Below are 57,671 nucleotides of genomic sequence, written 5' to 3'. Positions count from 1 at the left end.
ATGGTGCCAAAAAGCCAATTGCAGCTATTGGGATACCGACTACGTTATATGCAAAAGCCCAGAATAGATTTTGTTTTATATTTCTGATCGTTTTCTTGCTCATAATGATGGCATCTGCGATATTATTTAAATCTCCGCTTATTAATGTAATATCAGCAGCCTCCATAGCCACATCAGTACCTGTGCCTAAAGCCATTCCTATATCAGCAACTGCTAATGCTGGTGCGTCATTAATTCCATCTCCGACCATTGCCACTTTTCTTCCTTCTTTTTGAAGTTTCTTCACTTCCTCAGCTTTCCCCTCTGGAAGCACTTCTGCAATTACATGGTCAATGCCAACTTCTTTTCCAATTGCCGCTGCAGTCCTTTGATTGTCACCAGTAATCATAACAATGTTTATATTAAGGTCTTTTATTCGACGGATTGCTTCTCTTGAAGTTTCTTTAATGGTATCTGCTACGGCTACAATACCAATGTAATTTCCATCTATGCTCACAAGCATTGCTGTTTTCCCGTTATTCTCAAGGCTTTCCATATCATTTATCGCTTTAGTACTATCAATATTCTCTCTTGCCATAAGCCTTCTAGTACCGATTAGAATCTTTTTATTCTCTACAACTGCACTTACACCATAACCAGGAATCGCTTCAAATTCTTGTACTTCTTTGAAAGGGATATTTTTCTCTTTAATTCCTTGGACAATGGCTTGTGCTAACGGATGCTCGGATTGATTCTCGGCAGAAGCTATAAGGGATAAATACTCTTCTTCCACCATGATTCCATGTAAAATGACGTCGGTTAACTGTGGAGTTCCTTTTGTAACCGTTCCTGTTTTATCTAAGATCACAGTATCGATGTGATGAGTTGTTTCAAGATGTTCCCCGCCCTTAAAGAGAATACCAAATTCGGCAGATCTACCTGAACCAGCCATAATGGACGTTGGTGTAGCAAGGCCTAGTGCACAAGGGCAGGCAATAACTAATACCGCAATCAATTTTTCCAGGGCAGCTGCAAAGTCTCCTGGATTAATCCAGATAAACCAAATCAAAAACGTAACTATTGCAATACCTACAACAATCGGGACAAAGATTCCTGAAATTTGATCAGCAAGGCGTTGTATCGGTGCCTTTGAACCTTGTGCTTCTTCCACAACTTTGATGATTTGTGCTAATGCTGTATCTCTGCCGACTTTTGTTGCTTTAATTTTAAGGAAACCATTTTTGTTAATGGTCGCACCGATGACTGAATCTCCAATTGTTTTATCAACAGGTACACTCTCCCCTGTTAACATGGATTCATCAAGTGCTGAACGGCCTTCGATAATTTCGCCATCAACTGGCACTTTTTCACCTGGTTTGACGTAAACAACGTCACCTACTATTACTTCTTCTAGAGGTACTTCCTTTTCAATTCCATCTCGAACAACGATTGCCGTTTTCGCTTGAAGACCCATTAACTTTTTAATCGCTTCTGATGAACGGCCCTTTGCTTTGGCTTCAAATAGTTTACCTAATATGATTAGAGTAATTAATATCGCACTCGTTTCATAATACAGTTCAACCATATGTCCATGAGAACCAATCGATTTAAGGGTCATATATAAACTATAAAAGTAGGCAGCTGATGTACCTAATGCTACTAAAACATCCATGTTCGCACTTTTATTTCGCAATGCTTTGTAAGCTCCGACATAAAACTGCTTACCAATAATAAATTGGACAGGAGTCGCAAGTGCAAGTTGTACCCATGGATTCATAAGCATATCTGGTAAATAAATAAACGACATAAAGGAAAAGTGACTAACCATGGCCCAAAGTAACGGCAAGGATAGGATTAACGAAAAAATAAATTTACCTTGTTGATTCTTTATCGCTTTAAGGCGATGATCAATATTTTCTTCTTTCTCTTCCTTTGGCATAGCCCCATACCCTAATTTTTCTACTCGTTTAATAATATCTTGTGGACCAATTAACGACGGATTATATTCAACTGTTGCACTTTCTAATGCTAAGTTTACAGACGCATTATCGACACCTTCTAGTTTATTTAATCCCTTTTCAATTCTTGTCGCACAAGCTGCACAGGTTATTCCTGTGATATCAAATTCCTTTTTTTCTTTTACAACATCATAGCCTAAATCCTGAATTTTCTTTTGAAAATCCTGGTCTGATACCATTTCAGGATCATATTTAATGGTGGACTTTTCAAGGGCTAAATTAACATTCGCTTCTTTTACGCCCTCCATTTTATTGAGACCTTTTTCAATTCTTGTGGCACATGCCGCACAGGTCATTCCTGTAATTTGAAAATTTGTTTCTTCTACTTCATTACTCATATAAAATCACTCCTCCTATACTGGTGGGGGGTATATTTTTTTGTTAAAGATAACGTGCTTTTCACAGCACGTTATCTGCTTATTCTATTCAACGTCATAGCCTTGGTCATCAATTGTTTCTTTGATTGTTTTTAAGGAAACTTCTGATGGATTAAATTCTACATCTACATTTCCTTCTTTTAAATGAACTTTTACGGTTTTAACACCTTCTAATTTACCTACATTGCCTTCAACAGCATTCACGCAGTGACCACAAGACATTCCATTTACCTTTAATGTTACTTTTTCCATTTATAAACACTCCTTTTATTTTTTCAATAATCTTTCTATTGTTAAAAGCACTTCATCTATTACTTCTGTATCACCCTCGTTAATTCGTTCCAATACACAAGTTTTTAAATGTCCTTCCAGAAGGATTTTAGCCACACTGTTCAATGCAGACTGTGTAGCTGCTATTTGGTTTATTACGTCATCACAATAAGTGTCTTTTTCGATTAATCCTTTTATTCCACGAATTTGACCTTCAATTCGATTTAAACGAGTAATCAAATTATTCTTGACCTTATCCGAATGATGGCTTTTTCTTCCTTCAGGAAATTGACATTCTTCATTTATGTTTTGATCCATTATATCGCCTCCACACTTATATTATACTATACCCCCCTATAGTATGTGAAGGAATTTTTAAAAATTTTTTTAATTGGGCTAATCAATTTTTAAAATAACTATCTATTTTGAGCTTATTTCTACAAAATCAATGACCATTTCTAAAAAAACAAATCGATTTCTACAGTTCAAGCGATAAATTGGAATTGCCCCCCCTTTCCCCGCCTAAAAGACACAAAAAAGCGTTCATGAAGTCCTCAGACTCCCTGAACGCCCCTTCTCTATCCCACATTCTTCATCGAATTCCCGCCAGTAAACTGACTATTATACAAATCAGCATAGAACCCTTCTTTTTCTAGCAGTTCCATATGAGTTCCTTTTTCAATGACACTTCCGTTATTCATTACCAAGATCAAATCGGCATCACGAATCGTTGATAGTCTATGTGCAATGATAAAGCTTGTGCGCCCCTGCATTAAACGATTCATTGCCCGTTGAATCTGGACCTCGGTCCTAGTATCAACACTGCTGGTTGCTTCATCTAGGATTAAGATCGCTGGATTAGCAAGTATTGCCCTAGCTATCGTTAATAATTGCTTTTGACCTTGAGAAATATTCGAGGCTTCCTCATTCAAAATGGTGTCATACCCGTCTGGAAGCGTTCGGATAAAATGGTCGGCATTGGCCGCCTTTGCTGCGGCAACAATCTCCTCCTCCGTCGCCCCTTCTCTTCCATAGGCAATATTGTCGCGAATCGTGCTATTAAACAGCCATGTATCTTGAAGCACCATCCCAAATAAACTTCTTAGATGCTCCCGCTTTAAGTCCCGGGTATCGATACCGTCTATTAAAATTTCACCAGAATTAATTTCATAAAAGCGCATCAACAAATTAATCAGCGTCGTTTTACCAGCGCCGGTTGGACCAACAATTGCCACCCTCTGGCCCGGCTTCACATCAATATTCATATCACCGATTAACAGCTCATTTTCTTTATAGCCGAAAGAAACATGGTCGAATTTCACCTCACCTTTAGGATCCAAAATCTCTTTTGCCGCAATGGCTTCAGGTACTTCTTCGACTTCATCCAAAATTTCAAAAACACGCTCTGCACTAGCAATCGTCGATTGGATGACATTCGCAATCATAGCCGTTTGAGTGATTGGCTGGGCGAATTGGCGGGCATATTGGATAAATGCTTGAATATCCCCAATTTCAATAGCCCTTTTTGTAACTAAAATACCACCTGCTACCGAAACAAGCACATAGCCAATATTATTTATAAACGACATTAACGGCATGATCATCCCGGAAACAAATTGTGCCTTCCAGCCTGATTGGTAAAGCTGCTCGTTAATTTCTTCGAATTTTTCAATCGACTTTTTCTCATGGCCAAATACTTTGACCACTTTATGACCCGTGTACATTTCTTCAACATGCCCATTAAGCTGTCCAAGTGATTTTTGCTGTCCTTTAAAAAAGGTTTGTGATTTTTTTGCAATACTGGCAGTAGCCACAAAGCTGAGCGGCAGTGTAACCACCACAATCAGTGTCATTAATGGACTGATGGTAAGCATCATCACAATAACTCCAACTATTGTGACAACCGAAGTGATCAGCTGGGTCAAACTTTGCTGCAGGGTCGTACTGATGTTATCAACATCGTTGACGGCCCGGCTAAGAATTTCACCATGGGTTCTCGAATCAAAATATTTTAACGGTAAACGGTTAAGTTTATCTAACACTTCTTTACGAAGGTTGTAAACGGTCTTTTGGGCAACTCCCGCCATAATATATTGCTGAATATAGGAAAATATCGCACTTAAAATATACAAACCAATTAATAGCAGGATGATTTGGCCAATGTAATCAAAATCTATTTTTGCTCCCGGGACACCGCTAAGTTTTCTCATTAGTCCTTCAAATAGTTTGGTGGTGGCTTTCCCCATAATCTTCGGACTGACAATCGCAAAGACGGTACTTATGATTGCTGTGACCAATACAGCAAGAAGCTGGAATTTATGGGGTTTTAAGTAGCCGATTAATCGTTTAAGCGTTCCTTTAAAATCCTTTGCTTTTTGGACAGGCATTCCCATGCCTCCAGGTCCAAAGCCGCGTCCTCCTGGACCGAAACGAGGTCCCTGACTCTGATTATTCGTCTCTTTACTCATGCGATTTCTTCCTCCGAAAGCTGTGACATCACAATCTCACGATAAACAGAACTTGTTTCTAAAAGGTCTTTATGCTTCCCGATTCCCACAATTTCGCCATCGTCGAGGACAATTATTTGATCTGCATCCATGATCGTACTCACACGCTGAGCCACAATCAAAACGGTGGAATCTACTGTTTCTTTTTTCAATGCAGCACGCAGTTTTGCATCCGTCTTAAAATCCAATGCGGAGAAGCTATCATCAAAGATATATATTTCCGGTTTACGAACCAGCGCCCTGGCAATGGATAAACGCTGTTTTTGACCACCCGAAACATTTGTCCCCCCTTGGGCGATTACGGCATCGTACCCACCCTCCATAGAAGAAATAAACTCCGAAGCTTGGGCGATTTCTGCCGCATGTAGTATTTCTTCTTCTGAAGCATGTTCCTTTCCATAAAGAATGTTTTCCGTTATGGTACCTGTAAAAAGAACAGCTTGCTGCGGAACAAAACCAATTTTCGACCTAAGATTTTCCTGCGTCAATTCTCGTACATCAATACCATCCACCAGGATTTTTCCACTATCCACATCATAAAACCGTGGTATCAAATTAATAAGTGTCGATTTACCTGATCCTGTTCCGCCTATAATGGCTGTCACTTCGCCTGGCTTCATCGAAAAAGAAATATTAGAGATGGCAGGCATTTCTGCACCTGGATAGCTAAAGGTAACATTTTGAAACTCTACCTGACCTTTTTGACCCTCATTTAATAAAGGCTTAGTTGGATCCGTAATATCAGCGGTTGTCTCAAGTACTTCGTTAATTCTAACGGCGGATACTGACGCTCTTGGGATCATAACAAACATCATTGATAACATGATGAACGAGAACATGATTTGCATTGCATATTGGATAAATGCCATCATATCCCCGACCTGCATATGTCCATTGCTAATCCGTATGCCCCCAAACCAAATAATCGCTACGGAAGTAAGATTTAAGACAACCATCATAATCGGCATCATCGACGCCATGATTTTATTGACCTTAATGGCTGTTTGAGTTAAATCCCAGTTGGCTTCGTTAAAGCGGCTTTTCTCATGTTGGATTCGGTTAAACGAACGAATGACACGAATTCCTGTTAGATTTTCTCTTAATACCCGATTCAGATTATCAAGCTTTACCTGCATCACTTTAAAAAGAGGAATACCGGTCTTTGCTATAATCACGATTGCCAAAACGAGTATTGGCAGCGATACTGCAAGAACTAATGTTAATTTGGCATCTTTTGAATAAGCCATAATGATGCCGCCGATACACATCATTGGTGCCATTGCCATCATCCTAAGCATCATCACTAAAACCTGCTGCACTTGTGTAATATCATTGGTAGTTCTGGTGATCAAAGAGGCAGTCCCAAGTTTATCAAACTCTTGTAAGGAAAAACCTCCGACATGAGAGAAGATTTTTGTACGAAGTAATTTTCCGAAGCCCGAAGCAGCTTTTGCGGAAAAGAAGCTTGCGGTAACGGAACAAACCATCCCCCCAGCAGCAACCAAAAGCATATAACCCCCAATTTTCCAGATGTAGTCTGTATCTCCTTTGACAACACCTTTATCAACAATATCAGACATTAAGGTGGGTAAATAAAGTTCTGATATCGACTGTAGAAGGACTAGACTTAAAACTAAAATAATCGATAATTGAAATGGCTTAAGGAATTTTCTTAATTTCAACATGGTTCTTCCACTCCCTTCATTTAACTTTTCAGTTCATAAAAATATTTATGGACTTTGTTTAATAATTCCGCTAGCTTTTCACTGTCCTCTTCGCCAAGGTAATCAACTAATCCAAGATATTTCGTAAAAAATGCCTTTCTAGCATTTTCGGTTAGTTCTATTCCTTTTGGCGTAAGTTTAATTCTTACAGCACGCCGATCTTCAGGATCGATTGTTCGTTCAACTAAACCTCCTTTATCAAGGTTATTGATAATTTGTGTTACGGTCGGAGGGGTTACCTCTAATATCTGACTAATTTCAGAAACCTTCATTTCTCTTTCTTTCTTATTCGCCCCCTCATAAACAACAGCAAGTACCTTGTACTCGCTCGGATTATATCCGTTTATTTTTTTATCATGCCATCCTGTCTTTCTGAATTGAATAAATGATTTAAGTAGTTTTTGCACAGTGGGATTTTCACGGTCTCCCATAATCACACCTCTAATTTAATTTATATACCTAATAATTAGGTAGCCTAATTATATTCCCTCACAAAGTCATCGTCAATTTTAATAAATGAATTTTTGGATTAAATTTTGATGAGAATTCCTTAAACGTTCATGAAAAAAAGACTCCCTTTTATAAAGAGAGTCTTTACATACCATTATTCATTTGAAGTCTCTGTTTTTTCCTCTTTCCAAACGGTTGTCACTTTTCCATTTTCACCTTCGTCAAGGATAAACGAACCGTTCGAGTAGCGATCACTATATTTTATATCAGTCGTTTTTAACGTTTCAATATAACCTTTATCCGTCTGAATATAAATAGCATCCAGGTCATTTGCTACGACGAATCCCATAATCCGATGCGGATTGGATTTAAGCTCTCTTAGGATTACCACGCCGCGTTTAGCACGAGTCGCTTTTTCGAATTCTTTCAATTTCATTCGTTTCACAGAACCGCGTTGTGTTGCAACGACAACAGATTCACTACTGTCAGGGGTAATGATTTTACCGCCAACAACAAAGTCGCCATCCTTAAGGTTAATGCCTTTCACTCCTGCTGCACGCTGACCAACAATACTGATTTCTTCCTCATCAAACCAGAGGGAATAGCCATTATGAGTAATAATGAAAATTTCCTTGGCCCCGTCAGTTAAATGCACGTCAACTACTTGGTCATCATCCTTCAGATTCACGCCAACAAGCGGTTTAGAGTAACGCTGCGCTTTATAGACTTTTAGTTCGGTTTTCTTTACCATTCCATTCTTTGTCACAAATACTAAGAAGGCATTTGCTTCAAAGTCCTTTACCGGAATCGCCTGAATGATTTCTTCGTCACGATCAATTGGAATAATATTGGCCACATGTTGGCCAAGGTCCTTCCAGCGGATATCAGGAAGCTCATGAACTGGGCAGAATAAATAATTTCCCTTGTTGGTGAATAGGAGCAGGACATCCTTCGTATTCATATCCAGCTGTGCCAGCAGACGATCGGTTTCTTTCATGGCAAAGTCCTGCCCGCCTGATGCTGCATAGGAGCGCTGGCTTGTCCGCTTCACATAACCATCTTTCGTAACAGTCACGATTACATCTTCACTGGCCACCATCACTTCGAGATTGATTTTAAGCTCCTCAATTTCTGCTTCAATTTTTGAACGACGTTCATCGGCAAATCGCTTTTTCACGTCTTTTAATTCTTTTTTGATAACAGAATGGAGTTTTTTCTCACTCTCTAGGATGCTTGTAAGCTCTTCGATTTTTTTCGCTAATTCTTCCGCCTCATTTCTTAGCGCGGTAATGTCCGTGTTGGTTAAGCGATAAAGCTGTAAAGAAACGATTGCCTCTGCCTGCTGCTCGGTAAAGCCGTACTTGGCGATTAAATTGTCTTTTGCATCCCGTTTATCCTTCGATGCGCGGATGGTCGCAATTACTTCATCAAGAATCGATAATGCTTTCATTAAGCCTTCGACAATATGCTGGCGTTCCTTGGCTTTATTAAGGTCGAATTGTGTTCTTCTTGTCACAACTTCCTTTTGATGTTCGATATAAGCATCTAATAATTCACGAAGACCCATTAATTTTGGACGCTTATTATGAATGGCTACCATATTAAAATTATATGTCACTTGAAGATCACTATTTTTATATAAATAGTTCAAGACACCTTCAGCATTTACATCTTTTTTTAACTCAATGACAATTCTAAGACCCGTTCGGTCTGTTTCATCGCGGACCTCTGATATTCCTTCCACTTTCCGGTCCAGACGAAATTCATCCATTTTTTTGACGAGATTTGCTTTATTCACTTCATAAGGAATTTCGGTAATCACGATTTGCTGTTTTCCGCCGCGTACCTCTTCAATCTCTGCTTTGCTGCGGACGATAATTTTGCCTTTACCAGTTTCATAGGCTTTTTTAATTCCATTTATCCCTTGGATAATACCACCTGTAGGGAAATCTGGACCTTTAACAATCGTCATAAGCTCATCAACAGAAGAATCCGGTTTATCCATTCGCATGATGACCCCATCAATGACTTCACCCAGATGGTGTGGAGGAATATCCGTTGCATACCCAGCAGAAATTCCTGTCGAACCGTTAACAAGAAGGTTCGGGAACATCGCTGGTAAAACAGTTGGTTCCTTTGACGTATCATCGAAGTTTGGAATAAAATCTACCGTTTGCTTATCGATATCACGCAATAACTCAGAGGCAATTGCCGATAGACGGGCTTCTGTGTAACGCATTGCAGCCGGAGGGTCACCGTCGACGCTTCCGTTGTTTCCATGCATTTGGATAAGAACATTTCTGACCTTCCAGTCCTGACTCATCCTTACCATCGCATCATATACGGAGGTATCACCGTGTGGGTGGTAATTACCGATAACGTTACCGACGGTTTTAGCTGATTTACGGAAGCCTTTTTCATGGGTGTTTCCTTCAACATGCATCGCGAATAAAATCCTTCGCTGTACTGGTTTTAAACCGTCTCTAGCATCCGGGAGGGCACGTTCCTGAATAATATACTTACTATATCTTCCGAAACGATCGCCTAGTACATCCTCAAGAGGTAAGTCGCGGAATTTTTCGTTTGCACTCATCCTTCAGCACCCTCCTCAACAACTGTAATATTTTCATTTTCTAAAATAGATTCATCTTCTTCCAATCCAAATGCCACATTACTTTCAATCCATTTGCGGCGGGGTTCTACTTTATCACCCATAAGAGTGGTAACCCTGCGTTCTGCTCTGGCAGCATCGTCAATTTTAACGCGAATAAGGGTACGTGTTTCTGGATCCATGGTCGTTTCCCATAGTTGGTCTGCATTCATCTCACCAAGACCCTTATAGCGCTGAATGATATAACCTCTGCCAACCTTTTTCATGGCATCCTGCAATTCATCTTCATTCCAGGCGTACTCGATGATTTCTTTTTTGCCAGTACCTTTACTCACCTTATAAAGAGGAGGCAGGGCAATAAACACTTTTCCTGCTTCCACAAGCGCTCTCATATAGCGGTAGAAGAATGTTAACAATAGGACTTGAATATGAGCACCGTCTGTATCAGCATCGGTCATTATGATAATTTTATCGTAATTTATATCTTCCACATTGAAATCAGACCCTACACCGCCGCCAATTGCATGAATGATGGTATTGATTTCTTCGTTTTTAAAAATATCCGCCAGTTTCGCTTTTTCTGTATTAATAACTTTACCTCTTAAAGGGAGTATAGCTTGAAAACGACGGTCACGACCTTGTTTGGCAGAACCGCCTGCTGAGTCACCCTCTACAAGATAAAGCTCATTTTTTTGCGGGTTCCGTGACTGGGCTGGTGTCAATTTACCGGATAACACGGCTTCTGAACGCTTCCGCTTTTTGCCGCTTCTTGCATCCTCGCGGGCTTTTCTCGCTGCTTCACGTGCTTGATAGGCTTTAATAGCTTTTTTGACAAGGAGAGAGCTTATATCTGGATTTTCCTCTAACAGGTAGGAAAGCTGCTCCGAAACGACCGCATCTACGGCTGACCGTGCTTCGCTCGTACCCAATTTTCCTTTTGTTTGCCCCTCAAATTGAAGAAGCTCTTCAGGAATCCTAACAGAGACAATAGCAGATAATCCTTCACGAATATCGGAACCGTCCAGGTTTTTATCCTTTTCTTTCAATAAGCCCACCTTACGGGCATAATCGTTGAACACCCTTGTCATCGCAGTTTTAGCACCTGCTTCATGTGTCCCGCCATCCTTTGTGCGGACATTATTGACGAAAGATAAAACATTCTCCGAGTAGCCGTCATTAAATTGGAAGGCAAATTCAACTTCTATGCCATTTTGTGTACCATCAAAGCTGGCGACTGGATGAAGAACATCCTTTTCTTCATTTAAATACTCAACAAAAGCTTCGATTCCATTAACGTAGTGAAATACTTCATGTAGATCATTACGTTCATCACGGATTTCAATTTTGAGTCCTTTTAACAAGAAGGCTGATTCTCTTAACCTCTCACATAAAGTTTCAAAATTATAGGTTGTCGTCGAAAAAATCGTTGGATCCGGCTTAAAATGTATCGTAGTTCCCGTTTGATTGGTTTTACCGATTTTTTCGAGTGTTGTGATTGGCTTCCCGCCATGTTCGAATTGTTGTTCATAGACAAAACCGTCTCTCTTTATTGTTACGGTTAACCACTCCGATAATGCGTTGACGACTGATGCACCAACACCGTGCAGTCCGCCGCTAGTCTTATAACCGCCCTGGCCAAATTTTCCCCCTGCATGGAGAACAGTTAAGATGACCTCTGGAGTCGGTTTCCCCATTTTATGCATCCCGGTAGGCATACCGCGTCCTTTATCGATTACGCTGATTGAATTGTCTTTGTGTATTTTTACAATGATGTGATCACCAAATCCGCCAAGCGCTTCATCGACTGAGTTGTCCACGATTTCGTAGACGAGATGGTGAAGTCCGCGTGAATCGGTGCTTCCAATGTACATTCCTGGACGCTTTCTAACGGCTTCTAAACCTTCCAGTACCTGTATGGCGTCATCATTATAATCAAAAGCTTGCTGATTTCTTGCCACTAAAATACCCCTTTCATACCCTACAAAAAGAAACAAAATCTTATTGATATAATAAACAGTCAATTCATTCTATATGAAAAATAATAATTAGAACGAGTGTTTGCTACATAATTTTACCACAAGTTCATGCGGCGTCTATGCTTTATTTTAGCGATTTATTTCGATTTGGCAAATAAGTATTTTAAAACTACATATTTTTGTCATCTAATTTTGGTGCATATTTGTTCAAAAAAAAGTAAAAAGCCGCATATTTAATAAGCAGCTTTTTGGTAAAAATTTAGTATTTTGTTAGTGCATGCTCAACTTTAATACATCGGTCCATAATAACAGTGTAACCTTTAGACTTTAGGAATTCATAGGCTTCTTCATTGGCAAGCCCCTGCTGGGCCCAAAAAACCGGAGCACCCATTCCATCGAATTCCTTCGCTACATCAAACAATTGTTCGGAGCGGCGGAACACATTTACAATGTCAACTGGACCTTCGACATCCTTCAATGACGCCACCGCTTTAACACCGAGTGCCTCACCGATAGTAGGGTTGACGGGAATGATTTCATAGCCAGCTTTCTGCATAGCAGCGGAAACTTGATAAGAAGTACGTTCTGGATTATCACTTAATCCTACGACAGCAATTCTTTTTGCCTTTTTTAATATTTCCTTGATTTCATCACGGCTTGGATTTTCAATCGCCATTCTGTTCCACTCCTAAATATATTTTCCCTTTAGTTTACCTTTTCCTATCAAAAAAACATAATAAACTGTTCTAAAAGGAAAAACTTAATTGGATGGAGTGTTATCAGAAACGGATACCTTTGGCAGTAATAAACTGAATCGGGCACCAGGGCCGGTATTTTCTACCGTGATAGAGCCATTCATTTTCTCGATGATCAGTTTTGACATATGTAGTCCGAGGCCTGTGCCTTGCGGGCGCGTTGTAAAATATGGCTCAAATACTTTATGGATTTGTTCTGGGTCAATTCCGCCGGCATTATCGACGAATTCAGCTTTTATGATGTTATCGGTTTCCGTTAATTTAATGATGATTTTTCGATTAGGAATTTCCTTATGTACAAAGGCGTCTCGTGCGTTTGTTAAAATATTAAGTACGACCTGGCTGTATTCATTTGGTACTCCATAAGTCATTTGCTGACCCCTGTACTCAAATTGAACCACAATCCCATGGTTTTGAAGGCTTAAAGAAAAAATAGACAAAGCCTCTTCAATGGAATCACCAACAGAAAAGGTGGTTTTTTCTTTGTTAAATTTGTAAAATTTCCGAAAATCGTTAATTGTTTCTGACATCTGTGTAATCTGACTCATGCTGTCTCTTGTGAATCGATCTAAGTATTTGTCGTTAATTTCCCCATATTCCAGGGCATCTTTTAAATCATGGATTAAGAGGGTTAAACTGTTTAAAGGCAGCCGCCACTGGTGACCAATGCTAACTAACATTTCCCCCATTGCAGCAAGGCGCGATTGCTGAATTAACAGATTCTCTTTTTGTTTGTTATCTGCGGCAATCTCATCAATCCGTTTCTCTAAATATCGATTTAATTTAATGGTTTCTTCATATTTTCCTAACAATTCCTGGTAACTTAAATCATTTTCCATTTGCATGTTCATCACCCTCACTCCCTTAGAAAAATTTTTGGAATATAAAGATAAACCGACCAATTTTGGTTCATCTGGCCGGTAATTCTTCGTTATATATGGTGATATATCTAAATTATATTGGGCGTATCCATGTCTTTCAACGGATTAACAAATCGTTAGAAAATTCTCCATATTTTTGTAATAAAATTGACTCTAATTGTTCTTACTTTAAGGCTATTTTCGCAAAGATTGTTGTTTTTCGTATAAGATCATCAACCCGTAAAACATGATTCTTCGTGGCATCTTTTCGTAAGAACATTTGCGAAAATTGCCAAGAAACTTTGTAAATGACTCTTAAAAAGTTCTAAAAGAAACAAAGGTTACGAAAAGAGCCTAATTTAAACAAAAAACCGGCAAAAGCCGGTTTTTGTTGCCATTTTATTTTTGGGTAATCGCTTTGCTGGAATTTAGATTTAATGCGGTCCACGCAGTTTGATCGCCAAAATATCTTGACCAGGTTCCGATGCCAGCAAGCTTGTATTTAATCGCTAAATCTGCTCGCTTTTGTAAGGACTGTACATCCTCAATCCAAATTCTATAGGTGGTTTTTTCAGCTTCTGCATAATACTCTGCATAATTTTGACCGCTTTCTTCATCGTACGAAGGTTGTAATCCCTTTTCAGTGATCCATGCTTTTACTTTATCCATTGCTAGTGCCTCAGCACTAAGTTCCTTTGTTCCGTCTAGCTTCGTTTGTTCCTTCCAAAGTCTCGCATATAAGGGAACGCCAAGGACTAACTTTTCATTTGGAACCTCTGTCAGCAGTTTCTGTAAATTGCTTTCGACCCATGGAAGACTTGCCACACTCCCAGCAGCAGAGGAAGCACCCGTGTGTTCATCATAGGCCATCACGATTAAATAATCAGCAATTTGGGCGAGTTTCGTTCTTTCATAGAAGGATGACCAGTTGTTATTTTCACCAGCGGAAAAGGTGATATCCATTGAAACGACCAATCCAGCTTCATGCAAGTATGGTGTTGCTTCCCTCATAAACTGGGTCACGAGGGGACCATCCTCTGGATTTACATTTTCAATATCAAAATTAATCCCCTGTAATTGATACATCTGGCTAAATTGCAGCAATTGGCGAATGATATTTTGCCTTGTTACATAGTCTTTAAATGCTTCGCTTGTGAGCTTTGGATTAAAGGCATTAGAAAACACTCCCCAAACTTGATAGCCTTTTCCATGCGCCCATTTGCTATAGTCAAGAGAAGCAAGATTTTTAATCGTTCCATCGCTTCCGGCAAGAGAGAACCAGGTTGGTGATACCACATTCACGCCAGCCATTTCAGGAATTTTTGCTGAATCTGGATTTTTCTTATAAACAGCTTCCCATGTTAATTGAATCGGCCCATCTAATTTAGGCAGCTGAAAGGTCTTACTTTCTAGGTCTATCGTGATTCTTTCAGCTTTCTCCTTTTGGACATACTCTTTTTTGATATAACCACTAATTCCATTGGTTTTCCTGACAAGATAGAAATTTTCCTTTTCACCCTCAATGGTGACGGCTTCTTGTTTCTTCATATCTGCTGTGTAGGGTGATGACCATGTGGGCTTAGTACGGAGTCTTAGCTTTTCTTTATTAACGTCCTTATCTATTAATCTGGCAGTCTCGTATTTCTCACCATCGTTCTGAATCCAAATGGCTTCACTTCCCGGTATTTGCTTGTATTGAATAGGAAAGAAAGAAAGGATCGAATCAATAGCAACGAAAATTTTTCCGTCCTTCGATAGAATGGGTGACAGCTGTAAGGTAACTCCCTTTTGATTAACAAAATAGGTTAATGAATCGGTCGGCATTTGAACAACTTTATCCTTAGTTGTAATAATGACAGATTTTGATTTTTCATCATAAAGGATGGATGGATCAATTTGCTCCTGTAAAAATGTTAGTGGGACAAACACAGTATTCCCTTGAATAATGGCATTTCCCTGCTGGTCCCCTTTATAAAGTATCGGATTTTCCCCTTTAAAATAAGTTATTTTCTCTGTCGAGGCAAAAGGATAGAAAAATAGAAAAATCGATGAAATGATAAGCAAACCAGCCCCTATCAATCCGCCGATGATTATTTTTGGTGATTTTGTCTTTGTCTTATGATATTCAATGCGTGCCATGAATTATTTCCTCCTCGATTCTATCGTAAGGTATCTTTTGGGTATTGAGAAGGAATTTTTCTTAATTAGTTATTTTTTCGTGGCTAAATCCAAGCTGCATAGTGTTTTTTCAAAAATACATGGTAAAATAGAAGAACTGGATCTTTTATAGAAGGAGAAATTATCAATGGTTCAAATTATTTTAGTATTGATCCTGGCATATTTGCTCGGCTCTATCCCCTCTGGTTTAATTATCGGAAAAGCGTTTTATAAAACGGATATCCGCCAGCATGGAAGCGGAAATTTAGGCGGTACCAATACCTTTCGAACCCTTGGGGTAAAAGCAGGTTTAGTCGTTACCTTAGCTGATATATTGAAAGGAACGTTAGCAGCAGCATTGCCGCATTTATTTCATGTTGACATAAATCCTTTGATTGCTGGAGGTTTCGCTGTTGTCGGCCATACGTATCCCATCTTTGCCGGGTTTCGCGGCGGAAAAGCAGTTGCGACTTCAGGTGGTGTACTTCTGTATGCCGCACCATGGATGTTTGTAGCAGTACTAATTGCTTTCTTTATTAGTCTATACATAACGAAATATGTTTCACTATCTTCGATGATTGCAGGAATTATAGCGATTCTTTTTACATTAATATCTGGGTTTACTCGAGAATGGGATATCCCCTTACTAATTGCGGTAACATTATTAGTAACCTTTGTCATATACCGGCACCGGGCAAATATTAAAAGAATTATCAATAAAACAGAACCGAAAATTAAATGGCTCTAATAGGATCTAAACGGTCCTATAGGGCCTTTTTTCATGGAATTTTCATAATTGTTCCATGCATCCCGTATGATTTAAGGTAAAATAAAGTTATATAACAGTACCTTTTGGGGGTGTTTTGGATGCAAAAAGGAAAGAAAGACTATCATTTTTCAACCGTTGTATCAGATAGTAATGATGAAAATGAATTTATTGTTGAATTTTCTCCTTCTCAACCCGCCGATCCCACTCAACCAAAAGTAACGAAAGATTTTGATGAATTACTTGAGTTCCTTCTTGAAATAGACCAAAATGAATAATTCATTAAAAAAGCGGAGCCGCCATTAACTGGTGTCTCCGCTTTTCTTTATTTTCGAAGCATTATTTTAATATTTACCTAAATTATAGTAATAATAAGAAACAAACCACTTATAGGAGTACATATGAAAAAAAGAGTCATTGTACCATCGTTTATAATAATATTTATTTGTATTTTCGGAACCGCTTACTTCCTTCTTCAACAAAAAAATACCGACAAAAAAGAAAAGCATCATTCGTTTCAGATACATAAGAAAAGGCCTTCCTTGATTGAAAATCGAGAAATGACGGAAAAGGTTACTCTTGGTGCCATTGGGGATATTCTGATCCACAATTTTGTTTATCAAGATGCCTTCAATGGAGCTTCCTATAATTTCATTCCAATGTTTGATAATGTAAAGACGTTGTTGGAAAATCCTGATATCCTTACGGCAAATCAGGAAAGTATGTTAGGAGGAGCAGAGATCGGGCTGTCAGGCTATCCAATGTTTAACAGTCCCCATGAGGTTGCCGATGCCCTTGTTGCAACAGGTGTTGATATTGTTTCTACGGCTAATAATCATACCCTCGATAAAGGCGAAAAAGGAATTCAGTCTGAAACTGCCTATTTGAATTCGATCGGTTTACCCCATGTTGGGAGCTTCCTTGATGAAAAAGATCGTCAAAAATTAAGGATAATCAATAAAAATGGCATTAAGCTTGCCTTCCTTGCCTATACGTATGGAACGAACGGCATCCCTGTTCCAAAAGGAAAGGATTTTCTCGTTAACCTTATCAATCGAGAAGTGATGAAAGAAGAAATTCATCGAGCTAGAAAAGAAGCCGATGTAGTGGTGATGAGCATCCATTGGGGAAATGAATATCAGCGAATCCCGACGATAGAACAAAAGGATTTAGCTCAATTTCTAGCAAATGAAGGTGTTGATATCATCTTTGGATCGCACCCCCATGTCCTTCAGCCGATGGACTGGATTGAAACGAGAGATGGCAGAAAGACGTTCATCACTTATTCATTAGGTAATTTTATCTCTGCCCAATACGGTGATTATAAAGATATTGGCGGTTTAGCGACCATCGATATTTTTAAACATATTTCCGACAAAGGAAATTCGATTGAACTTTCGAATCCTAATTTTTATCCAACCTATGTGACGAGCCATAAACATCATCATTATCGTGTCGTACCTTTAGAAAAAGCAGGAGGGTTTGGATTGCAAAATGCAGAAGCAAAATACAAAGAAATCCAATCCCACATGGTTCAGTGGCTTAAATAAACCGCGGCTTATTTATAATGGCTATGTTAAGCCATTATTGACTTTAAACACTGTTGATTGGAGCGGAAGGCGCGAAGACTCCTGCGGGAGTACGGGTCAGGTGAGACCCCGCAGGCGCTAAAGCGCCGAGGAGGCTCACCGACACGCCCGCGGAAAGCGAAGCGCCTGGAGCGTATATCAACAACAAAGTTTAACCCATAAATATATTAACAAGATTAATCGTTATGCCCAAAAAGAGTTATCATTTATAATATGAGTGAGGAAAAATGGAAAGGAGACCGCATGAATATACACATTTCAAAAGAAGCAGCAGCGTGGTATAAAGAGGAACTCAATATAAAAAAAGGTGACTTTGTCCGTTTTTTTGTTAGATATGGCGGATGCAGTACGGTCCAAAGTGGATTTTCTCTCGGAGTTTCGACCGAGGAGCCAGTCGATATTGGTGCAGCCTCAAACCTTGATGAGATAACTTTTTATATTGAAGAAAAAGATTTGTGGTACTTTGACAATCATGATTTAGTCATTACCTATCATTCTGAATATGAGGAACCAGTCTTTGAATATAAAAAAATAGGTTAAAAAATTAGGCACAGTTGCAGATTCCTTAATTCTCAACTGTGCCGTTCATCCATATATGTTCCATTAAACCTTCCTGCTTAAGAATCTCTTGCTGGCGCGGGCCAATTAAATCAAAATGAGAATAGCCGTCGATTCGGTGATGAATCCACTCTTTCCTCAATCCGTATTTTTTCCCCCATTCTGCCAATTTCTCAAGATCCGAGCAGCCCACCTTTGTTACAGTCTTACAACCAGGGAATCGGTCATCCAGCCAGTAGTGGGTTAAAAATGCAATTTCCCCGCTATCGATTTTCCTTTTCCATTCGATTAACTCCCGCCTTTTTATACCAAAAGCCAATTACTTCACCCCAATGCTTCAATCCTTTTTCTTAATTTCCTCGTACTTTAAATACCATTCCGGAAAGGTCTTCTTGAAAGAGGTGGGTCTGAAATTATCTTTTCTGACAATAATATGGGTGGATTTTCCTTCGGCACACACCTCCTCCTCCCCATTGAAAATGGTATAACCATAGATGGTCTTGACTCCATCATTAAGTTCAACCCATGTTTTGACGAAAGCTTTATCACCATATCTTAACGGCTTTTTGTAGGTGATTTGAATATCATAGACAGGCGCATAATAGCCTGCTTCTTCCATTGATAGATAACTATAACCAATATCTTCAATAAACCCTGTACGGCCTAACTCAAAAAATTTTAAATAATTAGCATGATAAATGACACCCATCATATCTGTATCTGCGTAGTAAAGCTGAATTTCTCTTAGAGAAACAAAATAATTATCCACAAAAATGTTCCTTTCTTTTCTCGTTTATTTACATTTTCATTTTCATCAGTGCGAGTTTAACATCCTCCATGTCTAGAAATAAAAAATGATCAAGGAGATTTGCTTCTTGCCCTGTCATTAATCTAGCAGCCTGTGCTTGAATGATTTCATCGACCAAATTGGTTGCAAAGCGGCCATTCCCTTTAAAATTTTCAGCTTCCATCGTTTCACGGAGCAACATACTCGCTTCTTTTGTCAATTGATATTGGAATCGTCCGGCATAGGCTTCCATAATGGACAGCATCTCTTCCGAAGAATAATCAGGGAAGAAAAAGAACTTTTTAAACCTTGAACGGAGCCCAGGATTACTTTCTAGTAATTCTTCCATTTCGTTTGGATATCCTGCTAACACGACAACCAAATTTTCATTATGCTTTGTCATTTCATCGACGAGTGTATCAATGACCTCTTTGCCGAAATCACCGGTAGTGTGGCTAAGTAGTGAATAGGCCTCGTCGATAAACAATACACCCCCAAGGGCTTGCTTGATCATTTTCTTTGTTTTCCCCGCCGTCTGCCCCACATAGCCTGCCACAAAATCGGCACGGCTGGCGACAATCAGATGACCTCTTTTTAAGATGCTACACTCTCTAAGCATTTCAGCATATAGTTTGGCGACCGTTGTCTTACCAGTCCCCGGATTTCCAGTGAAAACTGCATGAAGCTGAATCGGAACTGTTGTCAGTCCTTGATTACGCCTGAACTGCTGCATTTTTACAAAAGAAATCAGAGCATGCATTTCATCTTTAATGGAATTTAAACCAATTAATTTATTTAATTGATCCTTTGGTGAATCATCCGTTTTCGGGTTATCAATCAGGAAGTCTTCTTTGTTTAATAACATATAATCAATGAATTCTTCGTTATGAACCTTTTTTTCCGATCCTTTTTTGAAAATAGCATCCATAACAATGTTTTTAACCGTTCTAGCATTTCCGAATGTGTCATCCACCCGCTCCATATCTATTCGGTTAACTATTTCGATTTTCGCCTCTTCCGTCATAAAATAATCATTCTCTGAAGCAATTTGTTCAGCAATCATCACTAATTCATCGTTTGAGTAATTAGGGAGGTGAATGAAATTAGATTGTGGAAAGCGACTTCGTAAGCCCGGATTTGCATCTAAAAAGGATCGCATTTCTTCCGGATATCCGGCTAATATGACGGCGAACTTTCCTCCGTATTCCTTACTCGTCATCATCGAAACAAGTGTATCTACAGCCGCCTGACCATAGTCATTTCCTGATTGGCCCTCGCGTTTAAGGCTGTAAGCTTCATCAATGAATAGTACTCCCCCAATCGAGCGTTCAACGACAGCCTTAACGTTTTCTTCGGTCTGACCGACAAAGGCTCCAACCAATTGTGCCCGATTCGTCTCGAGCACTTCTTCACGGGGCAAGACACCTAATTCGTGATAAATTTTAGCCAACAGGCGGGCAAGTGTTGTTTTCCCGGTTCCTGGATTCCCAGTCAAGATCATATTTAGGCTTAAATCATCTTTTATTTGGAACCCAATTTCTTTGCGGGCCTTTTGATACTTGATAAATCGATATAAATCGTTGACCCGCTTTTTTACCTGCTCCATGCCGACCATTGTGTTCAGCTGGTCCAAGGCATTTTCATAGGTTACTTCGATTGCCTCTTCTTCTTGAAAATGACCTTGCCATTGCCGCTTAATATCTTCCACAGCTGCCAAATGTGATTTTAAATCATCATAAAAGGTGGAGGTATGAAACACCCCAGTGATGGATTGGTCGTATTCTTCTGCTGCCTTTAACAGACTGACGGTTTCGGTTATAGCAGAGGATAACAACTTAAAAAGCATTTGATACCTTGAGGTAATAGTATGATCGTTCAGCCCAGTTGCAAGGTTCATTTCCTTTTCCAATTCACTTAATGAATCGTCAGCCTCTGATAAAAATCGTTGGCAAATTTGTATGTATTCTTCCGCTGTTTTCTTTTTAGCCGTGCGGTTATCTGTTTCCCTAATCGATGGAAAAGAAAGCTGTGTCAATACATCTTTCCATTTTTTCCAATCAGACTGAAGCAAATATTCCTTTGCTTCTTGATTATGTGGATTTAGCTCTAGCGCTTTGTCCAACCAAAAATCGGCCAGTGAATCCTTTTTATTCTGCCACTTTCTTGAAATAGCCGCAAAGGTTAAGAGCTTCGAAAGTGTTAGCGGATTTCTTTCACTCCCTAACAAACTCATCAACAGGTTTTCATCTGATATAAAACCATTTTGATCTAATTCTTTTTCCCAACGGATTATGTGCTGTTCTATTATGTCTTGGTTGTTTACTTGTTGATTCAATATCATCACTTCTTCATCAAAAATTCCTTTTTATCTTACCATACAATAAGGCATGTACCTAAAAAAAGGACCTGTCATGTTTGACTAGATCCTTAGGCGTTTAAGTCTAAATTTTTTCAGGTTTCATCCTGAATTTCTGCTCGGAATGATTCAACACTTTCGCGTCTGCGGTCATTTTTTGCTTCGATTTGCTGGCGTTGTTGTTCACTATCCGTAAAAGAAAGAGATTGCTCTGCTTTTTGAATATTATCCTCGGTATTTTGAATCATGGCCTGCAGCTTTTCAGCATTATCGCTGCGATCATCTGGTTTTGGTTGGTTATTGTATTGTTCCATCTGTGAATCCTCCTTAAATATAAATGGTACAGATATAGTTTGTCATGGAGGTTAAAAAATATGTGAAGAATTTCAACAAAAAAGACCCGCGGGCTTAAGCCTGTAGGGTCTTATATCCAATAAAATTATTCACCTTTTGTTTGAATTACCTGTGCATGCTTGCCAGATGTATCATTCATTTTGTTTCCTTTATTTCCACTAATCCCTTTAGGTTGTGTCCCTAGATGGTCTGGGGCGAAACGTTTTGTTTTATAGCCTTTAGTCATAGTCAAAATCCCTCCTTGGTTATATTTTGTCCATAAGGATTACAAACCATGATTGGCAAACATTGTGATTACTCTGCTTTGCCGAGGCGTTTTTCTTCTAAGCGCTGTTCGATTTTTTCCATTGCAGCACGGTCTTTCAAAAGTTGAGATTTATTTTCTAATACTAGTTCTGCGAATGAGCGTTTTCTAGGTTTTCTCATCACTATCACCTTCCTTATATCCTATTGTAACAGTTATTATGCCCGGAATCGGTTGCAATTATTACAACTTTTTGAAAATTTATATAAGATAAAAAAAAACGCTGGTATTATACCAACGTTGTTCGACTACTTTAATTTACTTGCATTGTTTTTCATGATATCAAGAGTCATAGCTCCGGTAAATTTATTCTGAATGATGCCTTTACTATCTATAAAATAAGTAGTTGGAATCGATAAAATTTGGTAATTTTCATTTACTTTATCCTCTGCATCAAGAAGGATTGGGAAGGTGATCTTGTTTTCATCAACAAATTTCTGGACTTCCAACTGCGGGTCTATGTTGACCGCCAAAATGACGAGATCATTATCCTTTTCTTTGTAAAACTGCTCCATTTCAGGCATTTCCGCTTTACAAGGTGGGCACCAGGTTGCCCAAAAGTTCAACATGACTTTCTTCCCTTTTAAGTTCGATAACTTAACTGTTTCACCAGTCAATGTTTTTAATTCAAAATCAGGCGCCTTTGCCCCAATTGCTAAGCCTTCCTTATTCATTGATGCAGTACTTGCGGTATCGGGTTGTTCTGTCTTTTTGTCCATAGCCTGTACAATTGCTACAGTAAGCAATGAGATCAAAACTACAGCAGCAATGACTTTTTTCATCATACCCGACTCCCTCCTTTATCCAATCATATTTGCTACCATTGATTTTACACTATAATCCCTGTTGAAACAAAGGTTGGTTATGCCGATTCTGTGAACAATGGCAATGTTACTTTAATATGTTTTTTAATTCTGTTAAGACCCTGCTTGTAACCTTTTCAACAATTAGATTGATATCCTGCTCTGAGAGTGAATGTTCGAGTAGGTTTGTGATTTTCTTCGCATGCATCCCAGCTGGAACATCTGCACCATTTGGCGAAATCCCATTGATACCCATCTTTTGTTTCATATCAATAAGCGATTGGACGTGCACTTTTGATAACTCTCGGTCTCCGTTCATCTGTTTTGCAATCCAATTGATTTTTGCTGTAAATTCTAATGATTCCATTAAAAAATAAGCGTGTTCAAGATTCCGGCCCCATGTCAAAGCTCCGTGGTTTTCCAGCAATACACCCTGATGCTCTGGAACAAACTCCTTAACAGCATCTGGTACTTCGGAAGTGGATGGTGTTCCATATTCTGCGACCGGAATTGTTCCTAAATAAACAACCGACTCCGGCATGATGGCTTGATTTAACGGAACTCCCGCAATGGCAAATGCCGTTGCATACGGTGGGTGTACGTGCACAACCGCATTTATATCCGGACGCTCTTGATAAACAAGCAGATGCATTTTCATTTCTGAAGTCGGCCGGTAATCTCCTTCTAACACATTACCTTCCCCATCTACCTTGATAATCATATCCGGGGTCATAAACCCTTTACTTACACCTGTTGGCGTAATAAGGAATTCATTTTGGCACAGACGAATGGAAATGTTGCCATCATTCGCTGCAACAAACCCTTTGTCATAGATTCTTTTGCCGATTTCACAAATTTGTTTTTTGTGTTTTATCTCCATTTTCATTGCTGCCTCCGTTCATTACTTTTTAAAAAGTTTTGGAAGCTCTTCTAGGTAATTCCCTCTTAGTATGCCCTTTTCTGTGATGATCGCTGACACCATATCATGTGGAGTCACATCGAACGCTGGATTAAAGACCTTTACACCTTCAGGGGCCGTTCTTTTCCCGAACCCTTCCGTTATTTCAGAAGCCTCCCTTTCTTCAATAGGGATATCAGCACCTGTTTTCGTTTGTAAGTCGATGGTTGGGGTTGGAGCTGCAACATAGAATGGTATCTCATGGGCTTTGGCTAGTAATGCCACACCATAGGTACCAATTTTGTTGGCTACGTCTCCATTGGCTGCCACACGGTCGCATCCGACAATAACAGCCTGCACCCAGCCTTTTTGCATCACCATGGCGGCCATACTGTCGGTAATCAAGGTAACATCGATTCCTGCTTGCATTAGCTCCCATGCTGTCAAACGGGCTCCTTGCAATAATGGTCTTGTTTCATCTGCATACACTTTGATATCCCAGCCTTTTTCTTGCGCAAGATAAAGCGGCGCAAGAGCCGTCCCGTACCTGGCCGTTGCAATACCGCCAGCATTACAATGGGTTAGAATACCCATACCATTATGAAGAAGTGTTAAAGCATGCTCACCAATGGACCGGCAAACTTCTTCATCTTCCGTTCGGATTAATTGGGCTTCATTTTCAAGTGCCTCTTTAATTCGGGCAACGGGTTGGTCTTTTTCTTTTTGGGCACGGTCATCCATTCTTTTTAATGCCCAAAATAAATTGACCGCTGTTGGCCGGGATGTCGCTAAATAGTCAGCTTGCTTTTTAAATACAGAGTAAAATTCGTTGAAGGAATTCTCAGGTGCATCTTTGATACCAAGTAATAATCCATAGGCCGCAGCAATCCCAATCGCCGGTGCGCCTCGGACCTTTAATTGTTTAATCGCATCCCAGGCATCTTCAATTTTCGTGATTTCAAGAAACTCGGTAATCTCTGGAATTTTGGTTTGATCTAATATGTTTAATATTCCGTTTTCGTAATAAACAGATTGTAAAAATGAGCTTTCCACTTAAAAATCATCTCCACTTCTATATGTATAAGTCTGCATCTAAAGCTGAATTTTCTTACATACCATAGATATTGTAACAATATCTAGAGTAGATGCAATATTTTTAGTTTTTAGTTATGGCCGCATCGTATTTATTTCTTTTATTTTCTGAAAATTGGTAAAATAAATATACGTTGAGGAGGGATAATTTTATGAAAATTCTCATTTTAGGCGGAAGCCGCTTCTTAGGAAGGACGTTTGTCGAGAAGGCATTAGCTGAAAATCATGAATTAACCGTTTTTAACCGCGGAAATCAAAATGATGGATTAGAGGAAGTTGAAATAATAAAAGGAGATCGGTTTGGTGATTTAAAGGAATTAGAGAATCGCTATTGGGATGCTGTTCTGGATACGAGCGGTTTTATACCGTTTACAGTTCAAAATTCAACTCAAGTATTAAAGGACCGAGTGAATCAATATGCCTTTATCTCGAGTATATCCGTCTATAAGGACTGGATACCGGAAAATTTGGATGAAACATATCCTGTTTTAGAGATGAACCTTGAGGAAGCGAATGAACTTACAAAAGATGTGAAAGGCCCTGTTTATGAATATTATGGGCATTTTAAAGCGCTATGTGAACGAATAGCTGAAAAAAATTTGCCAGGACGTGTGTTAAACGTTCGGGCTGGACAGTTAATTGGCCCGAATGACTATACAGATCGCATTCCTTATTGGATACATAGAATTTCTAAGGGTGGGAAGGTATTGGCGCCTGGTAATCCGGAACGCAGAGTACAACTGATTGATAATAATGATCTTTCTAAGTGGATCTTATCAATGATGAAAAATCAAGAGGCAGGGACTTTTAATGCAACAGGGCCGGATTATTCCTTATCCATGAAGGAGTTTCTGGATGCCTGTATCAAAGTTACGGGCTCAAATGCTGAATTGGTTTGGGCAGATGAAAAATTTTTGGTGGATCAAGGGGTTGCGCCTTGGACGGAAATGCCGCTTTATGTTCCTGAGTATTATCCGATTTCGCCGGATGTAGAGCAGCCTTGGAAGGGAACGTTTTCAATAAATATTGAAAAGGCTGTTTCAAGCGGACTTACCTTCAGGCCTCTTGTTGAAAGTATTGCTGATATATATGCTTGGGAAAAGACACGCTCGATGTCAGCCGATGAGTGGAGATCTGGGATGCGGGAAGAAAAAGAGAAAGCTTTACTTGACTTAATTCATAATAAATGAGGAAATTTCGATTCGCCGATATATGTCCAGTTTTCGCCGATAAAACTAAAAATTCGCCGATATATTTAATCCAAGACTAAAAAGAGCAGGTCCGCCCTGCTCTTTTCAAGTTATTAGCCGATTATTTTTCTTTTTTGCTTTAATAGGTCCTTAAATTCCTGATCCAAAATTACATATTTCGGGTCTTTTTGATCAATATTCGATAATTCTCCTAAAATTGAGGCAATCCTATTTTCTATAATTAACAATGTCTCGTGATTATCATTATTTTTGTTATCTTTATTTAAATATTCCTCAGGTTTCATGTCGACGCGTTTAATCGTTTGTTCCTCAAACACAAGCAATCGATCACAAAGCTTATTTAAGAAATAATAATCATGGGAAACGGTAATAATGGTCCCGGTAAATTCGCTCAATGTTTTTTCAAGCTGCTCGCGGCTTGGTAAGTCCAAATGGTTGGTGGGTTCATCAAGAATGAGGACATCGTAATCCCGAACTAACATATCAACCAATTTGACTCTTGTTCTTTCACCAAGACTTAAAGTGTTAATGGGCTTTGTGATATGCTGCTCTTTCAACCCTAGATTAGCTAACAATGTACGGGCTTGAAGAATGCTTTCTCTATCCGTATATCCTAATGCTTCAAGCGCTGACTTATCAGACGGCAAATCATCCACATCTTGACTTAAATAAGCGATTTTAAGGGAGTCACTTGTCCATAGATTGCCGCCCGATGAAGCAATATGACCTAGAATCATTTTTATTAAGGTTGATTTCCCACAGCCATTTTCACCTAAAAGACCTATTCTTTCACCGTTAATAATATAAAAATGAGTATCTTGAAAAAGATTCCGCTCCTCGAATGTCATTGAAAGATTCTTCGCCTCAATAATTCGCTTTCCTCTTTTTCCGTCGCTTTCAAACTGAAATCTTACTTTTGCATCTTCAATTGGTTTCTCGATTTTATTCTTATCTAATTCATTTTGCAGCCGTTTCATTTTTGATTTTACTTGTGCATCCCGTTTCTTCGCCTTAACGCGATGATATTCCTTAGTGCCATAATCTCTGCCTTGTTTCGTAGAAGTACTATGCGCTTTATCTGACCATGATTTAAGCTTATCCATTTGCAGTTCGATATCTTCTACTTGCCTTTGCTGTACTTCATATTGGTGCAAATGGTCTTTAAACTTCTTTTGTTTTTGCTTTTGATACTCACTATAATTCCCATTGAAAAAATGAATTTTCTTATTTTCTAATTCAAATATCCTGGTAACAGTCTTATCCAAAAAATGGCGGTCGTGCGAGATAATAAGCACCGCCCCTGGAAATTTGTCTAATTCAGATATCAACCATTCAATTCCCTTATAATCCAGATGATTTGTAGGTTCATCTAATATTAAAAACCCTGGCTTTGAAGCCCAAATCATAGACAAGGCGAGCTTCAGCTTTTCACCGCCGCTTAAATGGGTTAAACGACTCTCTTCCCATTCATATGCTTTCTTAAGGCCAAGTTCACTTGCATGCTTATATAATTCAGTTTCCTTATTCATTGAAAGAGACTGTTGAAAATCACTAACTTCGTAATCAATGGACTGCGATAGGTACCCAATCTTTAAATCTTTTGAAGCTTCTATTTGGCCGCTATCAGGGGGAAGTTTTCCTGAAAGAATATTAGCCAGCGTTGTTTTGCCAGTGCCATTATACCCCACCAAGCCAATCCTATCCCCATTTTTTATGTCAAATTGAATATTTTCTAATATTTTCACTAAGTTAAAACTTTTATCTAATCCAGATACTTTTATTATTTGGTTCATAAAAAAACTCCCTTCAAATGAACCTGAAGAGAGTTTTATGTAAGATCGGTCGACAAATAAGCCAATAAAGGCCTTATAGACATCGTTATACGATCAGGACATAAAAAAGGACAGACTAATCCTATTCTTCAGGTTCAACATTTTTCGTTATTCGAAACATGCTCTGAAAAATAAGATTATAACTTCATCGGCCTAAATTCATTCCTTTTCGTTTGATAGTTCCATTTTATTTAAAATCAAATGAATTTGTCAATCAATTCTTTAAAATTAACATTTGAATAAGGAGTTTTATCCTCTATTTTCTGTTTTAAATCTTTTAATGTATAGGCTTGCCAATCCTCAAGATGCTGCAAATCCCACTTTTCCAAAAATAAAACATATAAAAAAATCTCTCTAATTTTCAAGAAGATAGGAATTTGTTCAAGCATTTCCCTGCTAATAGGATTTTCCTTCATTAACTGGGGGCAATATGTATCGCTACTAATTACCGTCGCCCTTGATTTTTGAAGCTAACGGGCATTAAGAGCCTCTCCTAATTACCGTGGCCGTTCATTTTTTGGTGTGTACGAGCATTAGGAGCCTCCTCTATTTACCGTAAAATACTTTTTTTATTCTATTTGGGCATTAGAGCATCAAGCTTACACCGATCAATATAGTATTTAAGAACAAAACACCATGCAAAAGCTGCATGGTGTTTTCATTTTTATGCTTGTAATTTTTCACGAAGTACCATTTGTAGAATGCCGCCGTGACGGTAGTAATCAATTTCCACTTCAGAGTCGAAACGAACTAGAACTTCGAATTCTTTTTTGTTGCCAGCTTCATCAGTAGATGTAACTTTTAAAAGATCACGAGGTTTTACATTTTCATCAACTTGGACTTCAAATGTTTCTTTACCTGTTAAACCAAGTGATTCAGCGCTGTCGCCATCCTTGAATTGAAGTGGCAGTACGCCCATTAACACTAGGTTTGAACGGTGGATACGTTCGAAGCTTTCAGCAAGAACGGTTTTAATGCCTAATAGGTTTGTACCTTTAGCAGCCCAGTCACGTGAAGAGCCCATTCCGTAATCTTTACCTGCAAGTACCATTAGACCAGTGCCTTCTTCTTTGTACTTCATGCAAGCATCATAGATAGATGTAACTTCGCCTGTTGGCCAGTAAGTAGTGAAGCCGCCTTCTGTGCCTGGAGCGATTTGGTTACGAATACGGATGTTTGCGAATGTACCGCGCATCATGACTTCGTGGTTACCACGACGAGAACCGTAAGAGTTAAAGTCACGAGGCTGAACACCTTTTTCTAATAGATACTTACCAGCTGGAGTATTCTTGCCGATTGCTCCTGCAGGTGAGATATGGTCAGTTGTAACAGAGTCACCAAACTTACCAACAACACGTAGGCCAGATAATGGCTCAACGGTGCCTGGTTCTGGTGATAAGCCTTCAAAGAATGGAGGGTTCGCAATGTAAGTTGAATCCTCATCCCAAGTATATAATGGCTCATTGCTTGTTTTGATTTCGTTCCAACGCTCGTTGTCTCCGAACACATTCTCATACTCTCTACGGAATAATTCAGGAGTAACAGTCTTCTTAACAACATCATTCACTTCAGCAGTTGTTGGCCAAATATCCTTGAAGAATACATCGTTGCCGTCTTTATCTTTACCAACTGGTTCAGATGCAAAGTCAATGTTCACAGTACCAGCAAGTGCATAAGTAACAACTAGCGGAGGTGAAGCAAGGTAGTTCGCTTTTACAAGCGGATGGATACGTCCTTCAAAGTTACGGTTACCTGAAAGAACAGATGTAACTAAAAGATCGTTTTCTGCGATTGTTTTTTCGATTTCGTCTTTTAAAGGACCGGAGTTACCGATACAAGTTGTACAGCCGTAACCAACAAGGTTGAAGCCGATTTGCTCTAGGTATGGAAGCAATCCGGAATCACGAAGGTATCCAGTTACAACCTTAGAACCTGGTGCTAAAGAAGTTTTAACAAACTTAGGAACTTCCATTCCAAGTTCAACTGCTTTTTTCGCAACAAGTCCAGCACCCACTAGAACATATGGGTTTGAAGTGTTTGTACAGCTAGTGATGGATGCAATAGCTACTGCACCAGTTTTAATTTCAGTTTGATCACCGTTGTTGAAATTAACAGTTGCTGATTTTTCAAGTTCATCAGCTTGTAAGCCGAAGCCTTGGTTGCCTTGTGGAGCAGAAACAGCTTTTACGAATTCTCCCTTCATTTTTGAAAGCGGGATCAAATCCTGTGGACGCTTAGGACCAGAAAGATTTGCTTCAATTTGAGTAAGGTCGATTTCGATTACATCTGTATAAACTGGCTCTTCAGATGGATTGAAGAATAAGCCATTTGCCTTGCAATATTGTTCAACAACATTAATACCTTCTTCGTCACGGCCTGTTAAGCGCATGTACTCAAGAGATTCACCGTCAATTGGGAAGAATCCACAAGTAGCACCATATTCAGGAGCCATGTTAGCGATTGTAGCACGGTCTGCTAATGGAAGCACAGATACTCCAGGGCCGAAGAATTCTACGAATTTACCTACAACACCATGGCTGCGTAGTACTTGAGTTACTTTAAGCGCAAGGTCTGTTGCTGTTGCACCGTTTGGAAGTTCACCTGTTAATTTAACACCTACAACTTCAGGTACTGGGAAGTATGAAGGCTGACCAAGCATTCCAGCTTCTGCTTCAATACCGCCAACGCCCCATCCAAGAACACCGATACCGTTGATCATTGTAGTATGGGAGTCAGTTCCAACTAATGTATCAGGATATGCTTCTAGTTCTCCGTCAACTTCTGCAACATGTACTACATCAGCCAAGTACTCAAGGTTTACTTGGTGAACGATACCAGTTGCTGGTGGAACCGCACGATAATTGTTGAAGGATTTTTGTGCCCAGCTTAAGAACTGATAACGCTCTGCGTTGCGTTCAAATTCAAAATCCATGTTGATTTTTAAAGAATCAGCTGATCCATAAGCATCAACCTGTACAGAGTGGTCAATAACAAGGTCTACCGTCTTTTCTGGATTAATCTTATCTGGGTCGCCGCCTAAGTCAGCCATTGCTTTTCTTAAAGAAGCAAGGTCAACTACTGCAGGAACTCCAGTAAAGTCTTGAAGGATAACACGAGCTGGTTTGAATGGAACATCCACTTCTTGAAGCTCATTTGTTCCCCATTTTGCTAGGTTTTCAACATGCTCTTTAGCAATAACACGTCCATCGTATTGACGAAGGACAGATTCAAGTAATACTTTTACGGAATAAGGCAATTTGGATACATTCCCAATGCCTGCTTCTTCCAATGCATTTAAACGGTAGTAGTGATAAGTTTTGCCGTTTGCTTCAAAGGAAGCGCGTGCGTTAAATACATCATTTTTCACCATGAGTAAAAAACCCCCTCGTTCGTCTTAAAAATACAAATTTCACGAAAAGTTGAAAAGTTTGAATTTTCCCATCCTGCTTCACTTTTCTCACAATTTTTATCTTAATACAACCTATTACATAAGTAAATTACAAGAAAGTTATTGCGGTTGATAAGTTTTTCTTATGCTTTTTTATGTAAGTTGTTATGAATATTTTGAAAAAGTTGTCAAAGCTACTGTAGTTTTTGCAATGGGAAAATATCTTCTTTCTTTATTATTATCTCAAAAAACTTTTTAATTGTCATTTTTTTAACTTGAAAGGAAATAGTAACATTATTAGGAGGTGATTAAGTGGTTAAACGAAAGTCTAATCATGTCATTCCAGGGATGAATGCAGCCAAGGGACAAGGAAAAGGTGCCGGTTACAATGAGGAATTGGCAAGTGAACGGGATCTATCTGCTATGGAAAGAATGAACAATAAAAAGCGCAAGAAAAATCAATAAAAGCAGGCGGACATCCCGCCTGCTTTTTCCTATTCTGTTTGATTAACTTCAGTTACCATGGACTGTAAGTCTTGCTGAAAACGTTCTAATTGAGCTCGTTGATGTTCAGAAGCAACTTCAAGTGCATTTTCAATTTGCTGATAGGCTTCGTTTACTTCGTCTTTTAAGTGCTTAAGCTGATGCCCATAGCTGGCACTATCGCTGACGATAGTCTCAAATAAACCTTGTGCATTTTCATAGCCTTGCTGAGCAGCTTGGAATGCTTGTTGCTTATCTTTATGATATGGGAATTTGTCTGCCATTTTATGATTCACTCCTTAAAATTGTATACCGTTAAAATGCACAGAACGAGAAAAAATATTCAGCATAAAAAGACTTAAGCTCTGCATCCTAACTGATAGGAGGGATGAAAAAATGGCCAACAAAAACGATGGAAAAGATATGCGTAAAAATGCTCCAAAACAATCCGGACAGCCAGAGCCTATGAGCGGTTCTCATAAAGTGAAGAATCGAAATCATACTCGCGCCAAACATAATTCACACCATGACATGTAATCGAATACCCCCCTCACCCATAATGAGGGGGGTATTGCTTAAATTTTTACCAAAGCTTCAATTAAACTTGCTTCTTCTTCAGCTGTAACGGTCCTTAAATCAATTAGAAAATCTTCCTTTTGTATTCTTCCTAAAATTGCAGGCTTCGTTTCGGTACGTAGTTTCCGTCCAAGCTGCTCGGCAGACATGGAATGATGTTTTAAGGCAATGACCATAGTTGGCAAAGCTACATCAGGCATGGTTCCTCCCCCTACCTGGCTTGTATCTTGAAAAATTTTTGTTTCATATTCATTACTTCTTTGTAATAAATTTGTAACAAAGCCGTGACATCTTACGTCTAATTCATTAAGTGTAACTAACAAATCACGAATTACAGGGATATTCTGAACCGCTTTGTCGCCGCGGGCATAATCGATTAACGTCCCTTCTAAGGCGGCAAGAGTCATCTTATCAACCCGAAGGACTCTAGCTAACTGATGTTTTTTCAACCGGTCTATAATTGCCTTTTTCCCAGCAATGATCCCAGCCTGAGGTCCGCCCAGCAGTTTGTCACCGCTAAAAGTCACAACGTCCGCTCCCATTTCAAGAACCTCTTTTACCACTGGTTCCTCGCCAATCCCATGTTTTTTAAAGTCGAATAGAGCACCACTGCCTAGATCTTCATAATAAATCACATGATCCAGCTTTTTGGTCAAAGACACTAATACCTCGGTTTCGACAGACTTTGTAAAGCCGACAACCTTGAAATTACTTGTATGTACCTTCATGACAATAGCGGTTTCAGGACCAATGGCTTTTTCATAATCGAAAAGATGAGTTTTATTGGTTGTTCCTACTTCTATAAGATTGGATCCGCTTTCTTCCATAATGGAAGAAATCCGGAATGAACCGCCAATTTCAACCAACTGTCCGCGTGAGACAATAACTTCTTTTTTCGCAGCACAAGCCTTTAAAACAAGATAAACCGCTGCAGCATTATTGTTGACCACCATGGCTGCTTCTGCGCCTGTAATATCTTTGATTAATGCTTCAACATGGCTATGACGAGAGCCTCGTTCACCTTCCATCAATTTATATTCAAGATTCGAGTAATTTCTGGCGGTATCCACCACATGTTGAATGGCACTTTCACTCAATCTTGCTCTTCCAAGGTTCGTATGTAATATCGTCCCTGTCGCATTTACGACTTTTTCGAGTGTAAAAGAAAAATGGGATCTTAATCTTTTTTCAAGCGAGTCAAAAACTTCATTAATAAATTCCAATGTACCAGGTTTTGCTTTTTGCCAATTTCCGTTTAATATCGAAAACCTAATTTCATCTATTACTTCTTTCATCTGTTTCGAAAGTTGAACAAAATCCAAACGGCTTTCCTCTAAGAGCGACAAAAACCGATGATGGTTCTGTAACTCATGTACAGGTGGGATCGAACGAAGCCATTCCTTCATGACCAAAACTCCTTCTCAATGGTTACTAGTTAGGTGAAATATTTATTTTATTATAACATTTTCACGTTTTTATGGCTGATGAATAATATGAAACGAGCAAGGAGGATATGTAAAATGAAAAAAAGGAATACTGCTCAAAAACGATCCATCGATTATGAACTAGTGGAAAAATGGATGAAAAACTACTTCTTGGATCCACTAACATCCTTATGTGATTTTACCCAATTTCGCATAGACTTATATGAAACAGATGACGATTGGATTGTTGAAGCGGTACTGGATGAATATGATAGCTCAGAAATAACCGTGAAAATGGAAGATCGAAGACTTGATATAACAGCGCAAAAACCAACCTCTTCTTTATCCGCAGCATCCTCACCAAGAGTACGTACCATCGATTTCCCCTTCTCCATTATTGATCATAAAGTAAGCGCCGCCTTTAAAAACGGCGTGTTAGAGATATTTATTTCAAAAACTGAAAAGGGACTTGGAAAAAATCGTTACATTACACTGCCTTAGAATCTTTTTTTTGCAGTAGTTTACATAATAATATTACTGCAAAATTAAATAACCCTCATAACCGTATTGGTTTGAGGGTTTTATTTATTTTGCTACTATAATTTCAATAATTTCATCTGTATCTGGAAAAATTCCCGTATCAAGTTTAGAATAGATCTTCTCCCCATTGACCGTCACTTCGAAAGCGCCACCTGAACTTGGGATGAGCTCCATCTTTTTTATATCACGAAAAAAATGGTTAAATAGTTCTTCCGCGAAACTCGCGGCTTTTGGTGCATAGTTTCATTGCATGCAAAATTCAACAATCACATGATAATTTTTCATATATGTACCCCCCTTAATTCTGTCTAATCTTTCTATAGTAGAAACATTTTATCTTACAGCTTATTCTACCGCAAATGTTTTGCTCCTATAAGCCATATTGTTATACTATTTAAGTGGAGGTGGACATGTTATGAGTGAAACTGAAAAAATTCGCCTGACTTCTTTATCAACAAAAGCTGGTTGAGGCTGCAAAATTGGTCCTGAGGACCTGGCGCAAGTTTTGCGTCAATTACCAAAACAAGACCCTGTCCCTGAATTGATTGTGGGACATGAAACAAGCGATGATGCCGGTGTATACCGTATAACAGACACAATTGCCTTAATTCAAACGGTCGATTACTTTACCCCGATTGTGGATGATCCTTATATGTTTGGACAAATTGCGGCGGCCAATTCCTTAAGCGATGTCTATGCAATGGGCGGTGAACCGAAAACAGTCCTAAACATTGTCGGATACCCAATCAAAAAACTTGGTGCTGATATGTTGGCGGAAATACTCCGCGGTGCTGCTGACAAGGTAAAGGAAGCCGGAGCGATTACCGTTGGCGGCCATTCGATCGATGACCAAGAACCGAAATTCGGACTTTCAGTAACAGGTATCGTCCATCCTGATAAGGTTTGGAAAAATGTCGGGGCAAAACCTGGGGATGTGCTCGTTTTAACAAAACCGATAGGGGTTGGCATCCTTACCACCGGAATTAAAAGAAGTACTGTAACTAAAGAGCAGGAACAAGCTGTAACAGAAACTATGGCCATGCTCAATAAAACTGCCGCCAAAGTTTTAACAGACTTTACCCCTCATGCCGTAACGGATGTTACAGGATTTGGATTACTAGGACATGGCAGCGAGATGGCTCGCGGCAGCAATGTCAGCTTCCAAATATCATGTTTACAAGTACCTGTTTTAGAAGGCGCTGTTGAACTTGCAAAGAATGGTATTGTGCCTGGGGGTTCAAAATCGAATCATAAATGGATAAATGATGATGTTGTTTATGAGGAGATTCTTCCTGAAGAGCAGCTAGTCCTTTGTGATGCCATTACTTCTGGTGGTCTTCTGGTTTCCTTAAGTGAATCAGATGCACATCAATATATAGAAGGACTCCATTCTAATGGGTTAGGACAAGCATCGATTATTGGAAGAGTAACAGAGAAAAAAGATAAACTAATTTATGTGAAAAGATAAACAGCGAAGGCGTCCTTCGCTGTTTTTTGTAATAGATAAGAAAGTATCGCTAGACGGGCGCTTGCGCTTTTCTCATTAACTAGGTATTTTCAATTGTAATTTTTGTTGCAGCTTTTCAAGCATATCCTTCGTCATTTTGTCTAAGTCGTAGTCGAATTTAAAGCCCCATTCTTCTTTTGCTGAAGTGGAATCAATGGAATTTGGCCAGCTATCGGCAATCTTTTGACGGGCAGGATCCACTTTATAGGCAATTTTAAATCCAGGAATGTACTTCCGAATACTTGCAGCAATTTCTTCAGGATCAAAGCTCATAGAACTAACATTAAATGAATTCCTATGAATTAATCTGGATGCGTCTGCTTCCATTAAATCGATAATCGCATTCAATGCATCTGGCATATACATCATATCCATGTAAGTGCCTTTATCGATGTATGATGTGTATTTACCATTTTTGACTGCTTCATAGTAAATTTCCACGGCATAATCTGTGGTTCCTCCGCCTGGTAGGGCAACGTATGAAATTAAGCCAGGAAAACGCAATCCACGTGTGTCGACCCCAAATTTATGGAAGTAGTAATCAGACAATAATTCGCCTGCTACTTTATTAACCCCATACATGGTGGTAGGGCGCATAATGGTATCCTGCGGTGTTTCATCCTTTGGTGTAGTTGGACCAAAAGCTCCGATTGAGCTTGGTGTGAAAAATTGTGCCTTTAACTCCCTAGCTGTTTCAAGGGCATTCATTAGCCCTCCCATATTCAAATTCCAAGCAAATACGGGTTTCTCTTCAGCTGTAGCAGATAGCAGTGCGGCTAAATGCATGACCGTATCAACTTTATATTTTTTGCCAATCTCAACCATGGATTTTAAATCGGTTACGTCTACGATCTCAAATGGACCGCTTTGGGCCGCTTCACTGTCATTCTTTTTAATATCTGTAGCAATTACATTGTCTGTTCCGTAAATATCTCTTAGCTTCATGGTTAATTCAGAGCCAATTTGCCCTAATGCACCAGTAATTAATATTCGCTTCATGATGAACCCCCACTTCAGTCAATTTAGTCTTAAATAATACCCATTTCTTTGCCGACTTTTTCATATATTGAAATAGCGTTATCCAGCATTTCTTTTGTATGGGCCGCAGTTGGCATATTGCGGACCCGTCCTGTACCTTGAGGTACCGTCGGGAAAACAATCGCTTTTGCATAAACGCCTTCTTCATTTAACCGCTTGCTAAATTGTTGAGTAAGTGATTCTTCTCCAATGATACACGGTGTAATTGGCGTTTCACTGTTGCCGATATTAAAACCTAATTCCTTTAAGCCTTTTTTCAGATAGTTGCCGTTTTCCCAAAGCTTTTGATTAAGCTCAGTGCTTTCCATTAAGATTTCAATTGACTTTTTACTTGCAGCCACATCTGCCGGGGTTAATGAGGTTGAAAATAGGAAAGGACGACTGCGAACCTTTAGCCAGTCAATCAGGTTTTTCTTCCCGGCAACATAACCGCCGACAACCCCTATTGCTTTTGAAAGTGTTCCAATTTGGAAATCAATCTTGTCAGACAAGCCAAAATGCTTGACTGTCCCTGCTCCTTCCCCAAGAACACCAGAACCATGGGCATCATCGACATATGTAATTAAATCAAATTCTTCCGCAATTTTTACTATTTCAGGTAATAAGGCAACATCGCCATCCATGGAAAATACGCCATCAGTAATAACCATGATTTTATTGTATTTGCCAGATTCTTTTGCTTCCATCGCTTTTACTCGTAAATCTTCCATGTCAGAGTGGTTGAAGCGGATTATTTTTGCCTTTGAAAGTCTGCAGCCGTCAATGATGGAGGCATGGTTCAATTCATCTGATAAAATCGCATCATTTTTATCCATTACGGCTGAAATGGCGGCCATATTACAATTAAATCCTGATTGATATGCAATCGCTGCTTCTGTATGTTTAAATTCAGCCAGCTTTTCCTCTAATTCAACATGAAGCTTGAGAGTTCCATTAATGGTCCGAACGGCTCCTGCACCGACACCATACTGCTCAATCGCAAGAGCGGCAGCTTTTTTCAAACGCTCGTCTGTTGCCAGGCCTAAATAATTATTAGAAGAAAGATTAACAAGTTCTTTACCGTTAATGGTAATCATTGGTCCGTTTGGACTTTCTAATGGGTCTATTACATTGTAAAGGCCTTTGCCTTTTAAATCTTCAAGATTTTCGTTTAAAAATTTCTCCAAAATGTTACTGGACATTTTCAATACCCCCTAATATTATCTGAACATCCCTTTGTCGTTTAAAAAATACATTTGTCCACTCCAAAAAGACATCAATATCTTCATAAAAGCCTTTGTTAAAGGATTCCTGTAATATACTTTATCACACTTTTTATAAAATGTTCATACGTAGAGGACAAAAAATAAAAATATTTTTATGTTTTTAGATTACCCAACTGGCGGAAAGGATATTTTGAACAGTCCGATGCAAAGAAAAAGAACCAATCCATTTGGAAAGGTTCTTTCTTTTATCATTTAGATTCCGGTCGGCCATGTTGCTAAGAGTCGTTCGCTTTTTTCTCTTTTTGATGTTAGCAAATATTCAAGCGATTGACAGAGGAATTTTCTTGTTTCATTTGGCTGAATGACATCATCGATTAAATGTTTGGCTGCCGCTTTGTACGGGGAACTATCAAAGGACCAAAGCTCTAAAAGTTTTTTACGTTGTTCACTTGGATTTTCTGAACGTGCCAACTCTCGGCCGAATACAACGTTTACTCCAACCTCTGGTCCGGTAAAATTAATTTCTGCAGTTGGCCAAGCTACGACCAAATCCCCGCCCATGCCTGGCCCGCACATATTACCATAAGCCGCACCAATACTTTTACGAATAACCACGGATATTTTAGGTACGGTTGATAAGGCCAGCGCTTGATTCCAAACCATAATTTTCGTGGGCATCTTTGCTTTTTCCGCCTCGCTGCTGATCCGGAAACCCGGTGTATCATGGAGAAAAATGAGCGGAATATGATAGGAATCGCACAGACAAATAAATTCAGTAGCCTTTTGACATTCCTGGGGTCCGGGAGCACCGGCATAATGACTTGGCTGGTTTGCAATGATCCCGACAACATGACCGTTCAAATGGGCAAAAGCAGTGATCAATCCTTTTCCAAACTTCCTCTGATACTCAAAGGAAATACCATCATCTACAATTAAATCAATGATTTTTTTCATATTATAAACGCGGTTGCTTTGCTGTGGTAAGATGGTCAAAACGTCTTCGACTGAACGATAAGGATCATCGGTCGTTGCCTTCATCCGGGGCCTTTCTCCTGAATTTTGCGGCATAAACGAAAAATAGGTTTTTAATTGCTCTATGCACTCTTCTTCAGTGGCCCCATCCTCATCAATTTGCCCTGTATAACGATGATGCACATCGACTCCGCCCAATTCTTCCGGTGATAATTTTTGGCCGTTAGCAAGCTCAAGCATTCGCGGCCCCGCTATCGCCATGCAAGTTCCGTGAAGCTGGGTAACAAAATCGGAAGATACTGCAGCCCATGTCGGCCCCCCAAAGCTGTCGCCTAATATTGCCGTCATCGTAGGGACTTGACGATGAAGCGTTAACATTTCTCTCGGGAATAATTTATCACTAATTCCATCGGAGCCCATTCCATCTGGCATCCTAAGGCCGCCGCCTTCATGAAGTGAAAAAATCGGCAGCCCATTTTTTACGGCAAATTCATGAATGCTTTTCGATTTCCTAATGTGGACATTTCCTTCTGTGCCAGCAAAAACGGTCTTATCTCCCGCTTGAATAACAGCAGGTCTCCCATTCACTTTCCCTACACCGACAATCAGTCCGTCACCATAGCTTTTATGTTCCGTCCCTTTCACATCCGAAGTATTTAACATACCAAACTCCATGAAAGTGCGGTGGTCAGCTAACATTTCAATTCTCTCTCTTGCCGTTCGCAATCCCTTGCCATGCTGGGCCGCTTTTTTTTCATGGCCTCCGCCTAAAAGGGCCGTTTCTTTTTTTGCCTGAAGTTCACCAGTTAATTGCTGTAAATAGTCCATGAGCTCTCTCTCCTAATTCTCTTTTAACAATTTTCTAAGTACTTTCCCAGACGGTGTAGCTGGAAGCTGGTCCATTATTTCAACATAGCGAGGATATTTATAGGCGGCCATATTCACCTTCGCCCACATGATAATATCCTCGGGTATTACTTTTTCTTTTTCCGTGCCCTTCAACACTACATATGCTTTAACCACTTCCCCTTTTACTGGGTCAGGAACTCCAATCACTGCGGATTGACGAATGGCGGGATGTAAGTTGAGCAGCGCTTCTACATCTTCCGGAAAAATACTATATCCAGAGCATTTGATCATTTCTTTTACACGACCCTGAAAAAATAAATAGCCATCTTCATCAAGGCAGCCAATGTCTCCGGTATGTACCCATCCATCCCTTAATGTCTCGGCAGTGGCATCATGGCGATTTAAATAACCTTTAAACACACCCGGATTTTTTACGATTATTTCCCCTTGTTTACCTGGAGGCTGCTCTTTACCTGTTTCAAGATTGATTATGCGAATTTCCGTATCATAAACCGGAATGCCGCAGGATCCAAATTTAATTTTTTCCTTAGGCATAAAAGTATCACAGGTGTGGGTCTCACTTAATCCGTAAGCGGCTTCATATAGAACACAGCCATTAGTGACCTCTTTCCACTGTTCAGCGAGTTCTTTCGTTACTTGAACGCCAAAGCTTGTTGCTAAATTCGTTTTTAAGCTCGATAAATCTCTCTTTTCAATCCCAGGAATTTGTAAGATAGCCCAGTTCATCGGTGCAATACTGTACCAATAACTGACTTTATATTTTTCAATGGCTTCAACGGTTGCGGATGGATCGAATTTTATAAACAAGACGCAGGGTCTTCCTGAATAAACTGGCGTATTTAACCCCATTAACATCCCAGCAATATGGCATAAAGGCGCACTGGCCATAAGAATTTCATCCTGGCTCATTCCATTTGCCTGCGCGGAGGCTGCCGTTTTAAATAAGGCATTCCCGTAGGTAAGCATCGCTCCTTTTGGACGGCCGGTAGTACCTGAAGTAAAGACCATTAAGCCTGCATCACTCCACAAATCCACATTTTCTTTCACTTCAAAAGGTATTTCAGTTTGAAGAATGTCAACAAAATGCTCTGTTTCAGAAAAGGATTGCTTTGGAAAAATGAACTCATCTGGGAACTTCCATTCTGTCTGGTCTGGGAGGAAATCATCATAGTTGGTCGTAACAATAAAATTCAGAGGACGTACTTTCTCGATTGCTTTTTGGATAAGGGGAATACCATCAGAACCGGCAATGATTCCTTCTATTGGAGCTTCTTCTAAGTAATAAACCAACTCATGTTCTTTAAACATCGGGTTTAACGGGATGACGATACCGCCCAATTTTTGAATGGCAAAATGAGCGATGATATATTGCGGACAGTTTTGCAAATAAAGGGCAACACAGCTCCCCTTCTTTACCCCTTTATGGTGCAAATAATTTGAGAACTTGTTTACATAACCTAAAAGCTCTCCCCAGGTAATCTTTGTGCCATAAAAAATATAAGCCAGTTCCTCAGGCCTTTGTTTCCCGTGTTGTTCTAAGTAGTCCACTAGCGGCATTTCTCCCTGCAAATATTCCAGTTGGGCAGGAAGCTGGTCTGGCCAAAAAGGCCGAATTTTTTCTACCATTTTTATTCCTCCAAACAATCTTACTGACCGGTTAGTATTTACCGGTGAACTAATTTTGAATTTTCTGACTACATAACTAAGATTAATAGTACATGAAAGTGAATTGTTATTCAATCATAGTCTTTATCAGAATTTCACAACGATAGAAACTCTTTCAAAAACCGAACAAAAATCGATTATTATCATTAATTATTCGCTTTTTTGTAAAAAATGATTGATTTACCTATTTACCATGCTATAATGTGAATAAATTCATAAAAAGATTCACTCATATAATCGCGGGGATATGGCCCGCAAGTTTCTACCGGATTGCCGTTAACAATCTGACTATGAGTGGGTAATGAGAAAGACGTGTTTTGCGGACTTCTTTCTTTATCCTTTCGGTTATAAGCCCAAGGTCATTGCCCCACTCAAAGGTTGATGTGGGTAATGGCTTTTGGGCTTTTTATTTTTCTTAGGGGGTACATCATGGAATTATTAAAAGACAGAATTAAAAAGGACGGAAAGGTTCTTTCAGAGCATGTGTTAAAGGTTGATTCCTTTTTAAATCATCAGATTGATCCAGAATTAATGTTAGCAGTAGGTAAAGAATTTGCTGAAAGATTTGCTGATGAGAAAATCACGAAAATCGTAACGATTGAATCCTCTGGCATTGCACCTTCAGTGATGGCTGGTTTATATATGAAGGTCCCTGTTATTTTTGCTCGAAAAAGAAAATCGTTAACCTTAAACGATGATTTATTGACTGCCACTGTCCATTCTTTTACTAAAAAGGAAACAAATGAAATCTCACTTTCAAAAAAATATTTATCTAAAGAGGATCGAGTACTTATTATTGACGACTTTCTCGCCAATGGTCAGGCTGCACTTGGTTTAGTGGAAATTGTGGAGCAGGCAGGTGCACAGATTGCCGGGATTGGCATCGTCATTGAAAAGTCCTTTCAGGAAGGGGCTCAACTTTTAAAAGAGGCTGGCTTAAGGGTCGAATCCTTAGCAAGAGTTGCTTCTCTCTCAAACGGTGAGGTTAGCTTTGTAAACGAAAATGTAGAGGAGTTAGTCTAATGAAACAACATCCATTCAAAATTGCTTCTTTAGGAATTCAACATGTACTAGCAATGTATGCTGGAGCGGTCATTGTCCCGCTTATCGTAGGCGGCGCCCTTAAATTTAATGGTGAACAACTAACCTACTTGGTTTCGATTGATATATTAATGTGCGGTATTGCAACCATTTTACAAGTTTGGCAGAATCGCTTTTTTGGGATTGGCCTGCCTATCGTCCTTGGTTGTACGTTTACGGCTGTGGGTCCAATTATCGCAATTGGAAGCCAATATGGTATTTCAGCCATTTATGGCTCCATCCTTCTATCAGGCCTAATTGTGATTCTTATTTCTGGCTTCTTCGGAAAATTAATTAAATTTTTCCCACCGGTTGTTACTGGATCTGTGGTTACCATTATCGGGATTACTTTAATTCCGGTTGCGATGAATAACATAGCCGGCGGTCAAGGCAGCCCTGATTTTGGTTCCCTTTCGAATATTAGTTTAGCTTTCGGAACTTTACTGTTTATTATCTTCCTTTATCGATTTACTAAAGGTTTTATCCGTTCCATTTCAATTTTACTTGGCTTAGTTGGTGGTACTTTTGCAGCGGCAATTATGGGAAAGGTGAATTTTTCAGCTGTGGGTGATGCTTCATGGTTCCATATGGTAAAACCATTTTACTTTGGCACCCCTACTTTTGAACTGACACCGATTATTACAATGACATTAGTTGCCATTGTTAGTTTGGTAGAATCGACTGGTGTTTATTTTGCGCTTAGCGACATTACGGGGAAAAAATTATCGGAAAAAGATTTAACCAAAGGTTACCGTGCTGAGGGTCTTGCAAGTATTTTAGGTGCATTGTTTAATGCCTTTCCTTATACAACCTACTCACAGAACGTCGGCCTTGTCCAGCTTTCTGGAGTCAAAGGAAAAAATGTCATCTATACGATGGGCGGTATACTTATTTTTCTAGGATTTGTACCGAAAATTGCGGCATTGACTACAGTTATTCCTACCCCTGTTTTAGGAGGAGCAATGGTGGCTATGTTCGGAATGGTTATCGCCTATGGAATTAAAATGTTAAGTAAAGTAGAATTCGCTTCCCAAGAAAACCTGTTGATTATCGCATGTTCTGTTGGCATGGGACTTGGTGTAACCGCTGTTCCTACCCTATTTGACCATTTGCCAGAGAGCGTCAAAATCCTGACCAACAATGGGATTGTGGCTGGCAGCTTGACAGCTATTTTCTTAAACATTGTGTTTAATGTCTCAAAGCGAGGCAAAGAACAAACAAATGTTCATGAGTTAAAAGCGTCCTAACATTAAAGACGGAGCTATCCCAGGCTCCGTCTTACTATTTCTATTAAATCTGTTAGATTATTTTGGATGGCAGCACTTTGCGCCGAATTTCTCGTAATGCTCCCTCCACTGTTTTGACTTCCTGAACCTGAGAACGTTTTTGTAACCGATATGGGAGAAATAAAAACCGCCCCGCCAAAATTTACTATCCCGCCAGAAATGGTCCCAATTGAAATTCTTTCCTTATTTAAATCCAAGCCTTCCCCTTCTTCCAATCCTTTTAAATAGGATATGTACAAGCTCGGGGACTTGATTAAACTCCTTCATTAGGAAAAATAATTTTTCATCAAAAGCAAATCCCAATTTATTCACAGTACTTTTCACACCAAAAAACCTATGAAGATTGGATTACAAAAGTTTGGAATGTTGAAGAATGGTTATAATTAACAGTCTAAGAAAATCAATCAAACCCCTGCTTTTTAGCAGGGGTTTTTCTTATGAACACTTTTTACTATCTATTTTTTCGATGAGTATTGATAGGATAAATAGATATATTGAATTTATTCAATTATCCCCTTTATTTATAATTAAAAAGGTTAAGCATTTCTATTATAAATAAAAGTAAAAGAGGTTCTTATATTATGAAAAAATGGCTTTCTGTTATGATTCTTTTTATCCTTGTTTTTTCTCTGGCTGCTTGCGGACAAAAGGATGAAAAATCAAGCGAAGGAAAAAAAGAAACAAAGACGGATGAAGTGTTTAAGATTGGTGCGATACCTGACCAAAATGCAGCAGACCTTGATAAAGGAATGACTGCAGTTGCTAAGTACCTAAGTGAAAAGACAGGCATGAAGGTTGAATTCGTTCCATCTGTCGACTACGCTGCTCTCGTTACAGCCTTTCAGCGCGGCGAAATCCATATGGCATGGTTTGGCGGCTTAACAAGTGTCCAGGCAAGAAATCTTGTTCCTGAGGCAGAATCCATTGTTCAACGGCCGCGCGATGCTGAATTCCATTCTGTTTTTATCACACAGGCTTCAGAAAATATTACGAAACTTGAAGATTTAAAAGGAAAGTCTTTTACGTTTGGCAGTGAAAGTTCTACTTCTGGACATTTGATGCCCCGTTATTTCTTAACGGAAGCTGGAATTGATCCAAATAAGGATTTTGATGGCAAGCCTAATTTCTCAGGTTCACATGATACAACCTATAAATTAGTGGAATCAGGCGCATTTAAAGCAGGTGCCCTTAACGAAGCGGTATGGCAGGCTGCCGTTAAAGAAGGAAAAGTAGATACCAATAAAGTGAAGGTATTCTACACAACCCCTGCTTATTACGACTATAACTGGACTATTAATAGTAATGTTGAAGAAGTTTTCGGAAAAGGCACAAAGAAAAAAGTGAAAGACGCCCTTCTCTCTGTTACTGGTGATCAAAAAGAGATTGCCGACTTATTCCAAACTGACAGCTTTATTGAAACAAAAAATGATAATTACAAAAAGATTGAAAAAGTGGCGAAAGAACTAAAGATCATTAAGTAGTAGGTGTCATAAAATGTCTTCAAAAAAAATGATTGAAGCAAATTCCATAAGCAAACATTATGAGCGGAAGATAGCATTATCTTCCCTTTCTTTTTCGATTCATCAAGGGGAAACGGTGGCATTGATTGGGCCGAGCGGTGCGGGAAAAACGACGCTCCTTAATACGATCGCTGGATTGATTCCAATTGAGACTGGCGGACTGCTTATTGATGGCCATCCCCTTTCTTCTTATAAAAAACGAAAGGCTTTTGCGAAGAAAGTCGGGGTAATCCGCCAGCAATTTGATTTAATCGGGCCGCTTGCGGTGATTCATAATGTGCTGGCAGGGAAATTAGCAGATTGGAGTTTGATCAAATCGGTATTTTCCCTGCTCCTTCCTCAAGAAAAAGCAGCGGCCTTTAAAGCTCTTGAGAAAGTCGGTCTATCTAACAAAGCATTCGAAATCACCTCAACCCTATCAGGCGGTGAACAGCAGCGTGTCGCGATGGCTCGCTTAATGATACAAAATCCTGAAATCATTTTAGCAGATGAACCAGTTGCTTCGCTGGACCCTGCGCGAGCAGACGACATATTAACGATGTTGACGAATATCGTCAATGAAAAAAACCAAACAATTATAGCCAGTTTGCATTCGGTTGACTATGCCCGAAAATATTTTACAAGAATCCTTGCCCTTAAAGATGGAGAACTTTTCTTTGATTTGCCGACTGAAAAAGTAACGGATGAGCTGTTAGCTGAGCTTTATCAAATTAAGGAGAGGAGCTAAGATGAAAAAGCTGGTTTCCTCCCTACGGTTGCATAATCGTTTCCTATTAACATTATTATTGGCCGCTATTTTCGTCTGGAGCCTTTTCTCCATTAACTGGAATGCTGATTTAATTCATGCAGGTGGTATTCCAACCCTGTTGCAGATCGTTGAAGATCTGTTTTCTCCAGATTTTTCTCCTGATGTTATAATGAAGGGCTTAGAGGCTGCCTGGATTACCCTGGCCTACGCCGTGGCCGGTATGTCACTAGCCATCATTTATGCGTTTATCGTTGGTATTCTTGCTTCCGGAACGTTAACTTCGAGCAGGGTTGCCCGTCTCACATCTAAGATATTTTTTAGGGGTGTTTTAGGATTTACCCGTTCCATCCATGAGCTCATTTGGGCCTGGCTTTTTGTCGCTGCGGTCGGGTTATCCCCTTATGCAGCCATTTTTGCACTTGCCATTCCTTATGGCGGGATACTTGGACGGATTTTTGCTGATATGTTAAATGATGTCCCAGTCGAACCAATTAACGTTTTAAAATCGACTGGTGCTTCCAGGCTTCAAACCCTTGTTTATGGGTATCTTCCCCTCGTTTGGGCTGATCTTATCAGCTATACCATGTACCGGTTCGAGTGTTCGATCCGTTCCTCCGCGATTATGAGTTTTGTAGGTCTAGGAGGGCTGGGATATCAAATTCAGCTATCGCTTGCTGATTTGAAATATGATCAGGTTTGGACTTATGTATTTTTTCTAATTGGGATTGTTTTATTAGTCGATGTTTGGAGTAATTCGGTGCGAAAAGCGTTAACGGAACGAAAGCGTCGGAAAGGATTCAGCCCTGGCTGGGGTTCTTCCCTCTTAGCAATTATACTAATTATCGGTTCTTGGGTATTTATTACTATCGGAGATAAGGCAAATTTATTGGAATTGCTATCAGTTAAAAATCTTGAATATGCGAAAAAGTTTTTTGGCGGCCTTGTTGGGGTGAACGAAAAACACCCTGCATTTTTAGACGCAGGCGGTTGGTCATCTGCGTTAAAACTAACGCTGGAAACGCTGGAGATGAGTATTATGGCAATTGGTTTTGCAACGATTGCAGCCTTTATAACGGTAATTCCAGCTGCTAGAAATATGGCCAATGGAAGCTTGACGTCAGAAAAAAAATGGTATTACTGGCCCCTCTTCGGAATCGTTCGGATTATTTATATTTTTTCACGGGCTGTCCCCGAGCTAGTTTGGGCGATGATGATTATCTTTATTTTTAAACCAGGGCTTTTGCCTGGTGCGATTGCACTTGCGCTTCACAATTTTGGTATTCTTGGCAAGCTGTGGGCTGAGGTCATTGAGGATATGGATCCGAGACCCATTCGTAATTTATCATCTGCTGGTGCGTCTAAAATTCAAATACTGTTTTACGGTATCCTGCCGACTGTGTTACCAAGGTTTCTTACCTATATTCTTTATCGTTGGGAAGTCATAATGAGGACCACAATTGTTGTTGGATTTGTCGGTGCTGGTGGTTTAGGAATGGAATTTAAATTAGCGATGAGCTTTTTTCAGTACACAGAAATAACCTTGCTTTTGCTTTGCTATATGATACTCGTCATAATCGCTGATTTTGCTTCGGAGAGTACGAGAAAAGCCGTCAAATAAAAAAGGAACACACTTCAAAGATGTGTTCCTTTTTTATTTAGCATCATGTTATTATATGATATCAGTCTCCTATATAACTGCTAGCATATTGATATATTTACGCTATCTCCTTATTAGCTCGGCTTTTTACGCTCCTTTATACAAAACTACTAATTTTAATTCGTTCTGGACACGTATAAATATTCATAGTTTGATTGCGAATAAATCCTACCGTCGTGATCCCTAGTTCTTCTGCCAGTTGTAGTGCCAATTCCGTTGGAGCTGATTTTGAGAGAACCACCTCACATCCTATTTTTGATACTTTTAATAAGATTTCTGAAGAAATACGTCCGCTAAAAACAATAATTTTTTCTCCAATTGAGATGTTATTTTTTAAGCAATATCCGTATATTTTATCCAAAGCATTATGCCGCCCTATATCCATTCGGCTTAAAATTAAACCCTCACCATCGCAAAGCGCTGCGTTATGAACTCCTCCTGTATCTTGAAAAGTTGTGGCAGAGTTTTGCAAATCTTTCATTAAACGAAAGCATTGATCTGGAGAAAGAGTCACTCGAATTTCATTCATTTTTTTAGCATTTAATGCATCGTTTACAAAGACAAAGCCTTGTCTGCTCATTCCACAGCATGATGTTATATAGCGTTTGTTTTGGAAATTTTGATAAAACGGATTTAGTTTATCTGTTTCAACATGTACATAACCTTCTTTTTCTCGAACCCAAATCTCTTTTACATCTTCATAACATCTTATGATCCCTTCAGATGCTAAATAACCTATTACCATATCTTCAATATACTCCGGTGTACAGACCATGGTCACAAGTTCTTGTCCATTTATTTTTACTGTAACCGGAAACTCTGTCACAATAATATCTTCAGCTGGTTCAGTATATCCATTTGTACATCTTAGAATTTCTCGTTTTTCTACTATTGGTTTCATTAAAGGTTTCCTTCTTTATTAATGGGAATACTTTAGTCAATTTTTTATATCACTATTGACCAGAATAGGTTTGTCAAAAACATATATTGTCATGGCAATATCCGTATCTATATTGATATCTGTAAAAACACTTACAAGTTTCGCCTGAACTAATTCCTCTAGCTTTTCCACTTTTGATGGGTCCTCATAAATTGTTTTCACTAATGTCGTTCTTGCTTTATGAACCATCTGATGCCCTTCTTTAGATTCGATCATAAACTTTTCTATATTCGTCAGATTCCCTTTCATCTCACTAATCGCCCAAGGACCTACAAACCGCGTAGTAATTTCTCTCGGTCCATTCCCAACACATTCTTTACGTATTTCCCGAACTAGCATATTGAATTGATGCTCGATGTTTTTTGTCATTCGTTTCTCCTTTCCCTCGATTAAACTTTTAACCACTTGTTTGGTAAAAAATAACTGATCATGAGGACAAAAACCACGAAAGATAACCATAAATTCTGTATTGGATCTCCATTGTTAACAATGATAAAACGGATGGTTGCTGTAATTCCAATATAAAGAAGATACCTTATTGGAAAATGGTAATTTTCCTTGAAATATTTTACAATCATCGAAATAAATCCAAAATACAAGAAAAATACTAAAACCTTACCAAGAATATCATGTACATTATTATTTCCAATAAGAGCTTCGTTAACTATAATGTAAAGTTCTCTAAAAAGAAGAAAAATAAGGACAAAACAAAGAATGCTTAACGATGAATTTAACATTGTTTGATAAAAATGTATGAGCCTTTTTCCTTTATTCCATCTATTTAATTCAGCCATTGGCTATTGTTCCCCTCCATAGTTATCATAGCTTTTTCTTCGAAATGTAGGTTTACTCCTTCAAACCTTCCCCTAAGCCCTTCAAAAAGTTAATACCAAATCCCATTGCACGGTTAACATCAGGATCCTTCATTAATTTTAATAGATCAAAAAGACCTACTTTTTTATTTAATCGAAGTCCCTCTTCTGCTTTTTGAAAACCATTCGTTACACTTTCCATCATTTTTTTTGTCAATTCAGGATTTAGTTCCGTCAACATTCCAGCTGCAGCCATCCCATTATTAATTGCATTTGTGACAGGAGGACGTAACATTTGCCCAACCGCAATTTTAGCAATTTTTTCCTTTGCTTCAACAAAGCTATTTACTGCTCCAAGAACTCCACTCTCGTGGAGCTCTTGAAGCAGTTTCATCGTTTCCTGGATGCCTTCAGCATTTTGTGTTACATCCTGTATTACTTTTTCGAGAACTTGGTTTTTCATTTCCTTTTCGTTCAAATTAGATTCAGCAATTTGGGATATCGGTTTCGCCATTACTTAGTCCCCCCTGATATTTCATTTAAGTCTGCAATTGGCTCATAATCTGTACGTGCCCATTTTCGTTCCACCTGTACTCCGAGTTGTGGATTCCGCTTTGCATACCGAGGATTGTACAACGGAAGTGGTGTATTTCCTTTTACATTTATTAATTCCATTTTTACTTTTGTCTGTTTATAAGCTGGTGTTTGTGTCCGAACATCACCGACACTTCCAGTTAATAGGTTGATAGCATTTTCATGACTGACAGAATGCATAGGGACATAGAGTTCTTTTCCTTGGACCCGATCTGTTACGATCGTACGAAGCTTAATTGCACCATAAGGTGACACAAGGCGTACAAGCGAGCCATCTTTTACACCGCGTTCAATGGAGAGTTCCGGTGAAACTTCTACGAATACCTCAGGTAACTTATACTGAATCCCTTTAGATTTATTCGTCATATTTCCTTCATGGAAATGTTCTAAAAGTCGTCCGTTATTCAAAGTAAGGTCAAATTCATGTGAAAACTCAATAGGCGCAACATATTCTTCAAGGGAAAAACGAGCTTTTCCATCGGGAAAGTTAAATCGTTCCGTATAAAGAAGCGGCTCATCTGTACCATCTTTTTGTACTGGCCATATTAAACTGTTCCATCCCTCAATTCGTTCATACGATACACCCTCAAAAATCGGAGACAAGCTTGCAATCTCATTCATAATTTCGCTCGGATGTTCGTAGTTCCAATTAACCCCCATATATTTCGCAATCTGTTGAATTATCCACCAATCCGGTTTAGATTCACCTAATGGATCAAGTGCACGATACAGCCGTTGAATGCGTCGCTCTGTATTCGTGAATGTTCCGTCTTTCTCAAGTGACGGAGCCGCCGGCAGGACAACATCTGCAAATTGTGCTGTTTTCGTTAGAAACACATCCTGTACAACAAAAAATTCTAGTTTACTAAGTGTATCATGCACATGGTTTGAGTTTGAATCGACCCATGCCATATCTTCTCCCATTAGATACATGGCTTTTAATTCGCCTTTCTCCACTGCTTCTAACATTTCAATGTTTGTTAAGCCGGGCTTATTGGAAATTTTGACTCCATAGGCCTGTTCAAACTTTGCTCGTGCATTATAGTCTGATAGACGCTGATTCCCTGGAAGCCACTGTGGAAGGGTCCCCATGTCACAGGATCCTTGTACATTGTTATGGCCGCGTAGAGGATATGCCCCAGCATCAGGACGGCCAAAGTTTCCAGTAACTAGCAGAAGATTAGCGATAGCCGCTGATGTATGAGATCCTGCAACATTTTGAGTGACACCCATTCCCCATAAAATACATGTTCCATCTGCTTCGTGAATCATTCTGGCCGTTTCGATAAGATGTTCTTTTGAAAGACCAGTTACTTCCTCTGCATATTCAAGTGTGTATTTTTCAAGGAGTTTAAGATACTCACTGTATTGATTTACACGTTTTTCAATGAATTTTTCAGCATGCCAGCCCTGATCGATAATATATTTGGCAATTGCTGTTATCCAAACATAATCAGTTCCCTGTTTTGGATGTAAAAACAGATCGGAACGCTCAGCCATTTCATGTTTTCGAAGGTCGGAAACAATCAATTTTTGGCCGCATAATTTCTTTGCACGCTTTACCCGCGTCGCTAGTACTGGGTGACCTTCAGTTGGGTTCGCACCAATAATGATGACAAGACCTGCGCTAGCAATATCTTTAATGGTACCCGAGTCACCTCCGTATCCAACTGTCGCAAGCAGCCCATCTGTGGCAGGAGACTGACAGTATCGTGAACAATTGTCAATGTTGTTTGATTCAAATACTTGACGTGCTAATTTTTGCATAAGATAGGAGTCTTCGTTTGTTGTTTTGGAAGAACTCACAAACCCTAATGCACGTCCCCCATAGGTTTGTTTAATCGTACCCATTTTTTCTGCAATCAAATTTAAGGCCTCATCCCAAGTTGCAGGGACAAATTCATCCCCTTTTCGAATTAAAGGGGTAGTAAGACGTTGCTCGCTATTCACAAAATCCCATCCAAACTTTCCTTTAACACAGGTAGAAACGCTGTTTACAGGTCCGTTTTCAGTTGGTTCGATTTTTAAGATTTCACGTCCCTTTGTCCATACTTCAAATGAACATCCTACTCCACAAAACGTACAAACGGTTTTGGTTTTCTTCGTACGAGTCTCCCTCATCGCAGCTTCTACTTCTGATAAGGCAAAAATCGTCTTATAGTCTGGTTCGACTTCTTTTATAAGATCAACCATAGGGTTTAACAAATCATTTGGAATAGCAGTCATAAGTCCAGCTTCGCCCAGCATCGATTTTTCCATTAGTGCATTACATGGACAAACTGTGGCACACTGTCCGCAAGATACACAGGAAGATTCATTGATGGATTTACCATTATCCCACAGGACACGTGGAATTTTTCGTTCCCAATCAATCGTTAGAGTTTCATTAACCTGAAGGTCTTGGCACACTTCTACACAACGCCCGCAAAGAATACATTGATTAGGATCGTATCGGTAAAAAGGATGTGACATATCTACTTCATATCCCTTTTCTCGGAAGGGACGAGTTTGATGTTCAATTTCTAAAAATTCCGCTGTATTATGAACACGGCAATTCCCGTTATTATTGTCGCAAACCGTACAATAAAGTAAGTGATTCTCCAAAATACGGTCCATTGCTTCTGTTTGTGCAGTTTTGGCCCGCTCTGAGGAAGTCATAATATTCATTCCTTCCTCCATTTGTGTAGAACAAGCCCGCATTATTTTCCCATTTATCTCACACATACACGTATCACATGTTTGTATTGGACCTAAAACCTCTGAATAACAGATATGCGGGTGCTCTATTCCTTGTTGCAAAAGATAATCAAGAATACGAATTCCCTTTTCAACCTCACGAACCTCACCATTAATCTTCACTTTTACTATTTCAGACAATGTAACCTCTCCCCTTGTAAAAAATAAAAAGCCCGCCATAAAATAGTGTGTGTATGACTTTACACAAACTATTTTATGGCGGGCTAATATCTAAGCAGTAAACCTACTAGTTATCCATCTCACCAATAAAAATATAAAAAAGACATAGTAGTAGGCAATTTAGAATTACTTACCATCCATGAACTTTAACACTGTTATTATAATGCTTTTAATCTATAAACTCAATAACAAATTTCCTTAGGACAATTCCATAATTTTCCCTTACTCTTTCACTGTTTAATCTTACAATTTCGTAAGGGCAGGGATATGAAGAAAATAATTCCCCAAAAGCTTGTATTCATCCAACGATTTCCATTATCCTAAATAAGAGAACAACTAGTTTTGGGAGTGAAAATACATTTGCAAACAAAAGCAGCTTTGCCAATATTATTTGTAGTAATGTTTTTGGTAATGGTTGGGTTCGGAATCATTATTCCTGTTTTACCCTTTTATGCCGAAGAAATTGGGGCAAGTCCAACAGAACTTGGGCTGTTAATGGCGGTATATTCGTTCATGCAGCTCATCTTTGCACCAATGTGGGGACGTTTATCCGATCGGATTGGCCGAAAGCCGGTTATGATGATTGGGATTATTGGTCTTGCGCTTTCCTTTTATATTCAAGCAATCTCAACAGAGCTTTGGATGCTATTTGCCGCGAGGATCATTGGCGGCACCCTCTCATCAGCGAATATGCCAACTGCAATGGCGTACGTTGCTGATATTACAACAGAAGAAAACCGTGGGAAGGGTATGGGTATTGTAGGAGCAGCTGTAGGTTTAGGATTTGTATTTGGTCCGGCAATTGGCGGTATTTTTTCAAAAATTAGTTTGAGTATGCCGTTTTATCTTGCTAGCGGTTCTTCTTTGATTACTTTGATCCTTGTTTTTCTTTTATTAAAAGAATCAAAACTCAATATAAATGAGTCTAAAGGAAAAAGACGCTCCATTTGGGGGGCATTTAATCGAGATGTCGCTGTTTTGTTTTTTGTGCAATTATTAATCTCTTTATCCCTTTCTGGCCTTGAAGCAACCTTTGCCTATTTTGCCGCTAAAAAAGCGGGCTTAAATTCTACTCAACTTGGTTATATTTTTATGATCATGGGATTTGTGGGAGCTATGGTGCAGGGCGGTTTAGTCGGAAGGCTGACAAAAAAATACGGTGAACCTTCTGTCATTCAGGTGGGAATCATTGTTTCAGCGCTTGGATTTGGCTTGATATTACTTGTTAATAGCTTTACAACTGCAGCAATCTTTTTATCTATCTTTGGGATTGGAAATGGAGTAATACGTCCGAGCGTCTCTTCCCTGTTAACAAAAACATCAACGGCAGGACATGGAAGTGCCACTGGACTGCTTTCATCCTTTGATTCATTAGGAAGGATCATTGGCCCGCCATTAGGGGGATGGCTGTTTTCGCTGGCGATTGGCCTCCCTTATATTTCAGGTGTGATAATATCACTTGCGGCATTAGTTCTCTTTTTCCTCTTCCGCCCACAGGTAAGTACGGTAAAGACGACAAATATGCAAAATTAATCGATAGGCATATGTGGATAGGACATGCATAAAATGGTTGCAAGAATATATTTGATAAAAGGAGTTCGGCGCATGAAAAACAAAACCGTCACTAGTGTATTTTTCCTTTTAGTCATATTAGGTTTTGCAGCCTATCTAGATTCACCCTATTCATTTATAAACAAGAATTACGCCTATTCCGACGACCAGCCTGTTATGGCCCAGCCAGTTGAGGTTGAAAAACCCGAGAATGTTCCTGATTTGGTAGATAAACTGGAAAAAACGGAAAAGAAAGATGGATATATAGTCGAAACCTACGAGGAATATGAGGTCTATAAAGATCAGGACGGGAAAGTAATTCAGAGTGAACCAACTGGGAAAACAGAAACGTTAAAATACTGGGATTATAAAGATTAAGACCGCTCTATTGAGCGGCCTTTTTTTTATCATGTACCGCAGTAGGTACGGTATGGTCGGTTGGATGGTGCAGGCAGTGTGCAGTATTCCTGGTGTTTAGTCGAATCTGTGTATGGGTTTGAAAGAACCTTAAGAAGCTTTTCCGTCACACTATAGTCTCCCTGATTGACGGCAGCATCCAGTGCCTCCTCAACCCGGTGATTACGCGGGATTACTCCCGGGTTGGAGTTTCGCATCAATTGCTGGGATGCTTCTTTCGATTCCTCCTGCCTGCTAAGTCTTTCCTCCCACTGCTTTTGCCATTGAATAAATTCAGGTGTCCCAAACATTGCCGTTTCTTCTAGCTTATCCATAGTTAGGGATCTGAAGGTATTTGTATAGTCTGCACGATACTTTTGCATCATGCCGAGGAGATCATCGAACAAGGAATTGTCCTCTGTTTCTTCGTTAAATAATCCTAGTTTTTCTCTCATTCCCTCAAGCCAATGACGACGATACAACTCCATGTATTCTGAAATCGCATCCTGGGCTATTTTGACAGCCTCATTCTCATCATCATGGAGCAGCGGCAGAAGAGTTTCTGCAAATCTTGCGAGATTCCATCCGCCAATATACGGCTGATTGCCGTATGCATAGCGGCCTTGTTGGTCAATCGAGCTGAAAACAGTTTCCGGATCGTATGTATCCATGAAGGCGCACGGACCATAATCGATTGTTTCCCCGCTAATGGTCATGTTATCGGTGTTCATCACCCCATGAATGAAACCAACAAGCTGCCACTTTGCAATCAGTTTGGCCTGACGCTTAATTACTTTCTTAAGCAGCGATAGGTATTGCCCCTCGCCTGCTTCAATTTCTGGATAATGGCGGTTAAGTGTATAATCAGCCAAAATTCGAAGATCTTCTACATTTCCCCAATTTGCTGCATACTGAAAAGTACCAACTCGCAGATGACTGGCAGCCACACGAGTCAGAATAGCGCCAGGCAGGTAGGTTTCTCGAATAACTGGCTCACCGCTTTCCACTACGGCGAGGCTGCGGGTGGTTGGGATTCCTAAGGCATGCATAGCTTCACTAATAATGTATTCGCGGAGCATCGGCCCAAGCGCCGCCCTGCCATCACCCCCGCGGGAGTATGGTGTTCTCCCTGACCCCTTAAGTTGAATATCAAACCGATTCCCTTTGGGAGTGATCTGCTCTCCAAGTAACAGGGCACGTCCGTCCCCTAACTTGGTAAACCCGCCAAACTGATGACCTGCATATGCTTGTGCCAGAGGCGAAGCTCCATCAGGTATACGATTCCCAGCAAAGACAGCAATGCCATCTTCGTTTTGTAAGGTGGCGGCCTCCAAGCCTAGTTCCGTTGCCAATCCGCTATTGAGTATTATCAACTTAGGTGAACGGACCGGAATTGGGTTTTGGCTGGTAAAAAAAATTTTCGGAAGACGAACATAACTATTGTCAAAGTTCCATCCCGTATCTATTCTTTTATTTGTCATTGAATCTCCTCTTCCCTTTTTACAGAAATTTATTTTTTATGCGTTTAAATCAAAACGTTCCCCAGTCACAAGGTAGATAACATGTTCGGCGATGTTCGTCGAATGGTCCGCAATTCTTTCAATGTATCTGCACACAAAAGCTAACTGTGTAATTTGATTCGTTTGTGCAGGATATTTCTGTATATAGCCCAAAAGTTCTTTAACTAAAGTCCCATACATTTCATCCACTTTGTCATCTTTTTTAGCGCATTCCTTTGCGAGATCAACATCTTCTGAGAGGAAGGCTTTTAAAGAATCACTTAGCATGTCTAAGGCAAGATCCATCATTTTGGGAATGTCGACAATTTCTTTAATATGTTTTTCTTTCCCTATATGCAAGGTTGACTTTGCAATATTTACTGCATTATCAGCAATTCTTTCTACCTCAGAAGAAATTTTTAAAGCAACAACAATTTTTCTAAGGTCCCTGGCCACTGGGGACTCCTTTGCAATTAAAATAATCGCTTTATTGTTAATTTCATGTTCTGACTCGTCAATAATTGTATCATTATTAATGATTTCATTCGCTTTTTCAATATCCTGATTTATGAGGGTGTTTATACTTTCTTTAATAGCCTGTTCCGATTTACGAGCCATTTCCATTAGCATATCTTTTAATTGTTTTAAATTACTATCGAAATTTAATCTTGTATTCATTTTTATCACCCCTATTAACCAAATCTTCCTGTAATATATCCTTCAGTACGTTCATCACTTGGATTTGAGAAAATCTTTTCGGTTTTATCGAG

54 protein-coding genes and 1 riboswitch (1 of these 55 only partly in view) are annotated in these 57,671 nt (G+C 39.4%); of the genes, 16 read left to right on the top strand and 38 right to left on the bottom strand.

Going from position 1 to position 57,671, the window contains the following annotated elements; genetic code table 11:
- From AC59HZ_RS17360 to AC59HZ_RS17310, 11 genes are all read right to left on the bottom strand, one after another.
- Nucleotides 1-2,335 carry the 5' portion of a heavy metal translocating P-type ATPase gene (locus AC59HZ_RS17360; protein WP_496547038.1) on the bottom strand. 80 nt of this gene lie to the left of the window's left edge, so only the first 2,335 of its 2,415 coding nucleotides appear in the window; the start codon lies at nt 2,333-2,335; the stop codon falls past the left edge of the window.
- Nucleotides 2,336-2,419: 84 nt separating this feature from the next.
- Entirely contained in the window at nt 2,420-2,626 is a 207-nt protein-coding gene (gene copZ / locus AC59HZ_RS17355) for a copper chaperone CopZ (RefSeq protein ID WP_496547037.1), read from the bottom strand.
- Nucleotides 2,627-2,641: 15 nt separating this feature from the next.
- Nucleotides 2,642-2,962: a metal-sensitive transcriptional regulator gene (locus AC59HZ_RS17350; protein ID WP_496547036.1), complete on the bottom strand. Its 321-nt coding sequence runs from the start codon at nt 2,960-2,962 to the stop codon at nt 2,642-2,644.
- Nucleotides 2,963-3,222: 260 nt separating this feature from the next.
- Nucleotides 3,223-5,112 (bottom strand): ABC transporter ATP-binding protein, encoded by a 1,890-nt coding sequence (locus tag AC59HZ_RS17345; protein WP_496547035.1) that lies wholly within the window; start codon nt 5,110-5,112, stop codon nt 3,223-3,225.
- Nucleotides 5,109-6,836 (bottom strand): ABC transporter ATP-binding protein, encoded by a 1,728-nt coding sequence (locus tag AC59HZ_RS17340; protein ID WP_496547034.1) that lies wholly within the window; start codon nt 6,834-6,836, stop codon nt 5,109-5,111. Before AC59HZ_RS17340 ends, AC59HZ_RS17345 begins: the two co-directional genes overlap by 4 nt.
- A gap of 20 nt (nt 6,837-6,856) precedes the next feature.
- Nucleotides 6,857-7,306, bottom strand: coding sequence for a MarR family winged helix-turn-helix transcriptional regulator (locus AC59HZ_RS17335; protein WP_496547033.1), 450 nt, complete (start codon nt 7,304-7,306; stop codon nt 6,857-6,859).
- A 173-nt stretch (nt 7,307-7,479) separates the two neighbouring features.
- Nucleotides 7,480-9,918 (bottom strand): DNA topoisomerase IV subunit A, encoded by a 2,439-nt coding sequence (parC, locus tag AC59HZ_RS17330; RefSeq protein ID WP_496547032.1) that lies wholly within the window; start codon nt 9,916-9,918, stop codon nt 7,480-7,482.
- Complete coding sequence (gene parE / locus AC59HZ_RS17325; protein ID WP_496547031.1) at nt 9,915-11,894, bottom strand: DNA topoisomerase IV subunit B; 1,980 nt, start codon at nt 11,892-11,894, stop codon at nt 9,915-9,917. The genes parC and parE overlap by 4 nt, the downstream gene beginning before the upstream one ends.
- A 277-nt stretch (nt 11,895-12,171) precedes the next feature.
- Nucleotides 12,172-12,588, bottom strand: coding sequence for a CoA-binding protein (locus AC59HZ_RS17320; RefSeq protein ID WP_496547030.1), 417 nt, complete (start codon nt 12,586-12,588; stop codon nt 12,172-12,174).
- An 84-nt stretch (nt 12,589-12,672) separates the two neighbouring features.
- The gene (locus AC59HZ_RS17315) at nt 12,673-13,518 is read right to left on the bottom strand and encodes a sensor histidine kinase (RefSeq protein WP_496547029.1); all 846 of its coding nucleotides are present in this window, start codon (nt 13,516-13,518) and stop codon (nt 12,673-12,675) included.
- Between the two features lie 408 nt (nt 13,519-13,926).
- Nucleotides 13,927-15,666 carry a glycosyl hydrolase family 18 protein gene (locus AC59HZ_RS17310; RefSeq protein WP_496547028.1) on the bottom strand — a complete coding sequence of 580 codons (1,740 nt, stop codon included), beginning with the start codon at nt 15,664-15,666 and terminating at the stop codon, nt 13,927-13,929.
- A 166-nt stretch (nt 15,667-15,832) separates the two neighbouring features.
- Between AC59HZ_RS17310 and plsY the strand changes: the two genes are divergently transcribed.
- The 4 genes from plsY to AC59HZ_RS17290 all read left to right on the top strand — a co-directional run bounded on the left by plsY (nt 15,833) and on the right by AC59HZ_RS17290 (nt 18,579).
- A complete protein-coding gene (gene plsY, locus AC59HZ_RS17305) occupies nt 15,833-16,432 on the top strand; it encodes a glycerol-3-phosphate 1-O-acyltransferase PlsY (RefSeq protein ID WP_496547027.1) in 600 nt (199 codons plus the stop codon).
- A 119-nt stretch (nt 16,433-16,551) separates the two neighbouring features.
- Entirely contained in the window at nt 16,552-16,728 is a 177-nt protein-coding gene (locus tag AC59HZ_RS17300; RefSeq protein WP_496547026.1) for a hypothetical protein, read from the top strand.
- 123 nt (nt 16,729-16,851) lie between these two features.
- On the top strand, nt 16,852-18,000 hold the full coding sequence (locus AC59HZ_RS17295; protein ID WP_496547025.1) for a CapA family protein: 1,149 nt from the start codon (nt 16,852-16,854) through the stop codon (nt 17,998-18,000).
- 282 nt (nt 18,001-18,282) lie between these two features.
- On the top strand, nt 18,283-18,579 hold the full coding sequence (locus AC59HZ_RS17290) for a HesB/YadR/YfhF family protein (protein WP_496547024.1): 297 nt from the start codon (nt 18,283-18,285) through the stop codon (nt 18,577-18,579).
- A 25-nt stretch (nt 18,580-18,604) separates the two neighbouring features.
- Here AC59HZ_RS17290 and AC59HZ_RS17285 read toward each other — a convergent pair whose 3' ends face one another.
- The 9 genes from AC59HZ_RS17285 to mtnA form a co-directional block, all read right to left on the bottom strand.
- Nucleotides 18,605-18,916, bottom strand: a complete 312-nt coding sequence (locus tag AC59HZ_RS17285; protein ID WP_496547023.1) for a hypothetical protein — start codon at nt 18,914-18,916, stop codon at nt 18,605-18,607.
- An 18-nt stretch (nt 18,917-18,934) separates the two neighbouring features.
- Nucleotides 18,935-19,366: an acyl-CoA thioesterase gene (locus AC59HZ_RS17280; RefSeq protein ID WP_496547022.1), complete on the bottom strand. Its 432-nt coding sequence runs from the start codon at nt 19,364-19,366 to the stop codon at nt 18,935-18,937.
- Nucleotides 19,367-19,394: 28 nt separating this feature from the next.
- Nucleotides 19,395-21,725: an AAA family ATPase gene (locus AC59HZ_RS17275; protein ID WP_496547021.1), complete on the bottom strand. Its 2,331-nt coding sequence runs from the start codon at nt 21,723-21,725 to the stop codon at nt 19,395-19,397.
- Between the two features lie 110 nt (nt 21,726-21,835).
- Nucleotides 21,836-22,054: a small acid-soluble spore protein Tlp gene (tlp, locus tag AC59HZ_RS17270; protein WP_496547020.1), complete on the bottom strand. Its 219-nt coding sequence runs from the start codon at nt 22,052-22,054 to the stop codon at nt 21,836-21,838.
- Nucleotides 22,055-22,179: 125 nt separating this feature from the next.
- Nucleotides 22,180-22,320 (bottom strand): acid-soluble spore protein N, encoded by a 141-nt coding sequence (locus AC59HZ_RS17265; protein WP_420491684.1) that lies wholly within the window; start codon nt 22,318-22,320, stop codon nt 22,180-22,182.
- Nucleotides 22,321-22,388: 68 nt separating this feature from the next.
- On the bottom strand, nt 22,389-22,520 hold the full coding sequence (locus AC59HZ_RS17260; RefSeq protein ID WP_160723454.1) for an FbpB family small basic protein: 132 nt from the start codon (nt 22,518-22,520) through the stop codon (nt 22,389-22,391).
- Between the two features lie 126 nt (nt 22,521-22,646).
- Nucleotides 22,647-23,183, bottom strand: coding sequence for a peroxiredoxin family protein (locus tag AC59HZ_RS17255; protein WP_496547019.1), 537 nt, complete (start codon nt 23,181-23,183; stop codon nt 22,647-22,649).
- Between the two features lie 106 nt (nt 23,184-23,289).
- Nucleotides 23,290-24,087 carry a class II aldolase/adducin family protein gene (locus AC59HZ_RS17250; protein ID WP_496547018.1) on the bottom strand — a complete coding sequence of 266 codons (798 nt, stop codon included), beginning with the start codon at nt 24,085-24,087 and terminating at the stop codon, nt 23,290-23,292.
- A gap of 15 nt (nt 24,088-24,102) precedes the next feature.
- A complete protein-coding gene (mtnA, locus tag AC59HZ_RS17245) occupies nt 24,103-25,152 on the bottom strand; it encodes an S-methyl-5-thioribose-1-phosphate isomerase (RefSeq protein ID WP_496547017.1) in 1,050 nt (349 codons plus the stop codon).
- Between the two features lie 191 nt (nt 25,153-25,343).
- Between mtnA and AC59HZ_RS17240 the strand changes: the two genes are divergently transcribed.
- The gene (locus AC59HZ_RS17240) at nt 25,344-26,381 is read left to right on the top strand and encodes an NAD-dependent epimerase/dehydratase family protein (RefSeq protein ID WP_496547016.1); all 1,038 of its coding nucleotides are present in this window, start codon (nt 25,344-25,346) and stop codon (nt 26,379-26,381) included.
- Between the two features lie 113 nt (nt 26,382-26,494).
- On the opposite strand, the gene abc-f is transcribed toward AC59HZ_RS17240, so the two are convergent.
- From abc-f to acnA, 3 genes are all read right to left on the bottom strand, one after another.
- Nucleotides 26,495-28,195, bottom strand: coding sequence for a ribosomal protection-like ABC-F family protein (gene abc-f, locus AC59HZ_RS17235; RefSeq protein ID WP_496547015.1), 1,701 nt, complete (start codon nt 28,193-28,195; stop codon nt 26,495-26,497).
- Between the two features lie 236 nt (nt 28,196-28,431).
- On the bottom strand, nt 28,432-28,623 hold the full coding sequence (locus tag AC59HZ_RS17230; protein ID WP_496547014.1) for a hypothetical protein: 192 nt from the start codon (nt 28,621-28,623) through the stop codon (nt 28,432-28,434).
- A 275-nt stretch (nt 28,624-28,898) separates the two neighbouring features.
- Entirely contained in the window at nt 28,899-31,604 is a 2,706-nt protein-coding gene (gene acnA / locus AC59HZ_RS17225; RefSeq protein WP_496547013.1) for an aconitate hydratase AcnA, read from the bottom strand.
- Nucleotides 31,605-31,934: 330 nt separating this feature from the next.
- On the opposite strand from acnA, the gene sspO reads away from it, so the two are divergent.
- Complete coding sequence (sspO, locus tag AC59HZ_RS17220) at nt 31,935-32,087, top strand: small acid-soluble spore protein SspO (RefSeq protein WP_496547012.1); 153 nt, start codon at nt 31,935-31,937, stop codon at nt 32,085-32,087.
- A 29-nt stretch (nt 32,088-32,116) separates the two neighbouring features.
- Here sspO and AC59HZ_RS17215 read toward each other — a convergent pair whose 3' ends face one another.
- Complete coding sequence (locus tag AC59HZ_RS17215) at nt 32,117-32,389, bottom strand: hypothetical protein (RefSeq protein ID WP_430068422.1); 273 nt, start codon at nt 32,387-32,389, stop codon at nt 32,117-32,119.
- A 112-nt stretch (nt 32,390-32,501) separates the two neighbouring features.
- Between AC59HZ_RS17215 and AC59HZ_RS17210 the strand changes: the two genes are divergently transcribed.
- Nucleotides 32,502-32,642, top strand: a complete 141-nt coding sequence (locus AC59HZ_RS17210; protein WP_335443640.1) for a small acid-soluble spore protein P — start codon at nt 32,502-32,504, stop codon at nt 32,640-32,642.
- 38 nt (nt 32,643-32,680) lie between these two features.
- Here the strand turns inward: AC59HZ_RS17210 and selA are convergent, their stop codons facing one another.
- Nucleotides 32,681-34,087, bottom strand: a complete 1,407-nt coding sequence (gene selA / locus AC59HZ_RS17205) for an L-seryl-tRNA(Sec) selenium transferase (protein WP_496547011.1) — start codon at nt 34,085-34,087, stop codon at nt 32,681-32,683.
- A gap of 114 nt (nt 34,088-34,201) precedes the next feature.
- On the opposite strand from selA, the gene AC59HZ_RS17200 reads away from it, so the two are divergent.
- Entirely contained in the window at nt 34,202-34,606 is a 405-nt protein-coding gene (locus tag AC59HZ_RS17200; protein ID WP_496547010.1) for an Hsp20/alpha crystallin family protein, read from the top strand.
- Nucleotides 34,607-34,690: 84 nt separating this feature from the next.
- Here AC59HZ_RS17200 and AC59HZ_RS17195 read toward each other — a convergent pair whose 3' ends face one another.
- Complete coding sequence (locus AC59HZ_RS17195; RefSeq protein ID WP_496547009.1) at nt 34,691-34,930, bottom strand: Rdx family protein; 240 nt, start codon at nt 34,928-34,930, stop codon at nt 34,691-34,693.
- Nucleotides 34,931-35,060: 130 nt separating this feature from the next.
- Here AC59HZ_RS17195 and selD point away from each other — a divergent pair, with 130 nt between their 5' ends.
- Entirely contained in the window at nt 35,061-36,113 is a 1,053-nt protein-coding gene (gene selD, locus AC59HZ_RS17190) for a selenide, water dikinase SelD (protein WP_496547008.1), read from the top strand.
- Nucleotides 36,114-36,188: 75 nt separating this feature from the next.
- Here the strand turns inward: selD and AC59HZ_RS17185 are convergent, their stop codons facing one another.
- From AC59HZ_RS17185 to AC59HZ_RS17170, 4 genes are all read right to left on the bottom strand, one after another.
- Entirely contained in the window at nt 36,189-37,151 is a 963-nt protein-coding gene (locus tag AC59HZ_RS17185; RefSeq protein ID WP_496547007.1) for an L-threonine 3-dehydrogenase, read from the bottom strand.
- A 29-nt stretch (nt 37,152-37,180) separates the two neighbouring features.
- Nucleotides 37,181-38,371: a glycine C-acetyltransferase gene (locus AC59HZ_RS17180; RefSeq protein WP_496547006.1), complete on the bottom strand. Its 1,191-nt coding sequence runs from the start codon at nt 38,369-38,371 to the stop codon at nt 37,181-37,183.
- 276 nt (nt 38,372-38,647) lie between these two features.
- Entirely contained in the window at nt 38,648-40,195 is a 1,548-nt protein-coding gene (locus AC59HZ_RS17175) for an acyl-CoA carboxylase subunit beta (protein WP_496547005.1), read from the bottom strand.
- Between the two features lie 12 nt (nt 40,196-40,207).
- Nucleotides 40,208-41,863 carry a class I adenylate-forming enzyme family protein gene (locus tag AC59HZ_RS17170; protein ID WP_496547004.1) on the bottom strand — a complete coding sequence of 552 codons (1,656 nt, stop codon included), beginning with the start codon at nt 41,861-41,863 and terminating at the stop codon, nt 40,208-40,210.
- A gap of 248 nt (nt 41,864-42,111) precedes the next feature.
- Nucleotides 42,112-42,213, top strand: a riboswitch (purine riboswitch).
- Nucleotides 42,214-42,331: 118 nt separating this feature from the next.
- On the opposite strand from AC59HZ_RS17170, the gene AC59HZ_RS17165 reads away from it, so the two are divergent.
- Nucleotides 42,332-42,925: a xanthine phosphoribosyltransferase gene (locus tag AC59HZ_RS17165; protein WP_496547003.1), complete on the top strand. Its 594-nt coding sequence runs from the start codon at nt 42,332-42,334 to the stop codon at nt 42,923-42,925.
- Entirely contained in the window at nt 42,925-44,229 is a 1,305-nt protein-coding gene (locus AC59HZ_RS17160; RefSeq protein WP_496547002.1) for a nucleobase:cation symporter-2 family protein, read from the top strand. Before AC59HZ_RS17165 ends, AC59HZ_RS17160 begins: the two co-directional genes overlap by 1 nt.
- A gap of 14 nt (nt 44,230-44,243) precedes the next feature.
- On the opposite strand, the gene AC59HZ_RS17155 is transcribed toward AC59HZ_RS17160, so the two are convergent.
- Nucleotides 44,244-44,465 carry a spore germination protein gene (locus AC59HZ_RS17155; protein ID WP_496547001.1) on the bottom strand — a complete coding sequence of 74 codons (222 nt, stop codon included), beginning with the start codon at nt 44,463-44,465 and terminating at the stop codon, nt 44,244-44,246.
- A gap of 384 nt (nt 44,466-44,849) precedes the next feature.
- On the opposite strand from AC59HZ_RS17155, the gene AC59HZ_RS17150 reads away from it, so the two are divergent.
- Genes AC59HZ_RS17150 through AC59HZ_RS17140 form a run of 3 tightly spaced genes read left to right on the top strand, consistent with a single transcriptional unit; the run spans nt 44,850 to nt 48,154 of the window.
- Nucleotides 44,850-45,749: a putative selenate ABC transporter substrate-binding protein gene (locus tag AC59HZ_RS17150; protein ID WP_496547000.1), complete on the top strand. Its 900-nt coding sequence runs from the start codon at nt 44,850-44,852 to the stop codon at nt 45,747-45,749.
- A gap of 13 nt (nt 45,750-45,762) precedes the next feature.
- Nucleotides 45,763-46,515 (top strand): phosphonate ABC transporter ATP-binding protein, encoded by a 753-nt coding sequence (locus AC59HZ_RS17145; RefSeq protein ID WP_496546999.1) that lies wholly within the window; start codon nt 45,763-45,765, stop codon nt 46,513-46,515.
- A 1-nt stretch (nt 46,516) separates the two neighbouring features.
- Nucleotides 46,517-48,154 (top strand): PhnE/PtxC family ABC transporter permease, encoded by a 1,638-nt coding sequence (locus AC59HZ_RS17140; protein WP_496546998.1) that lies wholly within the window; start codon nt 46,517-46,519, stop codon nt 48,152-48,154.
- A gap of 136 nt (nt 48,155-48,290) precedes the next feature.
- Here AC59HZ_RS17140 and fdhD read toward each other — a convergent pair whose 3' ends face one another.
- Genes fdhD through fdhF form a run of 5 tightly spaced genes read right to left on the bottom strand, consistent with a single transcriptional unit; the run spans nt 48,291 to nt 53,455 of the window.
- On the bottom strand, nt 48,291-49,094 hold the full coding sequence (gene fdhD, locus AC59HZ_RS17135; protein WP_496546997.1) for a formate dehydrogenase accessory sulfurtransferase FdhD: 804 nt from the start codon (nt 49,092-49,094) through the stop codon (nt 48,291-48,293).
- A gap of 36 nt (nt 49,095-49,130) precedes the next feature.
- Nucleotides 49,131-49,502 (bottom strand): Na-translocating system protein MpsC family protein, encoded by a 372-nt coding sequence (locus AC59HZ_RS17130; protein WP_496546996.1) that lies wholly within the window; start codon nt 49,500-49,502, stop codon nt 49,131-49,133.
- A 20-nt stretch (nt 49,503-49,522) separates the two neighbouring features.
- Entirely contained in the window at nt 49,523-49,927 is a 405-nt protein-coding gene (locus tag AC59HZ_RS17125) for a phosphate-starvation-inducible protein PsiE (protein ID WP_496546995.1), read from the bottom strand.
- A gap of 52 nt (nt 49,928-49,979) precedes the next feature.
- Entirely contained in the window at nt 49,980-50,459 is a 480-nt protein-coding gene (locus AC59HZ_RS17120) for a helical membrane plugin domain-containing protein (protein WP_496546994.1), read from the bottom strand.
- Nucleotides 50,459-53,455: a formate dehydrogenase subunit alpha gene (gene fdhF, locus AC59HZ_RS17115; RefSeq protein ID WP_496546993.1), complete on the bottom strand. Its 2,997-nt coding sequence runs from the start codon at nt 53,453-53,455 to the stop codon at nt 50,459-50,461. Before fdhF ends, AC59HZ_RS17120 begins: the two co-directional genes overlap by 1 nt.
- A 360-nt stretch (nt 53,456-53,815) precedes the next feature.
- Between fdhF and AC59HZ_RS17110 the strand changes: the two genes are divergently transcribed.
- Both AC59HZ_RS17110 and AC59HZ_RS17105 read left to right on the top strand, forming a co-directional pair.
- The gene (locus AC59HZ_RS17110) at nt 53,816-54,988 is read left to right on the top strand and encodes an MFS transporter (RefSeq protein ID WP_496546992.1); all 1,173 of its coding nucleotides are present in this window, start codon (nt 53,816-53,818) and stop codon (nt 54,986-54,988) included.
- Between the two features lie 72 nt (nt 54,989-55,060).
- Nucleotides 55,061-55,384, top strand: coding sequence for a hypothetical protein (locus tag AC59HZ_RS17105; RefSeq protein WP_496546991.1), 324 nt, complete (start codon nt 55,061-55,063; stop codon nt 55,382-55,384).
- Between the two features lie 29 nt (nt 55,385-55,413).
- On the opposite strand, the gene AC59HZ_RS17100 is transcribed toward AC59HZ_RS17105, so the two are convergent.
- Nucleotides 55,414-56,883 carry a protein adenylyltransferase SelO gene (locus tag AC59HZ_RS17100; protein ID WP_496546990.1) on the bottom strand — a complete coding sequence of 490 codons (1,470 nt, stop codon included), beginning with the start codon at nt 56,881-56,883 and terminating at the stop codon, nt 55,414-55,416.
- A 36-nt stretch (nt 56,884-56,919) separates the two neighbouring features.
- Nucleotides 56,920-57,579, bottom strand: a complete 660-nt coding sequence (phoU, locus tag AC59HZ_RS17095) for a phosphate signaling complex protein PhoU (protein WP_496546989.1) — start codon at nt 57,577-57,579, stop codon at nt 56,920-56,922.
- Nucleotides 57,580-57,671: the final 92 nt, after the last annotated feature.

The sequence above is a fragment of the Neobacillus sp. DZ-9 genome (assembly GCF_059587065.1).
Note: the sequence above shows the minus strand (reverse complement) of the source record. Positions and strands in the feature narration are given on the sequence as shown.

Bases quoted from the DNA above. Each gene is read 5' to 3' on its own strand.
- AC59HZ_RS17165 (WP_496547003.1), top strand. From the start codon at position 42,332: ATGGAATTATTAAAAGACAGAATTAAAAAGGACGGAAAGGTTCTTTCA.
- tlp (WP_496547020.1), bottom strand. From the start codon at position 22,054: ATGGAACAATACAATAACCAACCAAAACCAGATGATCGCAGCGATAAT.
- AC59HZ_RS17265 (WP_420491684.1), bottom strand. From the start codon at position 22,320: ATGACTAAAGGCTATAAAACAAAACGTTTCGCCCCAGACCATCTAGGG.
- plsY (WP_496547027.1), top strand. From the start codon at position 15,833: ATGGTTCAAATTATTTTAGTATTGATCCTGGCATATTTGCTCGGCTCT.
- AC59HZ_RS17200 (WP_496547010.1), top strand. From the start codon at position 34,202: ATGAAAAAAAGGAATACTGCTCAAAAACGATCCATCGATTATGAACTA.
- AC59HZ_RS17180 (WP_496547006.1), bottom strand. From the start codon at position 38,371: ATGTCCAGTAACATTTTGGAGAAATTTTTAAACGAAAATCTTGAAGAT.
- acnA (WP_496547013.1), bottom strand. From the start codon at position 31,604: ATGGTGAAAAATGATGTATTTAACGCACGCGCTTCCTTTGAAGCAAAC.
- AC59HZ_RS17125 (WP_496546995.1), bottom strand. From the start codon at position 49,927: ATGGCTGAATTAAATAGATGGAATAAAGGAAAAAGGCTCATACATTTT.
- AC59HZ_RS17345 (WP_496547035.1), bottom strand. From the start codon at position 5,112: ATGAGTAAAGAGACGAATAATCAGAGTCAGGGACCTCGTTTCGGTCCA.
- AC59HZ_RS17145 (WP_496546999.1), top strand. From the start codon at position 45,763: ATGTCTTCAAAAAAAATGATTGAAGCAAATTCCATAAGCAAACATTAT.
- fdhF (WP_496546993.1), bottom strand. From the start codon at position 53,455: ATGGCGGGCTTTTTATTTTTTACAAGGGGAGAGGTTACATTGTCTGAA.
- selA (WP_496547011.1), bottom strand. From the start codon at position 34,087: ATGAAGGAATGGCTTCGTTCGATCCCACCTGTACATGAGTTACAGAAC.
- AC59HZ_RS17160 (WP_496547002.1), top strand. From the start codon at position 42,925: ATGAAACAACATCCATTCAAAATTGCTTCTTTAGGAATTCAACATGTA.
- AC59HZ_RS17100 (WP_496546990.1), bottom strand. From the start codon at position 56,883: ATGACAAATAAAAGAATAGATACGGGATGGAACTTTGACAATAGTTAT.
- AC59HZ_RS17105 (WP_496546991.1), top strand. From the start codon at position 55,061: ATGAAAAACAAAACCGTCACTAGTGTATTTTTCCTTTTAGTCATATTA.
- fdhD (WP_496546997.1), bottom strand. From the start codon at position 49,094: ATGAAACCAATAGTAGAAAAACGAGAAATTCTAAGATGTACAAATGGA.
- AC59HZ_RS17275 (WP_496547021.1), bottom strand. From the start codon at position 21,725: ATGATATTGAATCAACAAGTAAACAACCAAGACATAATAGAACAGCAC.
- AC59HZ_RS17300 (WP_496547026.1), top strand. From the start codon at position 16,552: ATGCAAAAAGGAAAGAAAGACTATCATTTTTCAACCGTTGTATCAGAT.
- AC59HZ_RS17130 (WP_496546996.1), bottom strand. From the start codon at position 49,502: ATGACAAAAAACATCGAGCATCAATTCAATATGCTAGTTCGGGAAATA.
- AC59HZ_RS17185 (WP_496547007.1), bottom strand. From the start codon at position 37,151: ATGAAGCGAATATTAATTACTGGTGCATTAGGGCAAATTGGCTCTGAA.
- AC59HZ_RS17255 (WP_496547019.1), bottom strand. From the start codon at position 23,183: ATGATGAAAAAAGTCATTGCTGCTGTAGTTTTGATCTCATTGCTTACT.
- AC59HZ_RS17150 (WP_496547000.1), top strand. From the start codon at position 44,850: ATGAAAAAATGGCTTTCTGTTATGATTCTTTTTATCCTTGTTTTTTCT.
- AC59HZ_RS17320 (WP_496547030.1), bottom strand. From the start codon at position 12,588: ATGGCGATTGAAAATCCAAGCCGTGATGAAATCAAGGAAATATTAAAA.
- AC59HZ_RS17230 (WP_496547014.1), bottom strand. From the start codon at position 28,623: ATGCTTGAACAAATTCCTATCTTCTTGAAAATTAGAGAGATTTTTTTA.
- AC59HZ_RS17290 (WP_496547024.1), top strand. From the start codon at position 18,283: ATGAATATACACATTTCAAAAGAAGCAGCAGCGTGGTATAAAGAGGAA.
- AC59HZ_RS17250 (WP_496547018.1), bottom strand. From the start codon at position 24,087: ATGAAAATGGAGATAAAACACAAAAAACAAATTTGTGAAATCGGCAAA.
- copZ (WP_496547037.1), bottom strand. From the start codon at position 2,626: ATGGAAAAAGTAACATTAAAGGTAAATGGAATGTCTTGTGGTCACTGC.
- parC (WP_496547032.1), bottom strand. From the start codon at position 9,918: ATGAGTGCAAACGAAAAATTCCGCGACTTACCTCTTGAGGATGTACTA.
- AC59HZ_RS17140 (WP_496546998.1), top strand. From the start codon at position 46,517: ATGAAAAAGCTGGTTTCCTCCCTACGGTTGCATAATCGTTTCCTATTA.
- AC59HZ_RS17210 (WP_335443640.1), top strand. From the start codon at position 32,502: ATGGCCAACAAAAACGATGGAAAAGATATGCGTAAAAATGCTCCAAAA.
- AC59HZ_RS17240 (WP_496547016.1), top strand. From the start codon at position 25,344: ATGAAAATTCTCATTTTAGGCGGAAGCCGCTTCTTAGGAAGGACGTTT.
- AC59HZ_RS17310 (WP_496547028.1), bottom strand. From the start codon at position 15,666: ATGGCACGCATTGAATATCATAAGACAAAGACAAAATCACCAAAAATA.
- abc-f (WP_496547015.1), bottom strand. From the start codon at position 28,195: ATGAACCAAATAATAAAAGTATCTGGATTAGATAAAAGTTTTAACTTA.
- AC59HZ_RS17295 (WP_496547025.1), top strand. From the start codon at position 16,852: ATGAAAAAAAGAGTCATTGTACCATCGTTTATAATAATATTTATTTGT.
- AC59HZ_RS17315 (WP_496547029.1), bottom strand. From the start codon at position 13,518: ATGAACATGCAAATGGAAAATGATTTAAGTTACCAGGAATTGTTAGGA.
- AC59HZ_RS17215 (WP_430068422.1), bottom strand. From the start codon at position 32,389: ATGGCAGACAAATTCCCATATCATAAAGATAAGCAACAAGCATTCCAA.
- AC59HZ_RS17335 (WP_496547033.1), bottom strand. From the start codon at position 7,306: ATGGGAGACCGTGAAAATCCCACTGTGCAAAAACTACTTAAATCATTT.
- AC59HZ_RS17340 (WP_496547034.1), bottom strand. From the start codon at position 6,836: ATGTTGAAATTAAGAAAATTCCTTAAGCCATTTCAATTATCGATTATT.
- AC59HZ_RS17170 (WP_496547004.1), bottom strand. From the start codon at position 41,863: ATGGTAGAAAAAATTCGGCCTTTTTGGCCAGACCAGCTTCCTGCCCAA.
- AC59HZ_RS17260 (WP_160723454.1), bottom strand. From the start codon at position 22,520: ATGAGAAAACCTAGAAAACGCTCATTCGCAGAACTAGTATTAGAAAAT.
- AC59HZ_RS17350 (WP_496547036.1), bottom strand. From the start codon at position 2,962: ATGGATCAAAACATAAATGAAGAATGTCAATTTCCTGAAGGAAGAAAA.
- AC59HZ_RS17120 (WP_496546994.1), bottom strand. From the start codon at position 50,459: ATGGCGAAACCGATATCCCAAATTGCTGAATCTAATTTGAACGAAAAG.
- phoU (WP_496546989.1), bottom strand. From the start codon at position 57,579: ATGAATACAAGATTAAATTTCGATAGTAATTTAAAACAATTAAAAGAT.
- AC59HZ_RS17175 (WP_496547005.1), bottom strand. From the start codon at position 40,195: ATGGACTATTTACAGCAATTAACTGGTGAACTTCAGGCAAAAAAAGAA.